The sequence below is a fragment of the Vibrio scophthalmi genome (assembly GCF_040869025.1).
Lineage (GTDB): Bacteria > Pseudomonadota > Gammaproteobacteria > Enterobacterales > Vibrionaceae > Vibrio > Vibrio scophthalmi.
The window spans coordinates 634,387-692,057 of the sequence record NZ_CP134271.1 but is presented as its reverse complement, the minus strand read 5'-3'; the positions used below and the strand labels follow the sequence as shown (position 1 = coordinate 692,057).

Sequence of the window (57,671 nt, the reverse complement as noted above, 5' to 3'; positions counted from 1 at the left end):
TAGAAGGTTCTGCAACCCAAGCGCCTTGGGCTATGCCGCCTGAGAAACTAAACTAATCAATACCTATTAGCGTCATTTCGGACGACTATAGACATTTCAATAAAGAGTGCGTATAAAACGCACTCTTTGTTTTTGTAACCGATTTACAGGCTTTGCGTTATGCGTGAATTAGACACTCCAGCTTCAGATAACTACAACCAGCGTTTTGGTGGTACTCGTCGTTTATATGGCAACAGCGAAGTGGAGATCCTCCGAGCTGCACACGTGTGTGTGATTGGTATTGGTGGTGTTGGTTCGTGGGCTGTAGAAGCCTTAGCGCGCAGTGGTGTGGGTGAGTTGACACTGATTGATATGGACGACGTGTGCGTGACCAATATCAACCGTCAAATCCATGCGATGAGTGGTACGGTAGGACAAAGCAAAATTGAAGTGATGGCTGAACGCGTTAAGTTGATCAACCCAGAGTGTAAGATCAACCTTATCGATGATTTCATTACCCCGGATAATCAGCATGAGTACCTCACGAAAGAGTACGACTATGTGCTGGATGCAATTGATAGTGTCAAAGCGAAAGCGTCACTGTTGGCTTACTGCCGTAGCAATAAAATCAAGGTCATCACCACGGGTGGTGCGGGTGGTCAAACCGATCCGACGCAAATCAAAATTGCCGATTTAACCAAAACTATCCAAGATCCGTTGGCGAAAAAAATCAAAGACACCTTGCGTCGTCATCATAATTTTCCGAAGAATCCGCAGCGTAAATTCAACATCGACTGCGTATTTTCAACCGAACAGCTGAAATACCCACAAGCCGACGGCTCAGTGTGTGGTGTGAAAGCGACCGCGGAAGGTCCAAAACGTATGGATTGTGCTAGCGGCTTTGGCGCGGCGACGGTGGTGACGGCGACATTCGGCTTTGTTGCCGTGTCACGCATTATTGAAAAACTGATCCAGAAACACGCGAAGTAGGAGAGTGGTTATGTCATCGTTTCCTTCATGCCCTTTTGGCAATAGTTCCACTGCTGAGAACATTACGGCGGAGCAAATTGCACAAGTGATGCAGAACTTTCGTGGTTGGGAAGATCGTTATCGTCAGGTGATTCAGTGGGGCAAAAAGCTACCAGTGATGCCAGAAGAGCTAAAATCAGAGCAAGTCACCGTCTCAGGTTGTGAAAGCCAAGTTTGGCTGGTGAGCGAGCAAGTTGATGGCGTATGGTACTTTTGTGCCGATTCAGATGCCCGCATTGTACGCGGCCTGATTGCCTTAGTGTTAGCGGCATTTAATGGCAAAAACAGTGCTCAAATTCAAGCGTTTGATATTGATGCTTACTTCGACCAATTGGGTTTAATTGCCCACCTAAGCCCATCTCGCGGCAATGGCTTAAAGGCTATTGTTGAACAGATAAAACAATCGGCCGGTTAATCCGGCTGGTTAAAGTTTAATCACTGCTATTTTAATGCCTTAGCAAAAACAGACGCTTGTCACACTTGTTGTCACTGGCTAAAGGCTGTAAAATCCGCGCCCTAAATAATTGTTCCGTTGCTTGAGAGACACCATGACCTCTGAAAAAATCAACCTGCTCGATTTCGATCGCCAAGGATTGCGTACATTCTTTGCTGAAGAATTAAATGAAAAAGCATTCCGCGCCGAACAGGTGATGAAGTGGATCTACCATTTTGGTGTTGACGATTTCGACAACATGAACAACATCAACAAAGTATTACGTGAGAAACTAAAACAACGCTGCGAAATTAAAGCACCGGTTGTTTCAGAAGCTCAACACTCATCGGATGGCACCATTAAATGGGCAATGCGCGTGGGTGATCAAGACGTTGAAACCGTATACATCCCTGAAGATGACCGCGCAACACTATGTGTTTCTTCTCAGGTAGGTTGTGCACTGGAATGTAAATTCTGTTCAACTGCTCAACAAGGCTTTAACCGCAACCTGAAAGTATCGGAAATCATCGGTCAGGTATGGCGTGCAGCGCGTGAAATCGGTCTGCAAAAAGAAACGGGTCGCCGTCCAATTACCAACGTGGTAATGATGGGTATGGGTGAGCCGCTACTGAACATGAAAAACTTGATTCCAGCACTGGAAATCATGTTGGACGATCTTGGTTTTGGTTTGTCTAAGCGTCGCGTTACGGTATCAACATCAGGTGTTGTATCGGGTCTTGACCAAATGACCGGCAAAATTGACGTGGCACTTGCGATCTCACTACACGCGCCAAACGATAAGCTACGTAGCGAAATCATGCCAATCAATGACCGTTGGGATATTCAAGAGTTCCTCGCGTCAGTACGTCGTTATATCGCATCATCAAATGCCAACCGTGGCCGAGTGACGGTAGAGTATGTTTTGCTTGACCATATTAACGATGGTACTGAACACGCCCATGAACTGGCAGAGTTGATGAAGGATACACCTTGTAAGATCAACCTGATTCCGTTTAACCCGTACCCAGGTTCACCATACAAAAAGCCAAGCAACTCACGCATCGACCGTTTCCAAAAAACCTTGATGCAATACGAGCACACCGTGACGACTCGTAAAACCCGTGGCGATGATATTGATGCCGCATGTGGCCAGCTAGTGGGTGACGTTATCGACCGTACAAAACGTACTGCGATAGCAAAAGCTGCTAAAGGCGAAAGTATCGACATCAAAGCGCTATAATTGAGTCAAATTTGAAAAAGCCAGAGCATCGCTCTGGCTTTTTTGTTTTCTGAAAAAAGGAAAATAATCTACGTAAGGCGATATTTGTCGAAGTTTGTTACCTTTTTAGTCACTTAGAATGTCAATTTTTAGAAAAACCTTGAGCTTGCTGTAATTTATCTATCTTAGTTGTGTTGTTTCATGCCTGATATCTATTAGAATTAACAGTCATACTCATAGCCGCATTGCCTGTTGAGTGAGTTTGTTCATTTACCCAAATGCGGTTGAGGGCAAGAAGACGAGATTTACCGACATAGTGACTGAACTATCTTGCTAAAAAGATGCCTTAAATCGGTAGATATATAAACGAATTAAATGACATTGGGTACCACTCACCACTAACGAAAAATAATAAAAATGGTGCACCCAACGTAAACCAGAGAAATTGATAATATGAACACGGATCAACCAACCCCAGTTACAGACGACAATGTAGATACCATCCTAGTAGAAGCGGGCACCATTCTTAAACAGAAACGTGAAGAGCTAGGCCTATCAAAGAAGCAAGTCGCTGACCGTTTGCGTTTGCGTCTTACGCTTATCGAACAAATTGAAAGTAACCAGTTTGAGGCGGATCAAGTCGCCACTTTCACGCGTGGTTACTTACGTTCTTATGCCAAAATTGTTGGCATCGATGAAGCGGTCGTGTTAGCCGCTCTCGACGAGCGAATGGGCACTCAGCCACAAGAACAAACCATGAAAAGTTTCTCGCGTAAGACTAATCGTGAAAAACATGACAGCCGTATCATGGCACTCACTTGGGGTATCTTGGCGGTCATCGTTGCCATCTCTTCAGTTTGGTGGTGGCAGAATCAACAAAAAGATGTGGTTGAGATAGCAGTTGAAGAGCAACCGGCGGTGGTGGCACCAGCGCCAGAAGTCAGCATGCAATCGGTGACCGAAGCGGAAAACGCATTAACGGCAGAAGAACAAGCACCACAGGTCGATGAGTTAGAGCCAGCAACAGATGAGCTTGCGACCTCAACGATTGAAAACTCAGCAGAGGCAGCGAACGACGCAGGCGATACAACCACTGATTCAGAGGCGAAGGTCGAAGATGAAGCTACCGCAACTGAAAGCGTTAACGAAACAACGACGCCTGCTGCTGTGAACGCAAACCTTATGCAAATGAACTTTAGCGATGATTGCTGGGTTCAAGTGAAAGATGCTGCGGGCAAAACATTGACGTCAGGCATCAAAAAAGCCGGACAAACATTAGAAGTTGAAGGTAAGAAGCCTTATAAAGTTATTTTAGGCGCACCGGAAAACGTTTCTATCACATTAGCGAGTGAACCTGTCGACCTTTCTGGGTATACTGCAGGCAAAGTAGCAAGATTCACCTTACCTTAGACACGATTATGCAATACGAATCCCCTATCAAACGTCGCCCATCGACTCGAATTTACGTGGGCGATGTGCCTATTGGTGACGGCGCACCGATTGCGGTGCAATCAATGACGAACACCAGAACAACAGACGTGGAAGCGACTGTTGCACAAATTCGAGCGTTGGAAAATGTCGGTGCGGATATCGTACGCGTTTCAGTCCCGACGATGGATGCTGCTGAAGCATTCAAATTGATCAAACAGCAAGTGAATGTGCCGTTAGTGGCAGATATTCACTTTGATTACCGCATTGCCTTAAAAGTGGCAGAGTACGGTGTTGACTGTTTACGTATCAACCCGGGCAATATCGGCAACGAAGAGCGTATTCGCGCGGTAGTTGATTGCGCTCGTGATAAAAATATCCCAATTCGCATCGGTGTTAACGGTGGTTCACTGGAAAAAGAAATCCAGATGAAGTATCGCGAGCCAACACCGGAAGCTTTGGTTGAATCTGCCATGCGTCATGTTGATATCCTTGATCGTCTTAACTTCGACCAATTCAAAGTCAGCGTGAAAGCATCAGACGTCTTCCTTGCCGTCGATTCATATCGTTTGCTAGCGAAGCAGATTGATCAACCGCTGCACTTAGGTATTACAGAAGCTGGTGGCGCTCGAGCGGGGGCGGTTAAGTCATCCGTTGGTCTCGGTATGCTGTTGGCAGAAGGCATCGGTGATACGTTACGCATCTCTTTGGCAGCAAACCCAGTTGAAGAGATCAAAGTGGGCTTCGATATTTTGAAATCACTGCGCATCCGCTCACGTGGTATCAACTTTATTGCTTGTCCAAGCTGTTCACGTCAAGAATTTGATGTGATTAATACAGTGAATGCGCTTGAAGAGCGCTTAGAAGACATTATTACGCCAATGGACGTTTCGATCATTGGTTGTGTGGTGAACGGTCCGGGTGAAGCGGAAGTTTCTCATCTTGGTCTAGCGGGCAGCAGCAACAAAAGTGCCTTCTATGAAGATGGTAAGCGTCAGAAAGAGCGTCTTGATAACCAAGACCTCGTGGCCACTTTGGAAGCGAAGATCCGCGCCAAAGCCGCACTTATGGACGAGAGCAACCGCATCAACATTAAAGTACAAGATTAAATCTCAACGAAGTAATACAAATTACGGTAATTATTGTGGCAAAAACTATTCAAGCAATCCGAGGCATGAACGACTGCCTTCCAACTCAATCACCACTGTGGCAAAAACTTGAAAACACAGTGAAAAACGTAGTTAGCGCATACGGTTATAACGAAGTGCGCATGCCAATCGTTGAAGAGACAAACCTATTCAGCCGCGCGGTTGGTGAAGAGACAGACGTCGTTTCAAAAGAAATGTACACCTTTGATGATCGTAACGGCGATAGCCTAACACTTCGTCCTGAAGGTACTGCGGGTTGTGTACGTGCATGTATTCAAAACAGCCTGATCAACCGTGACGAACAGCGTCTGTGGTACATGGGGCCTATGTTCCGCCATGAGCGTCCACAGAAAGGTCGTTACCGTCAATTCCACCAGTGTGGTGTTGAGGTGTTTGGCCTAAATGGTCCAGATGTTGATGCTGAACTTATTATGATGACAGCACGTCTATGGCGTGATCTGGGTATTAATGAACATGTTCGTCTTGAGCTTAACTCTATCGGTTCTCAAGAAGATCGCGCAGTGTACCGTACTGCATTGGTGGCGTTCCTTGAGCAACACATCGATGTGCTCGACGAAGATTGTAAGCGTCGCATGCACACGAACCCACTGCGTGTTCTGGATACGAAAAACCCTGACGTTCAGGCTATTTTAGGTGATGCGCCTCGTCTTTCTGAGTACTTAGGCGAAGAATCTAAAGCTCACTTTGCAGGTCTATGTGAACTTCTTGATGCTGCGGGTATCGAATACAAAGTTAACGAGCGTTTAGTTCGTGGCCTTGATTACTATAACCGCACAGTATTTGAATGGATCACTGAGAGCTTAGGTTCTCAAGGCACCGTTTGTGGTGGTGGTCGTTACGATGGTCTTGTTGAACAACTAGGCGGAAAAGCAACACCAGCAGTTGGCTTTGCTATGGGTCTTGAGCGTCTAGTATTGATGCTTGAAACACTAGAGCTGACTGATGTACGTCGCAGTGTAGATGTCTACATGGTTACCGCTGGTGAAGGTACTATGATGGCGGGTATGAAGCTGTCTGAACAGCTACGCGGACAAGTACCAGGCCTACGTGTAATGAACCACTTTGGTGGTGGCAACTTTAAGAAGCAGTTTAAACGTGCAGATAAAGTGGGTGCGATTGTTGCACTTGTGCTAGGTGAAAATGAAGTAGCAGACAACACAGTGGTATTGAAAGACTTGGTTGGCGGCACACAAGAAACTTACACCCAAGCAGAAGTTATCACTAAATTGGTTGATTTAATCTAAGCAAATTTATATTCAACAAAGTGGCGATCAACGTCGCCATTTTTAAATGTTAATGTCGCGCGTCTCCTATTGATGGCATTGGCATAAGTTTAAGAGGACAGGAAGTGGAACTCTACGATACCGAAGAACAACAAGTTGAAGCGATCAAAGATTGGTGGAAAGAGAACGGCAAAGCCGTGATCTTTGGCGCGGTTATTGGCCTAGGTGGTTTGTTTGGCTGGCGCTATTACCAAGATACAACTTTAGCGGCTCAAGAAGCGGCTTCTGAAAGCTACACTAAAGCAATGGAAAGCTTAGCGGCGAGCGGCGCTCAAGCTGAAACACAAGTACAAACCTTTATTGAAGCGAATGGCAAAACAGAATACAGCATTCTTGCCGCGCTTCAGTTAGCGAAAGTACAAGTGGAAGCGAACCAATTGGATGAGGCGATCACCCAACTACAATGGGCAAAAGACGCAACTCAAGACCAAGCACTACTTGCGGTTATTAACTTCCGTCTTGCACGTTTACAAGCAGAGCAAGGTGATTTTGATAGCGCAATTGCTCAACTAGCAAACATCACGGATGCTGGTTGGACAGGTCGTGTTGAAGAACTAAAAGGCGACATCTTACTGCGCAAAGGCGACAAAGAAGCTGCGTATGCTGCATACACCGAAGCTCAACAAGCAGGTGATGCAACAGAAGTGCTGAAAATGAAATTGGATGATCTCGCCAAGTAAGGGCTTTTTGGATGAAGAAAATGCTGAACAAGGCATTAACTGCCGTTGCGATTGTCGGTGTGCTAGCCGGTTGTGCGAGTGAAGAAGACACCATCATCATGGCACCAGTGCCGCAAGTTGATAGTGAGTTTACGCCAACCTCAGTGTGGAGCGCTTCAGTAGGAGATGGTGTTGACCAATACTTCTCGAAACTCTCTCCTGAATTTGCTTATGGCAAAGTGTTTGTTGCGAGTCGTGATGGTGTGGTTAAAGCACTCAATCCTGAAAGTGGCGAAACATTATGGCAAGCTGAGCTAGAAGAGGATGTGCCTGCACGTTTTTCTGGTGGCATTACCGCAGCTTACGACAAACTGTTTATCGGCAGTGAAAATGGCGAAGTGATTGCGCTTAACCAAGAGACCGGCGAGCTTATTTGGCGCGTCAGTGTTCAAGGTGAAGTGTTAGCAGCGCCAGTCACGGATGAAAACTTAGTCCTTGTTCATACCAGCGAAGGCTTTTTGCTGGCGCTGAACCAAGTTACTGGTGAGCAACAATGGGCCATCGGCACCGAAGTGCCTAACCTAACGCTACGTGGTAATAGTACTCCTGTGACCGTTTCTGGTGGCGTATTCTGGGGTACCGCCAATGGTCGCCTTGCGGCGGCAATTGTTCAACGTGGTCAGCTGATTTGGCAACAACCGATTGGTACGCCAAAAGGGGCAACAGAAATCGATCGCATCGTTGATGTTGATGCCTCTCCAGTGGTACTTGGCAGCACCCTATATATTGTTGGTTACAATGGTCAGCTAACGGCGATTGATTTGCGCTCAGGCCAACCGGCCTGGAAACGCAGTTACTCATCGGCGACGGATTTGACCAGCGATGGTCGTAGTTTGTTCGTAGTGACCGATAAAGACCATATTGTTGCTGTTGATGCACGCAGCGGTACGGAGTTATGGAGCAATAAGCAGCTTGAACACCGCTTAGTGACCGCTCCAGAGATTATTGATAACTACCTCGTAGTTGGCGACAGTGAAGGCTACCTTTACTGGCTTGACCGCTCAACAGGTGAGTTTGTTGCACAACAAGAAGTGGACAGCAGCGGCTTTGCTGTACCGCCAGTGCAATTGGATGATGGTTACGTAATTATCACTCGCGATGGCGATGTAAAGAAACTAACGATCAGTCAATAATTTCGTGATATAATTCACATTCGGCTCCTTTCTGGTGACAGATAGGGGCCGTTTTGTTCATATAAAACAAGTGTTTAATCCTGAAATTGTGGTTATAGGTAACTATTTGGTAATGAACTTGGCAATAAGCAAAGTTGCCAGTCGTTACCTATAACTACATAAGAAAAGAATATTGTAGAGGTTGTTATGGTTCCTGTTGTTGCTCTGGTAGGGCGTCCTAACGTAGGTAAGTCTACGTTGTTTAACCGCTTAACTCGCACGCGTGATGCGCTTGTAGCGGACTTCCCTGGCTTAACTCGTGACCGTAAATATGGCCAAGCGAAGCTTGGTGAGCATGATTTCATCGTGATCGATACCGGCGGTATTGATGGCTCGGAAGAAGGTGTAGAAACCAAAATGGCACAACAGTCGTTAGCCGCGATTGATGAAGCCGACGTGGTGCTATTCCTTGTTGATGGTCGCGCGGGCTTAACGCCAGCTGACCAAGCAATTGCAGCGCATTTACGTAAGATTGAAAAACCAGCGATGCTGGTAGTAAACAAAGTTGATGGTATCGACCCTGATGCAGCAAGCGCCGATTTCTGGCAGCTTGGCATGGGTGACATGTACCAAATCGCAGCGGCTCATGGTCGTGGCGTTGGTCAGCTAATTGACCTTGCTTTGAATCCATTCGCTGAAAAAATGATCGAAGATCAAAAAGGCGAAGGTGAAATCGAAGACCTAACTGACTTCATCGACGAAGACGAAGAGAAGCTAGATTACACAGAAGAAGAAGCAGAAGAAGAATTCAAGCGTCTACAAGATCAGCCAATCAAAATGGCAATCATCGGTCGTCCAAACGTAGGTAAATCAACACTAACTAACCGTATTCTTGGTGAAGAACGTGTAGTTGTGTATGACATGCCTGGTACTACTCGTGACTCTATCTACATCCCAATGGAGCGTGATGGTCGTGAATACGTATTGATCGATACTGCAGGTATTCGTCGTCGCAAAAACATCAATGAGACGGTTGAGAAGTTCTCAGTTGTTAAAACATTGAAAGCGATTGAAGATGCCAACGTTGTACTATTGGTTATCGACGCGCGTGAAAACATTTCAGATCAAGATCTAAGCCTACTAGGCTTTGCGCTAAACTCTGGTCGTTCAATCGTACTTGCAGTAAACAAGTGGGATGGTCTAAACAACGACGTGAAAGAGCAAGTGAAGAAAGAGCTTGATCGCCGTTTAGGTTTCGTTGATTTTGCTCGTATCCACTTCATCTCTGCATTGCATGGCACGGGTGTGGGTCACTTGTTTGAATCAGTACAAGAAGCATACAACTCGGCAACGACACGTGTAGGTACTTCTGTTCTGACGCGTATCATGAAAAACGCAACCGATGATCACCAACCACCAATGGTACGTGGTCGCCGTGTGAAACTGAAATACGCGCACGCGGGTGGTTACAACCCACCAATCATCGTTATTCACGGTAACCAAGTGAAAGAACTGCCTGATTCATACAAGCGTTTCTTGATGAACTACTACCGTAAATCGCTAGAGATCATGGGTACACCGATCCGTATTCAGTTCCAGAACAGTGAAAACCCGTTCGAAGGCAAAACAACTAAGATGACACTATCTCAAGAGCGTAACCGTAAACGCATGATGAGCATGGTTAAGAATCGTAAAAAATAACGCTCGTTTGATCGTTTAAATAGAAAAGCGCCTACAATAGAGGCGCTTTTTTTATACCTGCACATTTTGTTTGCAACTCAGTTAGGACGTTTAATGTAATGACCGTATCAGTAGTGACCCCTGTAACCGCAACCATGACACAATTTTGCCACCAAACATGGCAGTTAGACGCGACAGTTCAACTTGTTGAACGCGAGGATCAGCGTCTGTATCTCGTTACCGATCAAACCCCATTTCATCCAGTTAGCCATATTTGGCCTGATCACCCTGCCGATCGTGGTTTTATCACTATTGGATCGCAACAAATAACGATCGTCGATTGTCTTGTTGGAGCGGTAGAGCTGAGCAGCGGCCAGTTGTGTGTTGATAAGGCTATTACCGTAAAACGTAATGAACCGGGCTGGGTGTTTGTGGTTGTGCATTGTTTAGACGATAGCGACGAATACACACTCAATGTTGATGACAAAGTGACCTTGGTAGTCGATAAAGCTTACCAGCAGTCTTTGAGCCGCGGTCACAGCGCGGGACATTTAGCATTCTTAGCACTCAACAAAGTGCTTTCGACTCAAGGTTATTGGCGTAAAGAGGCAGACCGTAAAGATCCGCACGGCTACAACGATTTCAATAGCTACGCGCAAGAAACCAGTTTTGTCACACCGGATCGATGCCTCGATAGCTACCGCCTAGGTAAGACATTACGTAAGCGTGGCTTGAATAGTGCAGAGATGGTAGAACAACTAAAATCCATAGAAGAACTTGTTAATCAACAAGTTAGAGATTGGATTGGATTATCATCTGCCGTTGAAATGATCTGCGATGGGCAAAACTTAACGGACTCTCGCTACTGGCAGTGTGATCTTGGCGAAACCAATAAAGCCACAATGCCTTGCGGTGGAAGTCACATTAGTAGCCTAATCGATCTGGGAAGCATGCAAGTCACGTTACGAGAAACACAGCCAAATTACATTGAAATGCAGACCGATGTCATTAGAGTGAACAAATAACCACCATGCTTTTATAATATTCTAAAAAAGTTGACTTTAAAACTGTAAGTAGAATTTTATATTGCCAGAAATGCAAATACAGAATATGTAACTTATGCTTTCGGTGTGTGGTTATATAAATGTTCTTTTTGGGGTTGATCGCTGATCAACTTGGATTTAGCCGATGATCTTATAAAGATCATCGTGACCGAATTCGTGCTCTTTGGTCAACGAGAAGCCAGTAATAGTGTGATGTGACGAAGATCAAAGCCGACTATACGCACTCGATCCACAATACGATCAGTATCAACAAGGAAGCAGTATCATGAACGAAAATCATTGCCCACAATGCGACAACGAGCTGCAATGGCAAGGTCACTACCATTGCATGCAGTGCGATGTGGATTTCAAAAAAGTAGCATTTTGTCCTGACTGTGACAGTCAGTTAGAGAAACTGCAGGCGTGTGGGGCGGCGAACTATTTTTGCCACAGTGAGAGTTGCAACGAACTTAAATCAAAGTCACGCGTTCGTTTTGAGTTTCAAAAGCAGGCGTAGAAAAGAAGTTAACGGCGTAAGCAGAGAACAGTTTGAGCTGATTTAATCGCCGCTGACAAAGTTGTCGCGGCATGATTTAAATCAGTAACTAAATTTGGCTTCGATTAGCCAGTAGGGTCAAGCATCGATTTAGATAGAGACTAATTTACGGTAGAACGAACTTCGCCATTAGCCAAACGGGTGACCAGAGTGTCGCCCGTTTTTACATCGGTAGTAGATTGAACCACTTGTCCTTGCGCGTCTTGAGTGATTGAATAGCCACGCTTTAAGGTTGCGAGAGGGCTGACAGTATCAAGCTTCTCGGCAGCAATAGCGAGTTGATGACGCGTATTAAGCAGTCTTCTATCCATAGCATCCAACAACTTCTGTTCGACACGAGCGAGCGTTGCTTGTTGTAAGCTTAAGCGTTTCGCTGGTGAATGCAGTTGCAAGCGATGTAATTGTCGTTCCACTTTCTGCTGATGCAGAGCAGTAAATCGTTGCATTGCGCGTTGTAAACGGCCATCAAGTTCATCAAGCTGTTGGCTCTGACGCTGCAATTGCTGGCTAGGGTGTTGCCTTTCAAGACGATGCTGAAGACGGCTAACTTGCTGCTTTTGTTGTGACAGATAGTAGCGCCATGCACCAAACAGCTTTTGCTCACGTCCGGCGATGCCTTGTGCTTTGTGGCTATTATCACGGCTAACCAATTCAGCAGCAGCTGAAGGGGTAGGGGCACGCATATCGGCGACAAAGTCTGCGATCGTTACATCGATCTCATGACCAACGGCACTGATGATCGGGATCTGACTCGCCGCGATCGTACGGGCAACGATTTCATTGTTAAAGCACCACAGATCTTCTAATGAGCCGCCACCACGACCCACGATCAAGACATCACACTCGTTACGGGCATTAGCACGGCCAATCGCTTGGGCGATCTGAATCGCCGCTTCTTCGCCTTGTACCATGGTTGGGTAAATAACCACGGGTAGAGAAGGGTCGCGACGCTTTAATACATCTAAGATGTCGAATAGGGCTGCGCCTGTTTTCGAGGTGATAACGCCAACGCACTTAGGGTGCTCAGGTAAGATTTGCTTGCTGGTTTGGGCAAACAATCCTTCACTGGCCAACTTCATCTTCAGTTCTTCAAACTGTTGTTGTAAGCGACCGTCACCTTCAGGCTGCATGCTTTCGATGATTAATTGATAATCACCACGCGGTTCATACAGAGAGAGACGAGCTTTAACTAAAACTTGATTGCCATTGGTAGGCTTGAAACTGACATGACGATTGTTGCCACGGAACATGGCGCATTTTACTTGGGCGCGGGAATCTTTAAGTGTGAGATACCAGTGGCCAGAGACAGGTGCAGAGAAGTTGGAAATCTCGCCAACTAACCAGACAATTCCCATTTCATTTTCGAGTAATAAGCGAACTTCGGCATTTAGACGAGAAACAGTGAAGATGTTTTGATTGGTCAGAGATGACACAGCTAAATTCCGTGGGCGTGGGTATGGAAGTTAGCGGCAATATAATACATAGCAAGGGGGTAAATGCAAGAAAAAAATTAAAAAAATTAGTGGTCAAGCGTATGCGTTAACCGTATAATCCCACCGCAATATCTAATCCAAATGCAACGAGTCACCCTGACGAATTGCCCTCATTATGCGAAACGATGAGACTGGATTGTTTTTTTTACTCCTCTAATTGTGAGATATTGCAAATGCTAAGAATTGCCAAAGAAGCGCTGACATTCGATGACGTACTACTCGTGCCAGCTCACTCCACTGTTCTCCCAAACACAGCTGATCTTCGCACTCAGCTAACGAAAAACATTTCTCTGAATATCCCAATGATTTCTGCGTCTATGGACACAGTAACAGAAGCTCGCCTAGCGATTGCCCTAGCGCAAGAAGGCGGTATTGGTTTTATTCACAAGAACATGTCTATCGAGCAACAAGCTGAGATGGTTCACCAAGTGAAAATCTTCGAAGCGGGCGTTGTTACTCACCCTGTAACGGTACACCCAGATGCAACAATTGCTGATGTGGTTGAATTAACAAGAAAACACGGTTTTGCCGGTTTCCCTGTTGTTACTGAGAGCAACGAGCTTGTTGGTATCATCACTGGTCGTGATGTGCGCTTTGTTACTGACTTAAGTAAGAAAGTAAATGTAGTAATGACACCGAAAGAGCGTCTAGCTTCTGTTAAAGAAGGTGCATCTCGTGAAGAAGTTCAAGAGAAAATGCACAGCGCTCGTGTTGAAAAAGTATTGGTCGTGAACGACGAGTTCCAACTAACCGGTATGATCACCGCAAAAGACTTCCACAAAGCAGAAACTAAGCCGAATGCATGTAAAGATGCGCAAGGTCGTCTACGTGTAGGTGCTGCAGTTGGCGCAGGCGCAGGTAACGAAGAACGTGTTCAAGCATTGGTTGAAGCGGGTGTTGACGTTCTACTTATCGACTCATCTCATGGTCACTCAGAAGGTGTTCTAAATCGTATCCGCGAAACTCGCGCTGCATTCCCAGATCTAGACATCATCGGCGGTAACGTTGCAACAGGTGCTGGTGCTAAAGCACTGATTGAAGCGGGTGTAAGCGCAGTGAAAGTGGGCATTGGCCCAGGTTCAATCTGTACTACTCGTATCGTAACGGGCGTAGGTGTTCCTCAAGTTACCGCTATTGCTGATGCAGCAGAAGTGGCGAATGAATACGGCATCCCAGTTATCGCTGATGGCGGCATCCGTTTCTCTGGTGATATCTGTAAAGCAATCGCAGCGGGCGCATCATGTGTAATGGTTGGCTCAATGTTCGCAGGTACTGAAGAAGCACCGGGTGAAGTGATTCTTTACAACGGTCGTTCATACAAATCTTACCGCGGCATGGGTTCACTAGGCGCGATGTCACAAGGTTCTTCAGATCGTTACTTCCAATCTGATAACGCAGCAGACAAGCTAGTTCCAGAAGGTATCGAAGGTCGTATCGCATACAAAGGTCACTTGAAAGAGATCGTTCACCAACAAATGGGTGGTCTACGTTCAAGCATGGGTCTAACTGGCTCAGCAACGATCGAAGCAATGCGTACTAAAGCAGAATTTGTTCGTATCTCAGGTGCAGGTATGGCTGAATCTCACGTACACGATGTTCAGATCACTAAGGAAGCGCCAAACTACCGTCGAGGTTAATTCTTTCGATAGAATTTATCTTACGTAAACGTTTGCTTTTTCCTTGAAGCATTAATGTGAGGCGGGTAAACTCGCCTCCGTTGTAATAACTCAGCTTATAAGACTGCCCAAAATGACAAAAAATATTCATGACCAACGTATTCTGATTCTGGACTTCGGTTCTCAGTACACTCAGCTAGTAGCGCGCCGTGTTCGTGAGATCGGTGTTTACTGTGAGCTATGGAGCTGGGATGTAGAAGAAGCGGATATTCGTGAATTCAATCCAGATGGCATCATCCTATCTGGTGGCCCTGAGAGTGTGACTGAAGCAAACTCTCCACGAGCTCCTCAATATGTATTCGACTCTGGTGTTCCTGTATTTGGTGTATGTTACGGCATGCAGACCATGGCTGAACAACTTGGCGGTAAAGTAGCAGGTTCTACTGAGCGCGAATTTGGTTACGCTGCAGTACAAGTAACGGGCGAATCAGCACTGTTCGCTGGCCTTGAAGCGACACAAGATGTTTGGATGAGCCACGGTGACAAAGTTATCGAGATCCCATCTGACTTCACCAAGATCGCACAGACAGATACTTGTCCTTATGCTGCGATGGCAAACGAAGAGAAGAAATACTACGGCGTTCAGTTCCACCCAGAAGTAACGCACACTAAAAACGGCCTTAAGATGCTAGAAAACTTCGTACTAAATGTATGTGGTTGTGAGCGTCTATGGACTTCTGAATCAATCATTGAAGACGCGGTTGCTCGTATTAAAGAGCAAGTGGGTGACGATGAAGTGATTCTTGGTCTATCTGGCGGTGTTGACTCTTCTGTTGTGGCAATGCTTGCGCACCGCGCAATCGGCGACAAGCTAACGTGTGTATTCGTTGATAACGGTCTACTACGTTTAAATGAAGGCCAACAAGTGATGGAGATGTTTGGTGATCAGTTTGGTCTAAACATCATTAAAGTTGACGCAGAAGAGCGTTTCCTTAAAGCACTTGAAGGTGTGTCAGAGCCAGAAGCAAAACGTAAGATCATCGGTCACGTTTTCGTTGATATCTTTGATGAAGAGTCGAAGAAACTGACCAATGCTAAATGGCTAGCACAGGGTACGATCTACCCAGACGTTATCGAATCAGCGGCGTCTAAGACAGGCAAAGCACACGTGATCAAATCTCACCATAACGTAGGCGGTTTGCCAGACGATATGGAAATGGGCTTGGTTGAGCCACTACGTGAGCTATTTAAAGATGAAGTGCGTAAGATCGGTCTAGAGCTAGGCTTACCTTACAACATGCTTTACCGCCATCCATTCCCAGGACCAGGCCTTGGTGTTCGTGTTCTTGGTGAAGTGAAAAAAGAGTACTGTGACTTGCTACGTCGTGCTGATGCTATCTTCATTGAAGAGCTTCACGCAGCGGATCTTTACAACAAAGTATCGCAAGCATTTACGGTATTCCTACCAGTACGCTCTGTAGGCGTAATGGGTGATGGTCGTAAATACGATTGGGTTGTATCGCTACGTGCGGTAGAAACCATCGACTTTATGACGGCTCATTGGGCGCACCTACCATACGACTTCTTAGGTAAGGTTTCTAACCGTATCATCAACGAAGTAGACGGTATTTCACGCGTGGTTTACGACATTTCAGGTAAGCCACCAGCGACGATCGAGTGGGAATAATTTCCGCTTAATTGACCAAGTTAAGAACCAGCCTTAGGGCTGGTTTTTTTTCGTCTTAATCTCCTCATTCTCGATAATTCAAACCAATATAAACTTTTGTATTAGAACTGATATACAACACATTAAGTTGCATGTATATTCGATTTTTATGACTAATTATTTTTGATTGGATTTTGCTATGGAACAGCCGGGAATCATCTCTCTTCTACCAATTATCGTTACTCTGGTGCTGGCATTAACCACCCGCAATGTCGTTTTAGGACTGTTTGCAGGTGTGATTAGTGGCGTGGCAATGTTGGAAGGTACTTTCGTAAAAACGGGCTTGCTCGACTCTTTTGGTGCCTTGATGAAGAGTTACCTTCTTCCTCAATTGACCGACAGCTATAACGCCGGCGTGATATTGCTACTGGTCTTTATTGGTGGTTTTGTCGCCTTGATGGAAAAATCAGGGGGTGGTGTTGCCTTTGCCGAGCGCGTGACTAAATTAGTGGCCAACAAGTGCCAAGCTCAGCTTTCTGCATGGTTAGGCGGCATTGTTATCTTCTTTTCTGACCTAGGTACACCGCTTATTGTTGGCCCGGTATTCAGACCACTGTTTGATAAGCTTAAAATATCGCGTCAGAAGCTCGCGTTCATTATCGATTCAACCTCTTCTCCTGTCGCCATTCTCGTGCCGTTTATCGGTTGGGGGGTCTACATCATGGGATTGATTCAAAAAGAGTTTACTCAGTTAAGTGTCGGCATGAGTGATTGGGATGCCTTTATCGGGGCGATTCCGTATCAATTTTATGCCTTTTTAGCGATTGCGATCATTCCAATTATTTCCATTTTTAAGCTCGATTTTGGTCCTATGGCCCAAGCAGAAAAGCAAGCAGAGCAAGGCATTATTAGCCAACCGATTGAGCAAGAACAACATCAGGCATTTACGCATAAAAATGCAAAGTCATCTTTTGTTTGGGCGCCGCTGATGGTAATGCTAGTGGTATTATGCTCAATGCTTATCCCACAAGGTTTTCCATTTCAAAAAGTCGCGGGTTCCACCTTTAGAGCTGCACTGTCTACCGCTTACCTTTTTGCTGCCTTTACGCTTATTAGCTTAATGGCCTTTTATAGTGTGAGAAAAATCGCTGATAGCATCCAAATCTATTTGAAAGGGATGTCAGGAATGATGTCTGTCGCCGTCATCTTGATCTTGGCTTGGTCCCTTAGTTCTGTCGGTAAAGAGCTGGGTGCTGCCGCGTACATTGCTGAGCAAGCACAAGCAGGATTCCCTCACTGGTTATTGCCTTCCATTGCCTTCTTGCTTGCGGCGATTATCTCTTTTGCTACCGGTTCATCATGGGGCACCTTTGCGATTATGATGCCGCTGGTTATTCCAACGGCGGTAGCCATTGATGCGCCGCTATTGGTTTGTATTGGTGCGGTACTTTCTGGTGGTCTATTTGGTGATCACTGCTCACCGATTTCAGAAACTACGATTTTGTCATCGACAGGGGCGGCTTGTGAGCAATATGAGCACTTTAGAACACAGCTTCCTTATGCGCTCGTGAATGGTGCAATAGCCCTTGTGGGCTTTCTGTTTGCTGGTATTACCGAATCACCATTGACGCTCGTATTGGCGCTGATGGTGCAATTGGCTCTCTATTTCTTGTTGACCAAAACAGCGGTAGGGCAAAAGCTGTATCAAGCACGTGCTTAAACGTTTTCAAACCGATCAACTGGCGAATAACGCTTTTCGCCAGTTACATTTCAACTTGAGAGAATGCTAGATATTCAAAATGGTGCTTTTGGGGTTTGGGGCGATTAAAAAATCCGCAATTATGTTGTTTAACACTGCAATCTAGTGGTAAGTGTTGGAATAGTTAGAGTATTCGTCCGATTGCTTATTTGTGTAATCTAAGTTTTCAATCCTCGCTTCTTGTGTTTAATTGGGTGTACCTTAAAATTCGCGCGTAATTTTTATAAACATTTTTGAAAGGTACGCGCCAATGTCAACTAAACTGGCTAACCCAGCCCCACTAGGCCTAATGGGTTTCGGTATGACAACTATCCTGCTTAACATCCATAACGCAGGCTTTTTTCCAATCGATTCAATGATCCTAGCAATGGGTATCTTCTACGGTGGCCTTGGCCAAGTTCTTGTTGGTATGATGTGCTTTAAGCGTGGCGACACCTTTGGTACCACTGCTTTCACTTCTTACGGTCTTTTCTGGCTGACTCTTGTAGGTATTCTTGTAATGCCGAACATGGGCCTTGCTCCAAGCCCAGCAAGCTTCATGGGTTGGTACCTAGCACTTTGGGGTATCTTCACTGGCTTCATGTTTATCGGTTCTCTTTGCTACCCAGTGGCAAAACAAGTGGTATTCGGCTCTCTAACGATCCTATTCTTCCTACTTGCAGCACGTGATTTCACTGGTAGCTCACTGATCGGCACTATCGCTGGTATCGAAGGTATCTTCTGTGGCGCTAGCGCAATCTACTTCGCAATGGCACAAGTGCTAAATAACGAATTCGGTCGCGTAGTACTGCCAGTTGGTGAAAAGCGTATCAAGCCAATCGTTGCTGCTGAGCAGGTAGCTGCTTAATCGCGCTATTGTTCTACAACGATAAAAGAAAAGGGTTAGCCAATGGCTAACCCTTTTTTGTACCAATCAGATAAGCGTGAGTAGCTTATGGCGATTGGAACATACACCGCTTTTTCTTATTGTGGTGAGGTCTGTGAGACGACCTCGATCGGGTTATGCCCTGTTTTACGACGATAGCGTTCTTCCCAATAATGAGCACCTTTGATGCCCAGTTTTAACGGGTTGAACGTATATTCTGTTACGCCTTGCTTCTGTTGCTCTTCATAATCTTTCAGCGCCTTTAGTGCAGGTTTAGATAGGAAGAAGATGATCAAAATACCGACGATATTGAGCCATGCCATCAGTCCAACCCCGACATCACCCATCGCCCAGGCCAGATTGGCCGTTTTTACCGTGCCGTAAAATACCGATGCGATGATCACCAGCTTGAGGATGAACATCAGACCGCTCACTTTGAAAGTACGACGGATGTAAGCAATATTGGTTTCAGCAATGTAGTAGTAAGCCAGAACGGTGGTAAACGAGAAGAAGAACAGCGCCAAAGCAATAAACGGTTTGCCGATCCCCGGCAGCGCGCTTTCAATCGCCATTTGGGTAAAGACTGGGCCATTGGCACTAATATCGGCCGCAAGGTGCTGTACTAGGAATGCGCCTTCGCCCGCGCCATGAACGTTATATGCGCCAGTGATTAGAATCATAAACGCAGTGGCTGAACAAACTAATAATGTATCTATATAGATTGAGAAAGCTTGCACTAAACCTTGTTGAGCTGGGTGTTCCACGTTTGCCGCTGCGGCTGCATGAGGGCCCGTACCTTGGCCCGCTTCATTAGAGTACACCCCACGTTTTACCCCCCAACCAATTGCGGCACCAAAGCCTGCCATTGGTGTAAAGGCATCGCCAACGATCATTGAGAAGATGCGTGGCACTTCGCTGATGTTCAGCAGAATAATCACAAAGGCGGTGATGATGTAAGCCAGCGCCATAAAAGGCACAACAACCTGAGTGAAATGAGCAATACGTTTTACGCCACCAAAGATGATGAAGGCTAAAATGATCGAGATAACCGTGCCGGTAAAGATTTTGGCAAAACTAAAGGTGCCGACAGCAGTTTCAATCATCTCACCACTACCAAACGCCGCTTCAACCGCATTACCAATGCTGTTTGACTGTACGCCAGGTAATAACACACCGCAGGCAAAAATCGTGGCAATAGCAAAGATCCATGCATACCAACGTTGTCCCATGGCTTTTTCGATGTAATAAGCAGGGCCACCACGGAACTCTCCGTTATCTTCTTCTTTATAGATTTGGGCAAGTGTCGATTCAGCGTAGGCTGTTGCTGCGCCAAAAAACGCCACCATCCACATCCAAAACACCGCACCAGGGCCACCAAAGCCAATAGCAGCGGCAACGCCAGCAATATTACCAGTACCTACACGGCCAGAAAGTGAAACCGCAAGCGCTTGGAAGGAGGAAATGCCTTTGTCAGAACTTTTACCGGAAAGGAGCAAGCGCCACATTTCAAAGAAATGGCGTACTTGGACAAATCGCGTAGTGATTGAGTAAAACAAGCCGGCACCTAGGCATAAATAAATCAGTGCGGGGCTCCAAATGATTCCATTCAGAAAATCAACGAAAGACTGCATAAGTAGTTTCCCTGTTACTTATTGGTGTATTTACTTTATTTATCGTGTCGACAAATATTAACCTTTATGTAAGTTATTTGTTAAATAAAACCTGCTTTAATTGTGATGTGCGTGATATAGAGCACAAGAAACCATGTCGTTATTACTTTTTGGCATTTAAACGTAAGTAAGCTGGGATTATTGATGGGATCGTTGGTCAGCGAGCTTGTTGCTAGATGAAAAGTAGGGGAATTTAGCGAGATCGGGCTAGTGTACTTCGCTAGAAACGGCAGTCATCATCAGTGATTCGTTTCATAGACGAAACCAAAGAGCAGACAAAAATCAGCCTTTGGCTTTAATTTCACCGACTCGCCTCAAATCTCTTAGCGTTGTTGCTTTATTCGCCAATCGGAAAGGCGCATTATCATTTTATAGTGAGTAAACAAACGGCGGGCGAGTTACCCAGCACGCAAAACAATCAATCAATATCATGGATGAGTTATGAAAGACGAAACACTAGCGATTCACTTTGGCTATGAAACCGAGCCGACCACCAAATCAGTCGCAACCCCGATTTATCAGACTGTCGCGTATGAATTTGATAGCGCACAGCATGGCGCCGATCTGTTTAACCTTGAAGTCCCAGGTAACATCTATACCCGTATTATGAACCCGACTAATGACGTTTTAGAGAAACGCATAGCGGCATTAGAAGGGGGGATTGCTGGTTTAGTGGTGAGCGCGGGGAGCGCGGCAATCAACTATGCGATTTTAACCTTGGCTGAAGCGGGCGATAATATCGTTTCGACTCCGCAGCTGTATGGCGGTACTTACACCTTGTTTGCTCACATGCTACCAAAGCAAGGCATTGAAGTGCGTTTCGCCAAAGACGATAAACCAGAAAGTTTAGCGGAATTGATCGATGAAAATACCAAGGCGGTTTATTGCGAAAGCATTGGTAACCCAGCGGGCAATATTATCGATCTTGAACGCGTCGCCGCAGTGGCGCACGCGCAGGGTGTGCCTGTGATTGTAGATAACACCGTAGCAACCCCTGCTTTGTGCAAGCCGATTGAGTTTGGCGCTGACATCGTGGTGCACTCGCTGACCAAATACGTCGGTGGCCATGGTACGACATTAGGCGGCGCGATCATTGATGCTGGCACCTTCCCTTGGGCGGAACACAAAGAACGTTTCCCGGTCATGAATCAACCTGAGCCTTCTTATCATGGCGTGGTGTATACCGAGGCATTTGGTCCTGCGGCCTTTATTGGTCGGGCACGTACCGTGCCGCTGCGTAATACAGGCGCTGCACTATCACCAATGAATGCGTTTATGTTAATGCAAGGATTAGAAACCTTATCGCTGCGTATGGAGCGCCATACCGAGAATGCGTTGAAAGTCGCGCAATACTTACAGCAGCATGAAAAAGTCAGTTGGGTCAGTTACGCCGGTTTAGCGGACTCGCCATTCTACCCATTGGCTGAAAAGTACATGCAAGGCAAGCCGTCGGCGATTTTGTCGTTCGGTCTTAAAGATGGCTATGACGCTGGTGTGCGATTCTATGATGCGCTGCAAATCTTTAAGCGCTTGGTCAATATTGGTGACGCGAAATCACTTGCCTGTCATCCTGCTTCAACGACGCATCGCCAGATGAGCACAGAAGAGCAAGCCAAGGCGGGCGTCTACCCTGAAATGATTCGCCTATCGGTTGGCATTGAGCATATCGATGACATTCTTGATGATTTAGATCAAGCACTTAGAGCGTAATCGTTTTCCTAGTTGTTTTTGTATTTTTTTAGGCACCTTATGGGTGCCTTTATTTTTATTTACAGCAGTGATGAGAGTTTTTGGCCTATGATGATCTAAATACTATCCATGCTTAAAAATAAGGAAACAACAATGGCAGGATTAAGTTTACTGACCCTACTCGATGATATTGCTTCCGTGCTTGATGATGTCGCCTTGATGTCTAAAGTCGCGGCAAAGAAAACTGCCGGTGTGTTAGGGGATGATTTGGCGTTAAACGCGCAGCAAGTTTCTGGTGTGCGTGCCGAGCGAGAAATTCCGGTGGTGTGGGGCGTAGCGAAAGGTTCTTTTCGCAATAAATTGATCCTTGTGCCAGCGGCGCTGCTGATAAGCTCTATCGCTCCGTGGTTGATTACGCCACTGTTACTGATTGGTGGTTTGTTCTTGTGTTTTGAAGGGGCTGAGAAAGTGCATGAGAAGTTTTTCCATCATGCAAGCTCAACAGAACAAGCAGAGCATAAAGCTGAAATCGAACCCTCGGCCGAAGATCTTAGCGATTACGAGCAGAAGAAAATTAAAGGGGCGATTCGTACCGATTTTATCCTCTCGGCTGAGATTATTGTGATTGCGCTGGGCACCGTGCAAGGACATCCATTCCTGACTCAAGTATTGGTGATGAGTTTGATCGCTATCTTGATGACTATTGGCGTATATGGCTTGGTGGCCGGCATCGTTAAAATGGATGACTTAGGCTTTTATCTGCAACGCAAAAGTGGCGGTCAGGGGGCATTAGGCGCTATTGGTGATGGGCTGGTGGCAATGGCACCCAAGCTAATGAAAATCCTAACCGTTGTCGGCACCATTGCGATGTTTTTAGTTGGGGGCGGCATCGTGGTGCACAGTTTGCCATTTGTGCATCATGGCTTGGTCAGTGTGGTGAATGTATTGCCAGTGATCCCTTATGTCACGCCGACTTATTCGGTGATTGGTAACGGCATTATTGGCCTTGTGAGCGGGTTTATTATCCTCGCTATCATGACGTTTTACCATTCGCTACGTGGTGCAAAAAGCGGTGCGAAATAGAGAAGGGAATAAGAGCTGATATCGCATGAAGAGTAAAAAGATCATCATGATCCTAAAGCTCATAAATGATTGAATAGCTGATATTTTCATTTATTAAAAACGAATGTAAAACAATTCTGGTTTGTAAGAGGGAGCTTACAAACCACTCGCAATTTGCAACCTTAGACTGGCACTATCTCGATAGAATCGTTGTTGGAAAAGTACCTTACGAAAAAAGTACCTCACAACAACAGATGGACATGAATTATGATAGACAGTCTAAAAAGTGGTTTATCAAAGCTTTCCTCAATCGGCAAAGCGTTGATGTTACCTATCTCAATCCTACCTGCCGCAGGCCTATTGTTGGCTTTCGGCGCAAAACTCGACATGCCGCTGATGATGCGCGCTGGCGGGGTCATCTTTGATAACCTAGCACTGCTGTTCGCAGTTGGTGCGGCGGTGGGTCTAACCAAAGAATCCGGTATCGCAGCATTAGCAGCCATTGTAGGTATGGTGGTAATGAATGCGACTATGGGCGTTGCGTTGGGCATTACCCCAGAAATGGCGATGTCAGGTGGCCGTTACGCGATGGTGATGGGTATTCCTACCCTACAAACAGGCGTATTTGGTGGCTTGATCGCTGGTATTCTCGCCGCAACCATGTATCAGAAGTTCTTTGATACCAAACTGCCAGATTTCCTCGGTTTCTTCGCCGGTAAACGCTTCGTTCCTATTGTTACCGCTTTTGCTGCGTTTCTTATCGGCCTTGTTCTGCCTTATGTTTGGTCTTACATCCAATCGGGGATTGATGCACTGTCGCACATGGCAAACGGTGGCAACATGTACCTCTCTACCTTTATCTATGGTTTTATGGAACGCGCTTTGATCCCAGTGGGCCTGCACCATATTTTCTATAGTCCTTACTGGTTCTCGTTTGGTGAATACACCACGGCGGCAGGTACCGTGGTTAATGGCGACCACACCATTTGGTTCAAAATGTTGGAAGATGGCGTGAAAGACTTTTCTACCGAGCAGTATGTGGATGCCGGTAAATTCCTTTCAGGTAACTTTGCTATCTACATGTTTGCTTTTCCAGCGGCATGTTTGGCGATGTATCATGAAGCCAAAGATAAGAACAAAAAAATCGCGGCGGGTATTTTGGGCTCGGCGGCGCTGACTTCATTTGTTACCGGTATTACTGAGCCGGTTGAGTTCGCCTTTATCTTTGTCGCGCCAGTGCTGTATATCTTCTCCGCTATCATGGCAGGGGTTTCTTATGCAGTGACCTATGCGTTAGATGTACACATTGGTAAAACCTTCTCTGCGGGCATTATCGATTTCATCTCATTCGGTGTATTACCGGGTATGGATGGCTTCAAAACTAATTGGGTCAACGTGTTAATTTGGGGCCCATGCATGGCAGCCATTTATTACACCGTCTTCCGATTTGCGATCCGTAAATTCAATCTAAAAACCGTTGGTCGTGAAGATACAGAACGCAAAGAGATCACGTTAGAAAACGATGAACTGGCGGCGGAGATTACTAAGTTGCTGGGTGGTCGAGGTAACATCACAACCGTTGGCGCCTGTATTACTCGTCTGCGTTTAGAAGTCAAAGATGTGTCCATCATTGATGAAGAGGGCATTACGGCTCTGGGTGCAATGGGCGTGATTAAAGTGGGTAAGCATGGGGTACAAATTATCCTCGGTGCTCGGGCTCAATTTGTGGCAGATTGCATGAATGGCGGTGCTAGTGGTCATCAGCCTGCGACCGCCTAATACCAATTGGGCCAAGTTAACGGGCAAAGGTGATGTGCAAAGGTGATGTGCCGTCCGTTGTAATTTGATCATTGCTTCCCTTTGAATGCTCCTCCCCCTTTTCAAACATCAAAAGGAAACAAGCAATGATAGAGAGTGCCAGCGATGGCGCTCTTTTTTTGTATTCACTCCCTACTCAATACATTCTCTACTCAATGTTCATGTTCTACTCAATGATCGCGTGATAGCCTTTGCTGCGCAGTTGCTCGGCAAACTGCGCTTTAACGTTAGTTTCACCATGGATTAAGTGGATTGCTTTCGGTGGCGTCGGAATACCTTGAATAAAACCCAGTAAATCCGCTTGGTCAGCGTGTGCGGAATAGCCCGACATGGTATGAACTTGAGCGTTAATCTCGACAGTTTGATCATCAATGGTGACTTGCTTGTCTCCATTTTGGATGGCCCAACCCAATGTGTTTTGCGCTTGGTAGCCGACTAACAGTACATCGGTGCGCTCATCCGCGAGTAGAGCCTTTAAATAATCCATAATGCGTCCACCTTGGCACATACCCGAAGCGGCAACGACTATCGCCGCTTCGCCTGTTGATGCAAGGCGATTGACTAAGCGTTGATGAGTACGATGATCTTCGACCGTGATGCATTGCTTAAAGGCCAGTGGATGACGTTGTTCTATTAGGCGCTCTTTCGCTTCTTTTCCCCATAGTGTTTTAAAGCGGCGATAAGATTTGGTCACCTTTTGCGCCATCGGTGAATCGAGAATGATTGGCAAGGTCGCTTCAATTTTTTGCTGGTGGATTAACTGCTCAATATCGAACAACAACTCTTGTGTTCGCCCAACACTAAAGGCGGGAATTAAAATCGCGCCACCATCAGCCAGCGAACGCTCAATAATAGCCAACAAGCGCTGAGAGCGAGTTTGAATATCTTCATGAGTTTTACCGCCATAGGTAGATTCAATCAGTAAATAATCCGCTCTAGGTGGCGCAACCGGATCGGGTAGCAGTGGTGTATTGCATGGGCCTAAATCACCAGAGAAAACCACCACTTCTTGATTGGGCAGCAACACTTCAATATAAGCGGATCCCAGAATATGGCCTGCATGTTGAAAGCGTGCTTTGAGCGGCTCAGTGGCTTCAGATGCAGATAGGTGGGTGCTGGAAGAGGAAGCTAAGGCGGGGAGCGTAAACCACTGATTATAAGCTTGAGGACGCAGTAAACGCGAAATATGGCGTAGGACTCGTTCTGTTTTCTTACTCGATAATCCCAATTGCAATTTCAGACTATCTTCTAACATTAAAGGCACCATTTCGGCCGTGGCTTCGGTGCAATAAATTGGTTGTTTAAAGCCCTTTGCCAATAACCAAGGCAATCGGCCGATGTGATCAATGTGAGCGTGGGTCAGTAACAGAGCTTGGAGATGTTGGGTGGCAAACTCCACCTCCAATGGGCGTTTATCTTGGCCTTGAAACAAACCACAATCGACGAGAATTGCTTGCCCATCCACTTGTAATTCATGGCAAGAACCTGTCACCGTATCTTTCCCCCCGTGGTGAATAAATTTCATACCTTGCCCTCCCAAAAGATGAATATAGCAAGCCTTTGATATCGAAGGCTATCCACCAAACTGCCTTGATTATATAGCTTACACAACTGTCTCTGCGTTAAATGTGAAGCAGTAAAAATAATCATGATGTAAGCGAAAAACCGTCGTTGATTTTTCCTAGAGATACGAGAAGGAAGAAACGAGAAATGAGAAACGGGAAATGAGAAACGGGAAATGAGAAACGGGAAACGAGGCGTGAGAATAGTTCTGATCTCATGCGGTATTACTCGGTGAGGTGACGACAGGATGAGTTGTTATTTTTGGATACCATATCACGTTTCATATCATTACTTGTGTAACAGGATGTGACGAGTTTTCAGTAGTTAACACCTAAAGTCCTTTCATTACAGTAGCTTAATTCCAATTAATGGATGTGATGCTTTTGATAAAAACATTATTGTTCAAAAAATGTCCGCTGTAATGGTATTTCTGACGCAGCTCACTCTTTCAGCTAAGAAATATGCTTCGACGACAAAAAATATTGTGAGAAATGTTCGTCGTAATACACAAGCGTTCAAAAACCCATGGTTGAGAAGTAAAGCACCACTACATGGGTCAGCACTAAAATAATAAATTCAGAAAGGTTGTCTATTTTTATCGTTGGAGATGAAATGAAAAATAATAACAACAGCTCGCCATCTTGGCTTACGAGCTTATCTTTACGTACATTATTGCTGTTGCCAGTAGGGATATCGCTACTGGCTTCTGCCGTTGTTTCTTGTTTGATCTTAGTTTTTTTAGAAGAGATGAAACATGGGGTTGAGTATTCAACATCACGCGCTGAACGCGCGGAATCTGCAGCGATGCTGGATAATAATTGGAACAATATCCGCGTTCACACCCGCGATATGATGATGGCCGATACCGACCAATTACGATCAGAGCTGATTGGTATTGAGAGTAAAGTTAAAGAGACTCAAGATCTTATCACTAGCCAGTTTATTGCTAATCCTTCGATGTCACAAAGCACCAAAGATGATATGCAACGTGTGCTGGAGAATATGAATGGTTACTCAAAGACGTTGACGACGACGGTTGAGCAATATGAATTGATCCATGAACAGTGGTGGACGCATACGCCGAATATGTGGGCGCCGTTATTTGCCATGGTGAATGAGGTGATGGAATACGCAGAAGTTAACGATGATCTCGATGTTGCGGTGTGGCAAAAGCAAGGCGAGCAGTTGGTTAAAAATCTAGACAGCTACTATTCAAGTATGTCGATGAATGTCTTCATGCGTGTTGATGTAAGCCGTGATCAGACACTTGGTTACCTCACCAATGCCGGAAAAATATTAGATGAGTTTGACTGGTTACCTGCGGTGAAAAACTTTAAAGACACCACTTTCCAAGGGTATATCACTTCAACGGATGTTATTTTTGCCGCGCTAGAAGCCGATAAGCAAGCAACCACGACTCGTGTTGAATTTGCTGGTGATATTCGCAGCGCGATTGTCACTGTGATTGAGCGCAACATGCAAATGCTAGGTGAAGCGAACAATACCTCGCTCGCCACGATCAACAAGGTTATCTCAGTTCAAGTGATCTCTTGGATTGTAGCGGCGTTAGTGTCGATTGCTTTCTGTATCTATCTAGTGCGCCACTTTATTCAGATCTTTGGTCAACTGACGGTCACGTTGCAATCGATGGCCAATAAAGATTTCTCAACCAGAACGCACATTAAAGGTAAAAATGAGTTAGCTCGCCTTGCAATGAACGCCGATGAAACCGTTGTGTCGATCAGCCGTGTTATTGATGAAGTGCGTGGGCAGGGCGCTGAAGTCTCAGCCAGCTCAACACAGTTGGCGGCGGTGATGGTGCAAAGCTCTGCCAATGCCCAAGAGCAAAACCTCCAAGTACAACAAATTGCCGCAGCCGTGACCGAAATGTCAACGTCGGCGGGGATTGTGGCTGAGTCAGCGAAACAGACTGAATCGCGTGCGATTATGGCTTACAGCGCGTGTGAAGAAGGTCAATCGTTAGCACAAGAAAATAGCCAACGCGCGAATGATCTAACCGCGCAACTGGGTGAAACCGCTGTGGTGGTTGATAACCTTAAACAGCGTTGTCACAGCATCAGTGAAGTGGCGGAAGTGATCAGTGCCATTTCAGATCAAACCAACTTGTTGGCACTAAACGCAGCAATTGAAGCGGCGCGCGCGGGTGAACTCGGCCGTGGCTTTGCCGTGGTTGCCGATGAAGTTCGCTCACTGGCAGGCAAAACGCAAAACTCGACCGAGCACATCAAATCGATTATCGAAGAGTTACAACGCCAATCGGATACAGCGCAAATTACCGTACAAAGCTGCTTAGAGAAAGTAGATGAAGTGCGTGAAGCATCGAGTGTCGTCGTCGATAAAATTTCGGCAACCCAGCAAGCGGTGGCTGAGATAAATGATAGCTCGACAGAAATGTCGGTGGCGGCAGAGCAGCAATCAAAAGCGTCAGAAGAGATCAGTGAATCGCTGCATGGCATCAAAGACACCATTGCACAGAACATGGCTGGTATTGATGAATCAAGCCAAGCATCGAACTTCTTGTCTGAGTTGGCAGAGCGTCAAAGCAGTCGTTTGAAAGAGTTCCAGCTAGCAGCGATAAACAGCTAAGTTCGACAAAAAAGCCGCTAACGTTTGAGTTAGCGGCTTATTTTTTACGGCTGTTTGGCTTGGGTAAAGCCACCATATAAATCGGTCCGACGATGACGTAAGTTAGTCACCGACCCTTCAGTATTAAGCTGCTTGAGTTTAGTTAAATCCACATCGGCAAAAATGATCATCTCAGTATTGGCATTGGCTTCGTTTAAGGTCGCATCATGTGGGAAGTAGATATCCGACGGTGAGAATACCGCCGATTGGGCATATTGAATATCAACGTTATCCACGCGTGGTAAATTCCCTACACTGCCACCAATTGCCACATAACACTCATTTTCGATCGCTCGAGCTTGTGAGCAAATACGTACTCGTTGGTAACCATTTTTGGTGTCGGTCCAAAATGGCACAAAGATGATTTGTACCCCTTCTTCGGCCATCATACGACCAAGTTCAGGAAACTCACTGTCGTAGCAGATTAGAATGCCCACCTTGCCTGCGTCGGTATCAAATACCGTCACTTTATTGCCGCCGTCGATTACCCAATCTTTCTCTTCGTGCGGCGTAATGTGCACCTTGTATTGCGCATCAATCTGGCCATCGCGTTGTAGTAAATAGGCAACGTTGTACAGCTTGTCATCTTCAATCACCGGTATACTGCCAGCGATAATGTTGATGTTGTAGGTTACCGCCATTTGCGAGAATCGATATTTGATTTCCTCGCTAAAGCTGGCCAGAAAACGAATCGCTTCCACCGAATTTTGATCTTTTTGTAGCCCCATTAATGGCGCATTGAAAAACTCCGGGAAGAGGGCAAAGTCGGCTTTGTAGTTCGCCAGCGACGAGATGAAAAATTCCGCTTGGTCGAGCAGATCTTCCAAATCATTCATCGCACGCATTTGCCACTGCACCACACCGATACGCACTAAGGTTTTTTCAACATCGTGGACAGATTGCACGTCCTCTTCGTAGAAGAAGTTATCCCACTCCAACAGTGTCGCGTAACCTTTCGAGGCATCATCTTCAGGGAGGTAATTGCGCATGATGCGTTTTACATCAAAGCCGTTCGCCAGTTGAAAAGAGAGGATCGGATCATGTAACTCGCGGCGTTTTACCTTATCAATATAATCCGCCACGCTCACTTCATTGGCATGCTCGTGGTAATGCGGAATACGCCCACCGGCCAGAATGGCTTTAAAGTTCATGCTACGACACAACTCTTTACGCGCATCATAAAGTCGGCGACCTAAGCGCAAACCGCGATAATCAGGGTGAACGAAAACATCCAAGCCATACATGGCATCACCCGTCACTTGGTTTTGAATGACATTGTTTTCGTTAATGATATCGGTATAGAGATGGGGGAGAGAAAAACGGTTGTAATCGACCTTAATCGTCAGCGCTGCGCCAACAATTTTGCCATTATCTTCAATGCATATTTGTCCATCGGGAAACTGATGGATTAAATCCATGATGGTTAAACGTGGCCAAGAGCCCCCCACATCATGAAAAACTAAATCCATTAACTGAGCCAATTCAGGGTAATCGGTCGGTTCTATCGTTCGTAGTGAAAGCTTTGGCGAATTGCCGTCCATATCAGGTCATCCATTTTACCGTTTCATAGAGTATGGCTGAGAATGCCATAAATAGAATAGAGCAGATATATCGGTGACTCACAGTTTTAAAGCGTCGCCGTAAGCTTTCACGGGTTAATGGTGTGCTTGAAGTGTCGCTAGGGTTTAAGCGTCGAAAACCTCCTTATAGGAGGTCTTGGGCAGGTATTTATTTTTGTCGCGTAATTTTTTGTCGCGCAATCAGATGACGACTGCCCATTACATCAAATCACGCATCAAGGTTTCATACTCATCATTGGCATTGTCGACCAGAGTTGAGAGTTCCAAACCATCTCCGGTGGCTAAACTTAACTGCCACGGCAAGGTTTGTTCTTTACCACAAACATGAATTGCGCCTTGGCTGCATTTAAAAGAGAGATCATCAAACTGGGTGGTATGACGTTCGTTCAGCTCGATAATTTCGACATCAAGTTGACCAATGGGGTTCACTTCAATACGCGCATGTAGGTTAGGGTTATTGGACAAACAGTATTTTCTTTCAATGGCAATCATGACGGCCTCCTTTCGTTAATGATGCTTAGCGCATTAACAGTGTAGACAAGCGAGAGCGGTTGTTGAGCGAAATAAGCTCAAAATTGCTCAGGGGAAAATCTGGCCGCCTTTGCCTTGTCAATGAAAGCGAAAGTAGGTGAATGAAAAGCTGGGGAAAAAAGGAAAGCTATCTTTCGCAGAATTTGTGAATTGCATCGCTTAATTCTGCGTAATTTATCTACTGTTTTCTCGATAGTGTGGCTAATATCGCTGGCATATTTGTCGTTCAATATTGAGTTGTGTACATAGGTAAAGGTATGAAAATAATAACGAAAACCCTAATGGCCAGCTGCATTGCTTGTGCATGTGCCAGTCTGCCCGTATTGGCTGCTGAAAAAGTCGATCTGATCATCACCAATGCCCAAATCCTACCCATGGATGGTCAACAACGTGTCATCGATGATGGTGCGATTGTGGTGAAAGGTAATAAGATTGTTGCCCTAGGTGAGATGAAGATTGCCAGTCAATATGAGGCGAAACGTACCATTGATGCTGGTGGTGATATCGTCATGCCGGGCATGATCAACACTCACAACCACATCCCAATGGTCGCGTTTCGTGGCTTGGGAGAAAATGGGGTTGAGAACCGTCTGATCAACTTTATGTTCCCGCTTGAAAAAGAGATGCTTTCGCGTGATTTGATTCGTACCGCCTCTCGTCATGCGGCGATGGAATTAGCATTGTCTGGTGTTACGCTGATCACCGATATGTATTACCACGAAGATGAAGTGGCGAAATCGGTCGCCGAAGTTGGTATTCGCGGCGTGCTAGGTGAGACGGTGATAGGTTTTCCAGTCGTCGATGCCAAACAGCCTTATGGTGGCCTTGAGTACGCAGAAAAATTCATTGATGAGTGGAAAGATCACCCATTAATTACCCCAGCGGTTGCCCCTCATGCGCCTTACACTGTTTCAGCTGAATGGCTGATCAAAGCCAAAGATCTCGCGGTAGAAAAACAAGTCCCTTTGCTCACACACCTAGCAGAATTTACTTGGGAAGAGTCAAAAACCGATGCCTTCTCTGAGCAAATGCAGCCAGGCCAATCGGTCATTGAGTATTTGGATTCGATCGGCTTTTTGGTGGATAACTTAGTCGCCGCCCACGTAAACCATCTTGACGAGCAAGATATGGCACTGCTCAAGAAACACGGCGTGGGGATTGCTCATAATCCGAAAGCCAATACCAAAGGCAACAATGGCTATTCGCCATCATGGGATATGGTCAATAAAGGCTTGGATGTGGGATTAGGGACTGATGGGCCGATGTCATCGAATCAAATGGATATCATCAATGTGATGGGTTATGCCGCGGTGGTCGCGCGTACCAACCATGGTGATAATGCTAAATTTACCCCTTATGAGCTGGTGGAACTGGCCACGATTGGTGGGGCACGTGTACTGGATATGGATGATGAAATTGGCTCGCTAGAAGTGGGCAAAAAAGCCGATATCGTTATCGTGGATACTGATGCACCAAACACCCAGCCAAACTACGATCCCTTTGCGACTCTCGCGTTTTCGGCTTATCCACAAAACGTCACACACACCATTGTTGATGGCAAAGTGATTGTAGCCGACGGTAAGCTAACCACGGTATCGCAACAAGCCCACGATAAAGAGTGGCTACCGGTGACGAAGAAAGTGGGCGAGTTTGCCAAAACACTCAACTAATTAGAATCGGAAGTTAATGAGCGCTTTGAGGTGGAAATGCGATATTTTTCCGCTTTGAAGCGTTTTTTTATTCCCTGCACTTTTTTATCGATATGACGATAAATTCTTACCAGTTTAGCTTAATAGGCGCTGGTTATATTAGGGCGTAGTTGTTAACAACTCTGTTATTTTTCATATATTTATCATGAGTTTTATTTGAGTTCTCTGTCAGTAAATGCGATGCAAATCTCAAACAGTCCATTATTGAGTTTATATAGTTGTTGCGAATTCTGGCTAACGAATGAGTGACGGATTATGAATAAAATAATGATGGCGATGCTATGTGCATCAGTAATATCGGCTCCAGTCTTTGCTGATAGTAGTGCAAACAGCAACAAAAACAGCCGTGAAGTGAAGAGCGCTTTGAACGGTGTGGCAAATAAAGTGTTTAGTGAAAAAGACGCCCCAGAGTTGACCATTGCGTCGTTTAATATTGCGGCGGGCAAAGTATCATCAGCACAAGATATTGCCCACGCGATAAAAGCGATGGATGCGGATATAGTGGCTTTGCAAGAGGTTGATAAACTCACCGCAAGAAGCGGTAAGGTCGATCAACTAAAAGAGATAGAAAAGATCACAGGTATGCAAGGTGTCTTCTGTCGTGCGATTGATTTTGATGGTGGCGAATATGGCCTAAGTATTCTTTCTAAGTATCCAGTGACATTGGATGAAATCATACAACTGCCATCCGGTCAGCGTGAACAACGTATTGGCTGTATCGGTAATGTTGATGTCCCTAATTTTGCAGCGCCAATTACTGTTATCAACACCCACCTTGATACCAAAGAAAACCCACAGGTTCGCTTAGAGCAAATTCGAGATTTGAATGATAGAACCATGGAAATGCGTGGCATTAAAATTCTGCTTGGCGACATGAATGATGTCTACAGCACGCCGAACATGACCGAAGTAACCAAATACTGGAACCCTGTGACACCATTTAATAATGACCATAGAACTTGGCCAAGTGTTAACCCTGAAATTGGTGTCGACTACATCTTTACCAGTAACGCACAACGTTGGGATATTGAAGAACTCAAAGTGCCGCAAGGTATGGAAGTGTGGTCAGGAGTGAATTGGGCTGAAGTGAGTGATCACTTACCGATCTTTACTAAACTAACATTGCTTGAGCAATAAGGCTTAACATGAAAGAAGGGCTGCCCAATGGCAGCCTTTCTTTTTACCGATGTGGTGAAACTTATTTACCCAAGCCACCGAAATAATGACAGCGAATTGGCGATCACTTCAGTGTGCCGATATTGAGCGCATCATTACTGCCGAGGGCTTGGTAAGGGCGCAAGCCAAACATGGGCATAATGGAGTAAATATGATCGAAAAGATCCGCCTGAACACCTTCGTAAACCGCCCAATCGACATTGTTACTAAAAGCATAAACCTGTAACGGTATTCCTTCAGAAGTTGGTTGCAACTGGCGCACCATGATTAGCATGTATTGGTGAATATCTTTATTGGCACGCAGATAAGCGGTGAGGTAAGCTCGGAACATGCCTAAATTAGTTATGTGGCGCTGATTGGCGACGTCTTGATCTTCTTCATCCAAATCATCGTTGAACTCATTTATGTCGCGCAATTTCTCATAAATATATTGGCGTAGAATACGAATCTTCTTCATATCTTCCACTTCATCCGCACTCATAAAACGGATTGAGGTGACGTCAATATTCACTGAGCGTTCAATGCGGCGACCGCCAGAATCAGACATGCCTTGCCAGTTGATAAACGCATTTTGCACTAATGCATAAGCAGGCAGCATGCTCACGGTATTATCAAAGTTCCTCACTTTCACCGTGGTGAGCGAGATCTCTTCAACCGTACCATTGGCGCCATAGGCGTTCATTTGAATCCAATCGTTCAAGCTGATCATTCGGTTAGCCGAAAGCTGAATACCCGCGACAAAGCCCAATATGGTGTCTTTAAACACCAGCATGACAAAGCCCGTCGCCACCCCTAAACCCGATAAGAAAATAATCGGCGATTCATTGGCAAGAATAGAAACGAACACGACTAAGCCAATAAAGAAGGTGAACAGTTTGATCAGCTGCACAAAGCTTTTGATCGGCATCTTACGGGTAATGCCTTTAAAGGTGGCAATGTCGTTGAGGGCATCTAAAATCGCGAAGATAATCCACACGATCATAAATAAAACCAATGCGCCTAACAGGCGATCAATAATGCCGGAGAGAATGGTGTAGTGCCCAACGGCAATCGGCAGCAATACATCTAATACCAGAAGGGGAATAAGTAGCGATATTTTTCCCAGCAAGTCGTATTTGGCTAAACTTTCCGCCAGCGGTTTGTTGGTCTTTTGCAGTACATTTTTGACTGAGCGAACGATTAAGTGGTGGGTGATTAAATAGCTCACCCCAGCGACGGCAAGCACGACCAGTGCAAACGCAGTGGTTAACTCAACCCCATAGGGATCGCTGTTAATGCCAACATTAGCCAATTTGGTCGCAATGTAATCGCGAATATGGTGCTCAAGCAAAATAGCATCCTCTATTGTTATTGGTCTAGGAGGGAAAAAGCCCTGCACTCGATGCGATCATCCAAGCGCAAACAAAGCTGTTTTAAAAGTGTAGCTCTAATGCTAACAGACTCACCTGATTTTTGCGTGAGTGTTTGATTGAAATGATGTTTTTGTGTGGTCTTAGTAGGGATGGCAAAGAAAGACTAGCGCTAGGCATAGCCTTTCTAAATGAATCGTTGTAAATGCTCAGTTTCTGTTGCGTGTATTACGGTTGTCCCTCAGCGGGTTGATCCCCTTCGGTCAGTAATGCGTTTAAGCGCTGAAACAGAAAATTCACATCGGTTTGTAAGTCAAGAATGTGCATTTTCTTATGGCAGTTTGGGCAAAGCGCAATGGTATTATGGGGTGTATCATCCCCACCACGAGACAACCAATGGATATGATGGGTCTCTAAATAAGGTACGCCTTTGGGGGTTGAGAAGGGTGCTGGTGTTATACAAAGCTGGCAAATGCCATTTGCTAGTCTTTTGGCATGTTCAGTTACCCAGACATTTCGTTCGTAAATGGTTGCTGTTGATTTGGTAACACTTGTCTTTCGTTTTGACTGATAGGCTCGGCGTGCAAGCTCCGCATCGCTTAACTTTTTAGCTCTCTTTTCCTTGATTTGATAAACATGCTGCCTGTCTTCTTCAACAACGAAATGCGCTCCGGATTTTAGTTGTAAAGGAAAGACGTAAACTAACCGAGACTGCCCTGCTTGATCGGGCTGGTATTCACTGTATGGCTTTGCAACTAAGGTAACTTGCCCCGCGTAGGTGTACTGTTTGTCTCGAAACACTTCAAAAAGATGCACCTTTACGTTATTGGTTTGCGAATTAGCGAGTGTTTTATTTTGTGCGAAATCTAAGCTCTGATCGCCAGTCGTTCCCATCCCGGTGTAGTGGAGAATGTCATTTTCCCATCGGTCATCGTAGATAGAGTTAATGTGATTTGAGATCAGCAGCAGCGTGTTAGTCGAATTTGACTTTCGCATCCCTCCTTGAGGGCTGCAACCAAAGAGATCACACAGTTGTTGATTATCAAGTACTTCGCCGACTTTAAGTTGACCTATTTCTTCAATGTTCATGCTTGCTACTGCCGATAACGTTCTGTTATTAAACAAACTTTGCAAACAGTTTGTCATGCGGATTCAATATGCAACAAGTGGTTATGTTTGTTTTTGAGTAGTCGGTTAGTGAGAGTTTTTTATCGTTTTTACAAAAGGATTTTGTAAGTGGATCTGCATGAAAATTTGGATCGAGAAATGTAGAGAAAGGTACGAATAGGGGAGGAGGGATATAATGGTATTTGCATTGTTCAGACAAACAAAAAGGGCCAACTCTTGCGAGTTGGCCCTTTCCAAACGTTTGGTGGAGCTGGCGGGAAGTGCTGTGACCGTCAGACCATCATAACAAAGGCTTATATAATAATAAGTTACGTTGAATATAGCATTATGTGGATCAGTATGTGTAGCACTTTGTGGATCAGTAGATTTAGCAATAAATGCGCAGTAGGGAACTGAACCCGCGTCTTAAAAAGTCAGGCTGGCTGATAAAAAAATGGTCAAAAGTTTTCGATGGGTGGGGTAAGGAATAGGTTTTTTGGCTGATTTTAGGGTATGGGGGGCTTCGGGCTGGTATTCGCTTTTATAGGTTTAATACTATTGTTCGCCTTTTACTTATTTTAAAAAGCGAACCAATAAGAATCTTGCATTAAACGTCGATGATGAAGCTGTTGTCCGTTGTGTGTCCTGTTGTATTACTTATTCCAGTGACGCTTTACTGTAGCGATTCCAAGGCTTGTAGCGGCAGCAGTTTTGGACTGTGATAATCCTTGTGCCTTGTAATACTGAACCTGCTTAGTGGTTTCTTGTGCTTCTGGTCTACCTAATTTCTTCCCTTGCTGCTTTGCACGTTCAAGCCCTTCTTTCGTTCTTTCACTGATGCGGTTGCGTTCAAATTCAGCAAAAGCACTGAACATTTGAAGCATCAACTTACCTTGTGAAGATGAAAGGTCGGGTGTTGGTAGGTCTAAACAAACAACATGAATTCCTTTCTGAATTAGCAATTCAACTGTTTGCTGTACATCTATATTGTCACGCCCAAGACGATCAAGCTTCAACACAATCAACGTATCGTTTGGTTCAAGTTTGTGGTCAACCAGTGCTTTGAAATTTGGACGTAGCATTGCTGACGTTGCACCGGATACCGTTTCAGATATCACGCGACTGTCGTCAACGCTGTAGCCAGAATTTCTAATAGCAACAATTTGGTTTTCGGTTGTTTGTTCCGTTGTTGAAACTCGGCAGTAAGCAAATGTTCGCATTAGTATCCGTTTAGTTTTAATTGGTATCATCTATGGGTGGTATCATCACTCTGTGGTATCACAAAGTCAATAGGTATGATTTATGATACTGAAATGGCATATTAGAAATGGTATCAGCTAACGGTCAATTTTTGATGCTACTTTATTTGTGCATATAAACCACCAGCAAATGTGCGCTGTGTTTAGACCGAACTCTGTCACGTTGTAATGACGTTACTGCTCAAAGCCAATTGCTGAATACTGGATTCTGATTTACTTCTTCTTTATAACCTTCGTCATCACTGATGTATTGCTGCATTAAGTGTTCATGAATCTCAAACGTTTCGTACTCATTAACATGATCCATTCCGCCGTTATTAGTAATGTTCACAACAAAGCGTTCTGGTTTTTGCATTGTTGATATACTTACTGTGTATCTGATCGACAGGTCTTCTATATCTAATATGTATTCAAGCCATGCATCTTGTATTATGAATTTATAATCATCTTGATCTGTTTCATGAAACATGTCGGGTACTAAATGCTGAGGAATCCCCTAATGATTTTGATAAAAATCATAAATTTAAGGTAGATGCACATCTTGTCATGTGATCAAATGGTTCTGAGAAAAATCAATAACCAGACAACAAGATGTGCGAACTCGATATTTTACACGACTCTCTTTACCAATTCTGCCCTGAATTGCACTTAAAACGACTCAACAGTTTAACGCTGGCTTGCCACGCATTACTTGAATGTAAAACGCTCACTCTTACCGAACTTGGTCGTAACCTGCCAACGAAAGCCAGAACAAAACATAACATCAAACGAATCGACAGATTGTTAGGTAATCGTCACTTGCACAAAGAGCGACTCGCTGTATACCGTTGGCATGCCAGCTTTATCTGTTCAGGTAATTCGATGCCCATTGTTCTTGTTGACTGGTCTGATATTCGTGAGCAAAAACGGCTTATGGTATTGCGGGCTTCGGTGGCACTACATGGTCGTTCTATTACTCTTTATGAGAAAGCCTTTCCGCTTTCAGAGCAATGTTCAAAGAAGGCTCATGACCAATTTCTAGCCGACCTTGCAAGCATTCTACCGAGTAACACTACACCGCTCATTGTCAGTGATGCTGGCTTTAAAGTGCCATGGTATAAATCCGTTGAAAAGCTAGGTTGGTACTGGTTAAGTCGAGTCAGAGGGAAAGTGCAATATGCAGATTTAGGTGCGGAAAACTGGCAACCTATCAGCAACTTACATAGCATATCCTCAAGTCGCTCAAAGACTTTAGGCTATAAGAGGTTGACTAAGAGCAACCCAATTTCATGTCAAATTGCACTGTATAAATCACGTCCTAAAGGCCGAAAAAATCAGCGTTCGACACGGACTAATTGTCATCATCCGTCACCTAAAATCTACTCCGCTTCGACAAAAGAACCATGGGTTTTAGCGACTAACTTGCCCGTTGAAATCCGAACACCAAAGCAACTTGTTAGGCTCTACTCGAAGCGTATGCAAATTGAAGAAACCTTCCGAGACTTGAAAAGCCCAGCCTACGGTTTAGGCCTCCGTCATAGCCGAACTAGCAGCTCAGAGCGCTTTGATATCATGCTGCTAATCGCCCTAATGCTTCAACTGACATTTTGGCTTGCTGGAGTTCATGGTCAGAAACAAGGTTGGGATAAGCACTTCCAAGCTAACACTGTCAAAAATCGAAATGTACTCTCAACAGTGCGCTTAGGGATGGAAGTTTTGCGGCATTCTGGCTACACAATAACGAGGGAAGACTTGCTCGCGGCTGCAACCCTGCTTGCTCAAAATCTATTCAAACATGGTTGTGCTTTGGGGAAATTATGAGGGGATCCCTCAGGGCTTAGCTTGTTTGATACGGGTAATAGCGTAGGGATAAGGTTGGTTACGGTGATGATAGCTTGTAATACAGACACGACGTGTCCTCCTATGATTGAAATAAGATAATGGTTTGGTTAATCGAGTTGAGATTAGATGGGGTTAAAGGTGTATTTCGTTGGCGGAGATATCATCAAAATGTTGATTGCGTAGTTGATGACAAAAGGCGATTGCCCATGACTTGAATAGGTCAACGACTTGAGGCCTCGCAAGCTCACAGCTTTGAATGTCGGCTGATAGAACCAACCACGTTTAAAGTTGAAATAGAGCTCAGGTGCGACGTGCGGGCTGTGTTCATCGGGATAAGAAAAGCTGGCGATAAACACCAACTTCCATATGTGACGATTCTCGCCATCCCGCTCAAAGCGTATTTCCACAGGGTGCAATCCCTCTCTTCGGTGGTAGTAACCGGTATCTCTAAAATTCACAGAGAGTCGATGAATGTCAGTACGAAGAGAAAAGCTATCGAGCACAGCTTCAAGCTGACGATGCAGATTGAGCGGTAAGGCTAAGTCTTTGCCGTGAACCATGATTTCTCTTTTCATTAGATAAGCCCTCGCTCTGCAAAAGAGACACAGACCAAGCCCACCACCACATGGTCAAGCACTCGAATGTCTAACAGCTTCAATGCGTCCACCAATCGAGTCGTTATGCGTTTATCACTTGATGAGGGTTCGGCTAAGCCGGATGGATGATTGTGCGCAAATATTACCGCTGCGGCATTGGCTTGCAGTGCGGCCTTAGCGACTTCACGAGGATAAACCGAAGCGGAATCTACTGTTCCATAGAACAGCTCTTGGTAACGGATGAGTCGATTTTGGTTATCTAAAAAAAGCACCGCAAACACTTCCCGCTCTTGATGACCTAACTTCATCGAGAGGTAGCGTTTGGTGTGGTCAGGATTAGTGAATGAGTGGTCGCGTTGGTATTGGTGCTCTAGTAACTCTGCGGCTTTTTCGAAGACTTGTAAGGCTGTCATTGGGGCGGTGGTGACGTAATCGGTATGCATAATAGCACTCCTTGAATTGATTAACGGGTAGATACAAGGAGGTAATATATGGTTGAAATTTGTTGGAAACGTGGCAAGCCAGACCAGCAAGAAGCCGCCATCAATATTTTTTAATCGCGAAGGGGATTCTTTTGAACTCATACCTCAAAGGATAATTCTCATGCGATTTTTAAGACTAAAAGAAGTGATGGCGTTAACAGCATTAGGCCGTTCAAGTATTTACAAGTTTATGAATGAAGAGCGATTTCCGAAAAGTGTACCACTCGGTGATAGGGCTGTTGCATGGGTAGACAACGAAGTTGAGGACTGGATGCACGAGCGCCTAAGCAAGCGTGATGAATAACAAGCGTTGCTACCAACTACCTAATCAACATCCCCCCTTAGTCAGTAATGACGGCAGGCCTTATCACAAGGGCTGCCGTCATCCTAGAAAAGCCCTTATTACAATCTACGTCAATGACAGTACGCAGTTATTGGAGGGGGCGCCTGGAAAAGATAAGTCATGGTACCACTTAAGTGTGATGCTATTCATACTATGAACTTGTCGTACCTGTATTGACGATATGGGTAAATAAAATAGTCAAAATTGGAATAAGGTTAACATTACTTAAGGGTGGGATTGTAATGCAATGATTTTTCAGTGCTTTTTGATAAATTACACTGATCGATATGATCATTATAATTTATCGCACTGATCGTTATGATCAAAATATTTGATCGATCGATTTCTCTGATCTTTACGTGAAATAAATTGGTTCGTTATTGTGTCATTTGAAAGCTAGCATTGACTGAAATCAATGAACGTAGTGATTGGCTGAATATGAATAAGTTGCATTGTATATTTGCGTAGTAATTCATTCTTTCTGCCATTTAAGTCGTTCGTATAGTTGATAAAAATGCATAACAATCAAAGTTGAGAGTAAAGATATGAATAAAAAATATTTATCGGCGCTTATGTCGACAGTTTTATTGGGCGCAGGGCTTACTTCTGTAGCAGCAAACGCTGCACCGACTAATGGTAATCTTTCTTTCACTTTTAGTGGGACGATTCCAGCGTTGCCTGTTGAGGGCGGTGCTTGGAAATTTGTTCAAGCAGATGGAACAACCGCGTACGTGCCTCCGTCATCAATCGCATTCAGTGCAGCTGATACGGCAAGTGGCGTTCAATTAACATCAACATCCGAATCTTTTTATATAAAGCCTAATACTGGAACTTTTACTGGTTCATCTAAAATTACCGCGATGCTGACGAGTAATCCAACGATTGCTGGTACCGCGATTAAAGCATCAGCAAGTAGCACGGTAACGACAGCGATTACAATAAACGGTACGGCAATAAGAGTGGGTACCGTTACTGATATTGCTACTCCTACAGGTAGTGCGGCATTCCGGCTGACTCTTGGTGCCGTGGTGGATATCCCAACAGCTGCTCGTAATGCGGCAGGTGGTAATATCACCGTAACGGCACCAATTCGTTTTGCCGCTGATATTACGGCTCCTTAACTAATGTTAAATGGTATTGCAACCTCTTCTATAGAGTGCAATATCATTTAAATACTTTAGGTGTTATCAATCCCCATATCCGCTTTATTAGTGGAGGTGTTGTGCGTATAAAATATTACACATTAGTTATTTCCTTGCTTTTTTCTATTTCAGTGAGTGCTATTACCGTTGATAAAATGGTGATTATACCAAATGAAAGTGATGCTAAATCAGACATTAAAATTACTAATCCTGCATCATACCCGGTATTTTTAAAAGTGACCTTGTCTGAATTAAATAGTGATAATGAAACCGTAGAATTTAAAACTGACGAGTTTCAAAACTGGCCTGTCTATGTTGAGCGTAATGAGTTTTTGGTTGAGCCAGAAGAAGAGATTGTCATCGCAATTCAACATCTGGCGAAGCAGTTGAATAAAGCATCAGATAGAGACCGCATAATCGCCATTGATATCATGCCCGAATCGGTAATTGATGACGGTCAGGTGGGGCAGAAAATGAGCATCCTCATTGGTTATCGAGTGTGGATGATTATCGCTAAAGATGGTGCGTTAAAAGGCGAACCAAGTGTGTTGAAAACTGAAAAGGGCTATGTGCTCAATAATGCATCAGACAGTGTGGCTATTTTTAATATTAATTTGTGTGAAACTGAATTCAAAAAAGGCACAGAGTGTAAGGGCTCAGAGTTTGTTTTAAGTGGTAAAGAGAAGGCTCTTAATTTATTAGAGTTTAAAAACGGTAATGCCAATATCTCTATTCGCGACCCGTACGATAGATACCTAATAAAAGAGACTATAAAACTTTAGTAAAATAAATGAACGAGATAAATGAATTACGTAGTAACGCGATTTCTGTGTGCCTATTTTTTGATGATGATGGCGAAAGCTTACAGTCAAGATGAAATGTTGGTTGCTCGAGAAAATACCGAGGTATTGGCCAGTTTAGCCACCATTGATAAGCGATATAGCAATATCGCTTTGGTTGCGAATGCCAATCAAAACTACGTCGGTTTCTTTGAACTGGACGATAAAGAGATTACGTTGTCAGTTGTCGGTGCTTCTGAGGCGCCGATTCAATTGGCGGGAAAATTGTCTTTTTTTAAAGCGCAGATAGAGAAAAGTGAAGCGGATAAATTACAACGTTATCTCAAAGTTGTGGGGATTAAAGAAGCAGATATTGCTGGTTTGGTGAATGAGCTTACGCGTGGTGTTAATGGCTCTCGTGAATGCAAAGGTAAAAAGTCAGACTGTTTGGTTTTTACTCCAGAGTTCACAACCGTCGTGGATTTCTACAATAGTAGCTTACGACTGTTTATTCCCAGTGACTTGTTTGCAACCACGCAACAAAAGATAGTGCTGGAAACGTTTGATGAAAGTTTATTGGTGAGCAGTTGGTACGGCAGTTTCTCCTACACAGACGATTTTTCATACTTCTTGCGTTCTGAAAATACTTATGGGTTAGGCGATGGTTACTTACGCTACGACTTTAATGCGAGTGAGTATTCTCAAGATATCGGTCAATTTAATTACAACTATGATGCGGCTGATTATTCTGCAACCGCTGGGATTATCGCGAATACGGGGCGATTAGGTGTTGCAGCGCAAAACAGTCTGATGAATGAACGCTTTGTTGGTGTGGAGCTTTCAAATCAAAAGCGGCTTGAGATTAAGAATTTTGCTGCGCGTAGTGTGGATTTTTTTTCTCCGTCTGAGGGGGTGCTGTCAGTCTATAACCCTCAGCGAGAATTGATTTATCAAAGTAATATCCAATCGGGTAGAAATAGCATTCCTTATTCAGGGTTACCTTATGGGAACTACGCAGTGGAGTATGAAGTAACAAACAACGAAGAGGTTGTGTTTAGCGGTAATAATTTTGTTTCTAACAGCGATGCGTTTGATGCTAGTGAGCTCTCTTTCTACGGTCGCCTTGGCGCTAAAGAGCAATATGGTACAGAAGAGCGAGATAGTCTGGTTTTTGATACGGGCTTGAGTCTTCCCCTTTACCAACAACAAAGTGCGATAGGCAATCTGTCTTTGGTTGAAGAAGAGTGGTTCGCCGGGCTGGGCTATTACGCCAACATCAATGATTATCGACTGAGCGTAAAATATTCGTTGGGGCAAAATGGCAGTCGTGTGAATGCGGACGTGTATTCGAATGCATTTAACTTATCAGTAGCGAGCACGGATGTGGATGATGAGCATCAAGAGAGTTATCTAGGTAACCAAGATAGCTTATTGATTTCGACAGGGATGAATCAAAGTTTTGGTCTGTTCAGCTTAGGAGTGAGTGCGAGTTACAACGAGATAGGGCGAGACGATTACCTCAGTTACAACGTGAACACGAACTATTCGTTTCGAAATGGGGTTAGCTTATATGCTTCCTACAGCGGTAGTGATAATCAAAATAACATCAACCTTGGCTTGTCTATTCCGTTGAGTACGCAAACGCACTATAGCGGCACATATACACAAAATGACGGGCGTGGGGAGTTTAATAATCAGTTATCAACCAACGCTCGTTTGAATGATGAGTTGTCGTTAAATGGTGGAGTTTCGCACCGTTATGTGTCGGATAACGACTCTTCTTCTCGACAAAATAACGGAATAGATGCCTATATCAATGGCAATTATCGTCATGCAGCCTTTAACAGTTCGGCGGGAATTCGCCGTCAAAAAGAGGGGACGGTCACTTACAACGGTTCATTTTCGACGACTGCCTATGTCACTGAGAACCGTGCATATTTTAAAGAGTCGCGCTCTGACAGCACAAGTGCGATTGAAGTGAATGGCATTGATGAGGCTTTAGAAGGCAAGGTCAAAATACACGATAAGGTCTCAGGCCGAAAAGCGACACAAACCATTGCGAATAACACGCTGATAGAAATGAAACCTTATAGCCAAGTGGTGGTTGACTATGCGTTTGATAACGATGGATACGCTTTGGAATCGGTCAATATGGAAAGAAACACCACAGTGAATATGCTGCCGGGCAAGATTCATTATCTTAATGTGAAACAGCAACCGATAGGGAATGTGTTGATTGTCAGTAATGGTGCCGATACCAATGGCATTGTGTGTACAGGTAGCGCGTGTGTGAGTGACAGTAATGTTAACGACAAAGTGTTGAAGTTTCGTGTCAAGCCTGGCCGCCAGTTTGCGATTCATCGAAATGGACAAATGTGTTTTTCTGGGCAAGTGGAGCAGGGAAAAACCAATATCGGGGTGTGTCAAAGTGAGCCGATGACAGGAATAAGTGTTCAGTAATGAAGAAGATAATATCCAAGATTTACCCGATGTTACTCGTTATTGCCTCTTTCACTTTAGAGGCCAAGCCGCCTATCCCGACTCCAACGATAGGGATAGGTTCTTTTTCTGGCCAAGAGGTGTGGGGCGGTCAATTGGCTGTAGGGGTGCAATTTGACGAGTTAGCGAATGGTTACATTGATTATCAAAGCAGTGAAATAACCAACCAACTTTCGTTGATGGTGGATAGGCAACTTTATATTACCGATTCACTCTCGCTTATTGGCAGTGCTGGATCAACTGTTTGGCTTGATGCTGAAGACGTCGAGGAGGTGACATTTGAGCCTTTAGTGGCTATGGGTATTCGATACGACTGGTCACCTTATGTGGCTGCCTCGGTCAGTTATCGCTATCCGATCACACAAGACTACCCCAATGTACTCGAGCCTAGCATTCAAGTGGGGTTAATTATTAAGCCATTTTATCGTGGTGACAAGAATGTCGTAGTTGTGGCAGAACGACCTGTTAGACCGATAGAAGTGTTACCTATCGTGGAAAGCCTAGATGATCTAGTGGACCGCTGTGATGTGGGGGTGTTTATACAGTCATTTTACTTTACTCATGATAGCGCTAAGACAGAGATTCGCCCTGAGGCCGTGGCTTTAATGCAGGCATCAGAGGGAACGCATTATACCGTTATTGGACATACGGATAGGTCAGGTAGTCGAGATTATAACTTTCAGCTTGGCTTAAGACGTGCTGAGTTTGCTAAACAAGTCATGATGAATAATGGCGTTGGTGAAGGGAATGTATCTGCGTGTAGCCGAGGAGAACTTGAAGCTAATGAGCAAAAAATGGGTTCTGACAATGCATTACAAAGACGAGTAGATATCTATTACCACGAATAAAAAGTAATACAGAAAGAAAAGTAATTATAAACATCTCTGAATGTATAAATAAAAGTTCAGAGAACGGTTTGCTACATCATTAAAAATGAAAGGCAATTAGCGATGAAGGCAAATGAATATAAAGTCATGTCGAATTAAACTGATATTTAACTTGGTTGCAATGCTAATCTTGTTTGTTATGTCGCAGTTAGCAATTGCTCGCCCTCAGTTTGCTGAAAAACAAATTCGGTTGAGTGCAACCATTCCGGCCGATGAGGTTTCAGGTAATTTAGTGAGCTATGTGTTGGACGGTGACTACCGAAGGTTAATTTATAACTTAGATACGAATAGATTTAATGATATTTCATTTAATATTCGTACAGAGGCAGAATTTGGTTCAAACCCAGCCGGATACAGTTTTATTCAAACCTACAACAACCTATCTTGTTATGGTGGGGAAACCTCTGATGTAGTTGAAATGAGTATTAAAATTAATAGTCAAGAAATGGTATCTAACCGAGTTGATTTGACGGAAAGTGATTTATGGTATCGAGGCGCAGATAAATATTATTCTGATGTACCCATTGAGATGAGTAGCCCCGTGATTAATAACAATAAATCTAAGTGGTGTGTCGGCCAAGTTTCATTGGTGGTTTTTAAGGCGTTAGGTTAATAATGATTCGAATAATATTTTTATTTTTTATGGCATTTTCTAACTCTTCCTATGCTTCTTGGAATGTCGTTCCTAATCTTAATTTGGAGATTAATTTAAAGTACGATCCTTATCTTAAAAGTTTTTACGATCTGACATCATCTGGCTCAGTTCTACTAGATTTAGATGAAGTTTCTAGAGGGGAGTTTAAATTTAAACATGGCCGTGATTCATACATCGGTGTGTCTATTCCGGACCCTATTCATGGTTGGTATGAAAACATTCAAGCTAAAAGGCATGTAACTATAACAACCTTATCGATGGAAGGTGTCAATTCAGGGGTGTCAAAGCGATTTGATATTTTAACAACTTTAGGCGTTGGTCGCTATATTCCGGAATTGATTCAGAGGGTTGCGTGGTGGGCATCCGCTGATGGTTGTGTTGCAACGATGGGAAACTCAGGAGTTATAATAAATCCAAACAGTATCAGTTACATAAATTCCTGGTGTAACTCTGATGCGTGGGGAATGAAATCTAACGCCATATTAAGCCCAGGTGGAACAGTGGAAAGATATTTTAAATTTCCTTTGGATGAATTAAATAAACTACCATTTGGTCTTTATAGTGGGGTGTTGAACAGCCGGAATCAAGAATATCTCAGTTCCCCTGATAGAGGAGCTAATGCTGATGGTCATGAAGAATATATTTATACAGTTAATTTAGAAGTTAGGCCCAGCATAACAAACTTCACTGTTGACGACGAATATCTGTCTTTTTCGATTACCAAACAGAAAACAGGTATTATCGGGCTATCACAAACTGGATTTAATATTCAAGGTGCTTTTCTAAATTCTCAAGCTTTTGATTTGACATTAACTAGCAGCAACAATGCATTGTGTAGTGGTGAGTTGTGTTTATCTAATAGTGTAGCATCAACGGTTATCCCATATGTGGCTAAAGTATTTGATCCATCAACATTATTAGAAAAGCGAATTTCACGTAGTGGTCAAAAAATCACCATTTACTCTGATAAAGATTACCATTTGTCAGGCGGGTTGCTTTTTGAATTTGATACGGAAAATACAGCTTTATCCGGAGAGTTTAACGATATATTAACAGTTCGAGTGGAGTTAAAGTTAATCTAGAGATCAATTTTATGAAAGAAATAATTAACCATATTTATAATCAGTTCGGATATGAGTTTTTCTTGTTTTTTCCGTTGGTGGTTGTTTTTTTGGTTTTGGTTTTGTTATTAGCGATTACATTTTTATTAAAGAGGTATGATGGACTATTTTCGTTTGTCTTCGTTAAACGTTCTAGTCGTCGATGACTCGAAATTGATGTTGCAGTATTTAAAAGAACTGTTAATAAGTATTGGTTTTGATTCTGGAAAAATAAAAACAGTAGACCGATATAAAAGTGGAGCTAAGTTACTTAACCAGGTTTTCGATTTAGTGATTTGTGATTATCACCTTGATGATGGTTACAATGGTATCGAACTCATTGAGCTTCTTAGGTGTAATGGGGTTATTAGACAACACACCATTTGTATTATGGCATCAGGCGAAACATCAAAAGTCATTGTTCAGAGATGTATTAGTGCACGAATAGATGATTATATGGTTAAACCATTTGATATGGCCTTGGTGAAAGCAAGGGTGTTACGTTCTGTTAGTAAAATAAAAATAACGGCAGGCGGGGTGGATATAAATGGTCATTCATCAAAAAAAAAGCGAGTGCAGTGGTGATGTTAATATTCATTGTTTACTGTGCTCAGAAGCGATGCAATGTGATAAATACATTTGTGAAATTTATCCACCTCAAATGCCTGTTGTTGAATTACCATTTAAGTTATTCATGATAGACGTTAAGGTTGATATGGTTAAATTTATTTAGTAATAACTCTATTGAGATGATGCATGGAAAGTAAACATAAAATAAATGACATTGCAATGGTCTTTTTAAATAATTTCATGGAAGAAAAACTTGATGAAATGAGATGTGATCTTCAAAAGATAAAAGATATCCAAACGATTCGTGCGTTTTTAGAAGAACAAAAGGTCATTGTGCTTTCTTTTAGTGTTAGCGAGTTTTCCATTATGGATAATAATGAAAAAGAAAAGTTTGAAAGTTTAAAGCGTCAGTATTTGACGTTATTCGATTTGTATCTGGATTCATAATTATAGTTCCGTTTGTATTATTGAAATAATAACACATTAAAAATGTCACCAGTTATATTTCATTATCTGATCGTGTTAAGGAAGTTTGCGATGTTTAATCGTCTGTTGAAACAAGAAAATAAAGCACTTGCTGAAGAGGTCGCGAGTTTGACCCTTCAGCGTGAAATTCTAATTGAACAATACCAAACTCAGACAACGGCTCACGAGTGTGAAATAAAATCGCTTAAAACTGCTATATCACTTGATAAACAAGTATTAGATTCGTTGTTAAAAGGCGCGCCACTATTAGACAATATTCGTAATGGCTTAGCGGAGTGTGCACACCATCTAGACGCTGAAAAGCAAACTCTGAGAGCGATGGATGGCATGTTCGAGAATGCTCATGAAGCGCTTAATTGTTTAACGAACGGTGCTGAGCATATTAATACTCAAACAGAAGACAGCCGAAAAGTTGTAGGTGCGTTAGTTGATACGACCAGTATTATTGGCAAGCTCGTAGACAGCATTAAAGAGATCTCCGAGCAGACCAACTTGCTTGCTCTGAACGCAGCAATTGAAGCTGCCCGTGCGGGAGAATCTGGGCGTGGTTTTGCTGTTGTAGCTGATGAAGTCCGAACGTTAGCGAGTAAAGCACAGCGAGCGAGTATTCAAATTGAAGAGCTCGTAAAAAAAGTACTTTCTCAAACCAATGCGATAAGAGACGTTATTGACTTGAGTGTTGGTTCAGCTTTTGAAATGGCAGAAACGACACATAGGATTGGTTCTGTTGTGAATGATGTTATTGGGCAATCCCAACATATGCAAAAGGTGATTAACTTAGCATCAACCCGTGCTTTCTTAGATACGGTGAAACTTGACCACGCAGTGTGGAAAAACAATATCTATCAGATGATTGCAAATCGTCAATTCAATATACAAGTCAATAGTCATCAAGAGTGTCGTTTAGGTAAATGGTATTTTGACGGTGAAGGGGCAAACCGTTTTAGCCACCTGCGTAATTTCGTCACAATAAACCCGCCACACGAAAAAGTACATTTCTCTGGTAAACAAGCGCTTAAATGCGGTTTGAATGGTGATCATGAAGGGATGACACAAAATATTGAAGTGATGGAATTGGCCAGTCAAGAGGTGGTGTTTAGCTTAGAAGCCATGCTCGACGAATTGCTACTCTCTGAACATGGTATGAAGTCTTAGGTTATGGCCATAGCACACTGATAAAAGGTAGATCAAAGTGAACAAAACGACTCAGCTTTCGGGTGAGGTTTCAACTCCATGGTAAGACCCCGCTTCTCTACACACTTAATAGCTATATAATTGAACAACCTATGAGGTGTTGTTATGAGCGGAAAACGTTATCCAGAAGAATTTAAAATTCAAGCCGTCCAGCAAGTCACAAAGCAAGGCCATACTCTCAGCTCAGTAGCTGAGCGGTTGGGTGTCAGTTACAAATCCTTGTGTGATTGGGTCAAAAAGTACGATAAGCCAGAGAATCTGCGTAAAAAAGAAGACGATCAAAGTGCAGAGATACGCCAGCTGAGGGCTGATTTAAAGCGGGTTACGATGGAAAGGGATATTTTAAAGGAAGCCGCTGTGTACTTTGCAGGGGAGTCAAAGAAAAATACACGTTCATAAGAAAGCGACTTCAGAAGTATCCGCTGCTGGTTGTGTGTGGCGCACTTGGATTGCGCAGTGGCTTCTATGCCTGGTGTCGGCACCCTCTTACTTTTCCTAATATCTATCTGTCGAAATAGAGCTGATAATCTAAACAATTTCTGTCCAAAACCTTTGTAGTAGGCACTTCCTAGCATGTGTGATCACCAAGCGATTCTGTCGTATCATGACAAACAGTGGCTCTTCTCCGCTTCATTGAGTCAACTAGTAATGACCTTGATCTCTACCATACTGACTAGTAAGCATTTTTCAGTCAGTATGGATGGTTCCTATTTTGACCCAGTTACTTTCTCAGCTTTTGCACATCCAAGGGCAAGCAATCCAGTCGATTAAGATCGACGAATCCACACAAACTGTTGATGTTTACTGCCGTCGAGATCGACGTTTTAAAGTGACGGACCCAAAATCCCATCAAGCTTGCACTGTTAATACTTACGTTTCTCGAACCATTTATGATTTACCTATCAGCGGGCGGTGTTGCCGAATTCACATAGAGCTTGCGCAGGTTCGCACAACCGAAGGTGAACGACGGGTTGAAGAATGTGCATTTGTTGAAAAGGGTGTTCGTTATTCCAAGCGATTCTGTGAGCAAATTAGTGGCCTGTGTCGTCATATGCCTATCAGCGTGATTGCTCGACATTACGGACTTCGCTGGGAAACGATAAAGAATATCGACAAGGCATCATTACATAGAACGTTGCCACCATCAGAGCCATCAAAACTTCGTGGACTCAACGTATTGGCGTTGATGAAGTCGCTGAGGGCAAGGGCCACGATTATATGACCGTGGTGTACGACATGGATAATGGCCAATTGATTTGGGTAGAGCATGGTCGTGCACACCGTGTTCTAGAATCATTTCTCACGCAATTGACCGAACAAACCGCGCAAGGAATTCAAGCTGTTGCAATGGATATGGGGAAGGCTTACCAAAAAGCCGTTAGAGAAAACCTCCCTAATGCTGATATTGTTTTCGACCGTTTCCATGTTGTCCAACAATTTAGCCAACTCATTCGGCGCGAGCGTTCATATGAGTTCAAGAAAGCACTTTGTCGCGAGGATAAATCTCTGATTAAAGGCTCTCTTTACCTTCTATTGAAAAATCCAGATAGGCTCTCTGAAAATCAAACAGACAAACTAAAAATGCTACTCAAAGCTAATCGCCGTCTGAACGAAATCTACGTTCTCAAAGAGCAGTTAAAAAGTATCTGGAGAGCTGAGATTTATCTGCGAATGACTTACCGTTTAGACGCTTGGTGCCAGTTAGCAAACGCCACAAAGATATTGAGCGTAAAAGGGTTCGTATCAATGCTTCAAGACCACAAAGAAGGCATCTGTACTTTTGCAAAGTATGACCGATTAACCAGCGCGATTATCGAAGCTGGCAATGTATCAATAGGGTTATTACGCAGAAGAGCACGAGGGATTAGAGATACAGAATACTTCAAGCTCAAGATTAAACAGCTATCAGTACCAGAGGTGAATTCAATGTCTTATCCTTCTGTCAAGCTCACGTAAGCGGAGAAGATCCCAAACAGTAATGACGCAAATTGCCAGCAATTATTCTTTAAAGTGACACGGAATTAGTGTCACTTTTATTCATTGCGTCAGGAATGATCATTCACCCAAAGGAGCATGATGATCTTATTTATTTTTAGCCAAGAACGATGATTGATGTATCGTAATGGATCATTATTCTCTTGATTACCCAACCAAAGACAAGCTCTTCATCCCTGATATTGATAAGCTTCCCTTCGATGCTTCGTTAATATGCCCACTCCACCAGCTCATCATCGGTATCCTGCGTTCAAAATAATCTGTACGGTTATAGGCCGCACGCACTTGGCTATCATCAACGTGAGCAAGCGCAGCTTCAATAAGATCAGATTCAAATCCTTGCTCATTTAAAGTCGTACTAGCAAGTGAGCGTAAGCCATGGCTAACGAGACGATCTTTAAATCCCATTCGCTTTAATGCCATATTAGCTGTCTGGCTGTTGCATGGTTTTTTTGGATCGCGATCTGAAGGGAACACAAATTCCCGATGTTCACTAATGGGCTTCATTACGGCTAATAACGATAGTGCTTGCTCAGTTAGAGGAATACGATGTTCTTTTCGCTTTTTCATTCGCTCTGGTGGGATTGTCCAAACTTTCTTTTCTAAGTCGATTTCTTCCCAACGAGTGCCTGATGCTTCTGAGGGACGAGTCATTGTATGAAGCTGCCATTCAATTAAACAACGAGTAGTACGCTTAATAGAAGCATTAGCGATAGCCATCATTAATTCTGGTAACTCACAGGGTTTTAATGATGCCATGTTTTCTTTTTTCGGTTTTTTAAAAGCAGCTTTAATGCCAGCCAGTGGATTTGCATGGATAAGCCCACAGTTAACCGAATAGGTCATGATCTCATTTAGTCGTTGAGTGAGTCGCTTAACTGTTTCTAAGCTTCCTTTTGCCTCGATTGGTCGAAGTAACTCGATGATCATTGGTGCAGTTATTTGAGATACAGGAATAGTTTTAATTATTGGGAATACATGCAGCTCTAAAGAACGCCAAACGTCTTGAGCGTAATCTACAGTAATTTCATCTTTTTTACGCTCGATCCACTCAGATGCGACATTAAATAAAGTATGTTCATGGATTACTTGGATTTGGTGTTTTTGTTCATTTCGATATTCTTTAGGATCAATTTCTTGAGCCACGAGCTCTCTTGCTGAAACCGCTAACTTTCTTGCATTCGCAAGGCTGAGGGAAGGGTAAGATCCTAAACCCATGTTCAAACGTTTTTTTGTTTGAGGGTGGATGTAATTGAAGTTCCATAGTCTAGAACCGTTAGTTCGTATGCGTAATTGCAGACCTTCACCATCAGAAAGAACGTAATCTTTGTCACGTGCTTTTGCATTATCAATTTGTTTGTTGTTTAAGCGAGCAGTCTTTAATGCCATGGTAAAGTCCCTGTTATGTATTCCAAGAATGATCATTATAGCTTTGGAATACATAAAGGAATACATGAAATGATGGAGGTAAACGGATGCTAATGGACACTAAAAAGATGTGCTTACACGTAAGTTGTTGATTTTAGGTTGGTCTAGATACAAAAAAAGACGCCCTAGGACGTCTTTAAATGTTGAATTGGTGGAGCTGGCGGGAGTTGAACCCGCGTCCGAAAACCTTTCATCATTGGTACTACATGCTTAGTCGATCTTTAATTTCACCACCCACCTGCGAACCGACACGCTAGTAAATGGCTATCCTGAATTATAATTCGAACTTCATCTCTCAGGCGGGAGAATCCGATCTAGCTAGTTTGGGTTTGACTCTTTGTTGTTCCCCGTCTTACAAGCGGAAGCTAGGGCAAAGAGGCTCTTGGCAGGTTATTAAGCTGCTAGTGCGTAGTTTTCGTCGTTTGCGACTATTTTTTTGCGGTTTATTAACGAGGCCTACCGCACCTCGGCATGCACCTCAGACTTCTGAATTCCCGTCGAATCCTAAATCAGCCCCAAGTGTTTGAAGCATAGTATCAGAAAAGCTAGGCCTGTCTAGTACTCTGCGTCTAAGTGGTCAAGTTTAACGCAATGAGCTCTTCATTACGCGCGATTTCTCACGAGCCCAATCTTTTTCTTTTTGATCAGTACGTTTGTCATGAAGTTTTTTACCTTTGGCTACGCCAATCTTAATCTTCACCCAAGAGTGAGACCAGTAAAGTGCGAGTGCCGCCAAAGTCATACCTTCACGGTTGATTCTGCCAGTTAGGTTATCGAGTTCACGGCGGCTCATTAGGAGCTTACGAACGCGAGTAGGGTTCGCGACAACGTGAGTCGATGCTTGATTAAGAGGAGTGATCGTCATTCCGCTGACAAAGGCTTCACCGTCACGCATATACACATAGCTTTCTGCGATATTAGCTTTACCTTGGCGAAGGGCTTTCACTTCCCAGCCTTGTAGCTCCAAGCCAGCTTCAATTTCATCATCAATGAAGTATTCGTGGCGAGCTTTCTTGTTAAGCGCGATGGTATTGCTACCCGCTTTTTGTTTTGTTTTTTTCTTTGCCATAATAGCTGCATTATACGGTGCACAGTGGGGTTAGCATATCCCTTTATTTGCGCTCACCGCAAATAAAAGTAAAATTGCTACGAACATACGTTTTGAATGTTCGTCTTGAGGAGATTATATGAAGCAAGTCAGCCGTTCTGCGTTGGTATCATTTAGTGCAGAGCAGATGTTTGATCTGGTGAACGATGTGGCTCGTTACCCAGAGTTTTTACCCGGATGTTCTGGATCGCGCATTCTTGAATCAAGCGCGTCGGGTATGGTTGCTTCGGTCGATGTTTCTAAAGCCGGAATAAGCAAAACCTTTACCACGTCTAATGAGTTAGTCGCAGGTGAGGCAATTTTGATGAGCTTGGTTGATGGCCCGTTTAAAACCCTGAAAGGGGGGTGGTTCTTCACTCCGTTAGATGAGCAAGCCTGCAAAGTGGAACTTAAACTTGAGTTTGAGTTTTCGAGTAAGATGATTGAAATTGCTTTTGGTAAAATATTCAATGAGTTGACCGGTAATATGGTGAGTTCATTTACCAAACGTGCCAAACAGGTGTACGAGTGTTATGAGTATTGAGTCGGAAATGATCCACGTTGAGGTGGTTTACGCACTGCCACAAGAGCAGCGTGTGTTTACGCTTGTGGTGAATAAGTCGATGATCGTTGAAGATATTATCGCGCAATCTGGCGTGTTAGAGCTTTATCCTGAGATCGATTTAAAACAGAACAAGGTGGGTGTATTTAGCCGTAATGTTCGTTTAGATGCTTTAGTTCGTGATGGCGATCGTATTGAGATTTATCGCCCATTACTCGCAGATCCTAAAGAGATCCGTCGTAAGCGTGCTGAGCAAGCAAAGGCGTCGGGCGTTGCTGATCCTGTGACAGGTGGCAAACCAAACTTGATGCGTAAAACAGACTAATTTCCATCTGTTTCAAGACGATGTGACAAATAAAAAAGCTCGCCAATGGCGAGCTTTTTAGATTCTACGGTTTGGTTAGTTGATGCTTTCAAAAAAAGCGCCGCTAACTGGGAAGTCTCCAGTTACTTCAACTAGGCGTCCTTGGTCGTCAAAGTTTGCGATCAAGTCATGCTGGATTGGAGCGTCATGGCCCTTCGTATGAAGGTAAATGTAATACCAAGTGTTCGGGTATCCATTTTCGACCAGCATTGGCGAACCTAGCACGTAACGTACCTGTTCTTTACTCATACCAAACTTTAGTTGATCTACCGCTGATTGCTCGACGTAGTTACCTTGGTTGATATCAATACGATAAACCAATTTTTCTAATAGTGAACAACCCGTCAGCATTGTCATGGCGAGCGGTACTATGATAAGCCACTTTTTCAATTGCATACTCAAATTCTTGTAACTATCCATTTTAAACTGCGCTGATAATAAACAAGCTTGGCCTTAATGTAAAAAACTCATCTTGTTTTGAATAAGTTCAGACCGTGATTTTTGAGTTAGGTTGCAAAGTCGATACGTATTTTACGAAAAAACTGCGATTAAGCGGCAATCAGTAGTTCACGCGCATTGGCCAGTGTTGATTCAGTGATCTGGCTGCCGCCAAGCAATCGCGCCAATTCTGCGACGCGTTTTTCTTCACATAGCGGGTGCATTTGCGTTTCGGTTTTGCCTGCTTTGGTCTGTTTGGCAACGAACAGCTGCTGGTGGCCACAACCGGCAACTTGCGGTAAGTGGGTAACACACATCACTTGGGTCGATTCACCCAATTTACGCAGCATTTTGCCAACCACAGCTGCTGTTGGGCCGCTGATACCCACATCGACTTCATCGAAAATTAGGCTTGGTGTATCCACTTTTTGTGCGGTGATCACTTGGATGGCTAATGAAATACGCGACAGTTCACCACCTGAGGCGACTTTGGCGATTGGTTGCATCGGTTGTCCCGGGTTAGTTGAAACCACAAAGCAGACGCTATCTAGGCCTAATGGTGATGGGTGTGCTCCTTGGCTATTCACGTCTATGCTGAATTGCGCTTTTTCCATGCTCAGTTCGTGCATGCTGGCGGAGATCAATTTATTCAGCTCTTTGGCATAACGGCAGCGAGATTTACTGAGTTTTTCGGCGCTGGCACCAAAGGCTTGATATTTGGTTTCTACATCTTGTGCAAGCTCTTCGAGTTTTTCATCTGAGCAATCAAGCTGTTCGATTTGCGCGAGCAAATCTTGGTGATGGCGGTAGAGCTCGTCAGGCAACACGTGGTGTTTGCGTGAAATCGACATCACTTTTGAAAAACGCTCTTCGACAAAAGCCATACGCGCGGGATCAACATCAATGCTGTCAAGGTAGCTACGCAATTCGTTGTTGGTCTCTTCTATCTGGATGATCGCTTCTGACAGCATGTTAGGCAGTTCTGCCAATTGTTCGTCAAGTTCTGCCAGTTGAATTAGGGACTGATTGGCTGAT

The 57,671-nt window shown here is 44.1% G+C and carries 50 protein-coding genes, 1 other RNA gene and 2 pseudogenes (2 of these 53 only partly in view); 37 read left to right on the top strand and 16 right to left on the bottom strand.

The window, feature by feature from the left end:
- The 12 genes from mltA to RJD38_RS03005 all read left to right on the top strand — a co-directional run.
- On the top strand, positions 1 to 56 hold the end of the coding sequence (gene mltA / locus RJD38_RS03060) for a murein transglycosylase A (protein WP_005594206.1). 1,045 nt of this gene lie to the left of the window's left edge; 56 of the gene's 1,101 nt are visible here — the last part of the coding sequence; the start codon falls outside the window, past its left edge; its stop codon occupies positions 54 to 56.
- A 103-nt stretch (positions 57 to 159) separates the two neighbouring features.
- Entirely contained in the window at positions 160 to 969 is an 810-nt protein-coding gene (gene tcdA, locus RJD38_RS03055) for a tRNA cyclic N6-threonylcarbamoyladenosine(37) synthase TcdA (RefSeq protein WP_005594207.1), read from the top strand.
- A 10-nt stretch (positions 970 to 979) separates the two neighbouring features.
- The gene (gene csdE / locus RJD38_RS03050; RefSeq protein ID WP_005594209.1) at positions 980 to 1,423 is read left to right on the top strand and encodes a cysteine desulfurase sulfur acceptor subunit CsdE; all 444 of its coding nucleotides are present in this window, start codon (positions 980 to 982) and stop codon (positions 1,421 to 1,423) included.
- Between the two features lie 133 nt (positions 1,424 to 1,556).
- The gene (locus RJD38_RS03045; protein ID WP_005594211.1) at positions 1,557 to 2,681 is read left to right on the top strand and encodes a bifunctional tRNA (adenosine(37)-C2)-methyltransferase TrmG/ribosomal RNA large subunit methyltransferase RlmN; all 1,125 of its coding nucleotides are present in this window, start codon (positions 1,557 to 1,559) and stop codon (positions 2,679 to 2,681) included.
- Between the two features lie 432 nt (positions 2,682 to 3,113).
- Positions 3,114 to 4,070, top strand: a complete 957-nt coding sequence (gene rodZ, locus RJD38_RS03040; RefSeq protein ID WP_009386278.1) for a cytoskeleton protein RodZ — start codon at positions 3,114 to 3,116, stop codon at positions 4,068 to 4,070.
- A gap of 8 nt (positions 4,071 to 4,078) precedes the next feature.
- Positions 4,079 to 5,197 carry a flavodoxin-dependent (E)-4-hydroxy-3-methylbut-2-enyl-diphosphate synthase gene (ispG, locus tag RJD38_RS03035; RefSeq protein WP_005594214.1) on the top strand — a complete coding sequence of 373 codons (1,119 nt, stop codon included), beginning with the start codon at positions 4,079 to 4,081 and terminating at the stop codon, positions 5,195 to 5,197.
- Between the two features lie 35 nt (positions 5,198 to 5,232).
- On the top strand, positions 5,233 to 6,501 hold the full coding sequence (hisS, locus tag RJD38_RS03030) for a histidine--tRNA ligase (protein WP_065545094.1): 1,269 nt from the start codon (positions 5,233 to 5,235) through the stop codon (positions 6,499 to 6,501).
- Positions 6,502 to 6,605: 104 nt separating this feature from the next.
- Positions 6,606 to 7,220, top strand: coding sequence for a YfgM family protein (locus RJD38_RS03025; protein ID WP_005594217.1), 615 nt, complete (start codon positions 6,606 to 6,608; stop codon positions 7,218 to 7,220).
- An 11-nt stretch (positions 7,221 to 7,231) separates the two neighbouring features.
- On the top strand, positions 7,232 to 8,392 hold the full coding sequence (gene bamB / locus RJD38_RS03020) for an outer membrane protein assembly factor BamB (protein WP_065545095.1): 1,161 nt from the start codon (positions 7,232 to 7,234) through the stop codon (positions 8,390 to 8,392).
- Positions 8,393 to 8,578: 186 nt separating this feature from the next.
- Positions 8,579 to 10,072: a ribosome biogenesis GTPase Der gene (gene der, locus RJD38_RS03015; RefSeq protein ID WP_005594220.1), complete on the top strand. Its 1,494-nt coding sequence runs from the start codon at positions 8,579 to 8,581 to the stop codon at positions 10,070 to 10,072.
- A gap of 98 nt (positions 10,073 to 10,170) precedes the next feature.
- Positions 10,171 to 11,076 (top strand): metal-dependent hydrolase, encoded by a 906-nt coding sequence (locus RJD38_RS03010; protein ID WP_065545096.1) that lies wholly within the window; start codon positions 10,171 to 10,173, stop codon positions 11,074 to 11,076.
- A 304-nt stretch (positions 11,077 to 11,380) separates the two neighbouring features.
- On the top strand, positions 11,381 to 11,611 hold the full coding sequence (locus RJD38_RS03005) for a zinc ribbon domain-containing protein (RefSeq protein WP_005594222.1): 231 nt from the start codon (positions 11,381 to 11,383) through the stop codon (positions 11,609 to 11,611).
- 140 nt (positions 11,612 to 11,751) lie between these two features.
- Here RJD38_RS03005 and xseA read toward each other — a convergent pair whose 3' ends face one another.
- Positions 11,752 to 13,083 carry an exodeoxyribonuclease VII large subunit gene (gene xseA, locus RJD38_RS03000; protein WP_065545097.1) on the bottom strand — a complete coding sequence of 444 codons (1,332 nt, stop codon included), beginning with the start codon at positions 13,081 to 13,083 and terminating at the stop codon, positions 11,752 to 11,754.
- Positions 13,084 to 13,316: 233 nt separating this feature from the next.
- On the opposite strand from xseA, the gene guaB reads away from it, so the two are divergent.
- From guaB to RJD38_RS02980, 4 genes are all read left to right on the top strand, one after another.
- The gene (gene guaB, locus RJD38_RS02995; protein WP_005594225.1) at positions 13,317 to 14,780 is read left to right on the top strand and encodes an IMP dehydrogenase; all 1,464 of its coding nucleotides are present in this window, start codon (positions 13,317 to 13,319) and stop codon (positions 14,778 to 14,780) included.
- A 112-nt stretch (positions 14,781 to 14,892) separates the two neighbouring features.
- Positions 14,893 to 16,446 carry a glutamine-hydrolyzing GMP synthase gene (gene guaA, locus RJD38_RS02990; protein WP_005594227.1) on the top strand — a complete coding sequence of 518 codons (1,554 nt, stop codon included), beginning with the start codon at positions 14,893 to 14,895 and terminating at the stop codon, positions 16,444 to 16,446.
- A 178-nt stretch (positions 16,447 to 16,624) separates the two neighbouring features.
- Positions 16,625 to 18,145 carry a Na+/H+ antiporter NhaC family protein gene (locus tag RJD38_RS02985; RefSeq protein WP_005594230.1) on the top strand — a complete coding sequence of 507 codons (1,521 nt, stop codon included), beginning with the start codon at positions 16,625 to 16,627 and terminating at the stop codon, positions 18,143 to 18,145.
- A gap of 289 nt (positions 18,146 to 18,434) precedes the next feature.
- Positions 18,435 to 19,031: an acetate uptake transporter gene (locus RJD38_RS02980; RefSeq protein WP_005594232.1), complete on the top strand. Its 597-nt coding sequence runs from the start codon at positions 18,435 to 18,437 to the stop codon at positions 19,029 to 19,031.
- Positions 19,032 to 19,147: 116 nt separating this feature from the next.
- Here the strand turns inward: RJD38_RS02980 and RJD38_RS02975 are convergent, their stop codons facing one another.
- Positions 19,148 to 20,680: an alanine/glycine:cation symporter family protein gene (locus RJD38_RS02975; protein ID WP_065545098.1), complete on the bottom strand. Its 1,533-nt coding sequence runs from the start codon at positions 20,678 to 20,680 to the stop codon at positions 19,148 to 19,150.
- Positions 20,681 to 21,160: 480 nt separating this feature from the next.
- Here RJD38_RS02975 and RJD38_RS02970 point away from each other — a divergent pair, with 480 nt between their 5' ends.
- The 3 genes from RJD38_RS02970 (at position 21,161) to RJD38_RS02960 (ending at position 25,249) form a co-directional block, all read left to right on the top strand.
- Entirely contained in the window at positions 21,161 to 22,429 is a 1,269-nt protein-coding gene (locus RJD38_RS02970; RefSeq protein WP_005594235.1) for an O-acetylhomoserine aminocarboxypropyltransferase/cysteine synthase family protein, read from the top strand.
- A gap of 132 nt (positions 22,430 to 22,561) precedes the next feature.
- Entirely contained in the window at positions 22,562 to 23,491 is a 930-nt protein-coding gene (locus tag RJD38_RS02965) for a DUF808 domain-containing protein (protein ID WP_065545099.1), read from the top strand.
- 246 nt (positions 23,492 to 23,737) lie between these two features.
- The gene (locus RJD38_RS02960; protein WP_065430776.1) at positions 23,738 to 25,249 is read left to right on the top strand and encodes a PTS transporter subunit EIIC; all 1,512 of its coding nucleotides are present in this window, start codon (positions 23,738 to 23,740) and stop codon (positions 25,247 to 25,249) included.
- Between the two features lie 205 nt (positions 25,250 to 25,454).
- Here the strand turns inward: RJD38_RS02960 and RJD38_RS02955 are convergent, their stop codons facing one another.
- Positions 25,455 to 26,813 (bottom strand): MBL fold metallo-hydrolase RNA specificity domain-containing protein, encoded by a 1,359-nt coding sequence (locus tag RJD38_RS02955; protein ID WP_065545100.1) that lies wholly within the window; start codon positions 26,811 to 26,813, stop codon positions 25,455 to 25,457.
- Positions 26,814 to 27,463: 650 nt separating this feature from the next.
- Between RJD38_RS02955 and RJD38_RS02950 the strand changes: the two genes are divergently transcribed.
- Positions 27,464 to 29,458 carry a methyl-accepting chemotaxis protein gene (locus tag RJD38_RS02950; RefSeq protein WP_005594241.1) on the top strand — a complete coding sequence of 665 codons (1,995 nt, stop codon included), beginning with the start codon at positions 27,464 to 27,466 and terminating at the stop codon, positions 29,456 to 29,458.
- 44 nt (positions 29,459 to 29,502) lie between these two features.
- Here the strand turns inward: RJD38_RS02950 and RJD38_RS02945 are convergent, their stop codons facing one another.
- Together RJD38_RS02945 and RJD38_RS02940 are read right to left on the bottom strand one after the other, a co-directional pair.
- Positions 29,503 to 31,038: a bifunctional GNAT family N-acetyltransferase/carbon-nitrogen hydrolase family protein gene (locus tag RJD38_RS02945; protein WP_065545101.1), complete on the bottom strand. Its 1,536-nt coding sequence runs from the start codon at positions 31,036 to 31,038 to the stop codon at positions 29,503 to 29,505.
- A gap of 237 nt (positions 31,039 to 31,275) precedes the next feature.
- Positions 31,276 to 31,569: a hypothetical protein gene (locus RJD38_RS02940; protein WP_005594245.1), complete on the bottom strand. Its 294-nt coding sequence runs from the start codon at positions 31,567 to 31,569 to the stop codon at positions 31,276 to 31,278.
- Between the two features lie 296 nt (positions 31,570 to 31,865).
- On the opposite strand from RJD38_RS02940, the gene RJD38_RS02935 reads away from it, so the two are divergent.
- Together RJD38_RS02935 and RJD38_RS02930 are read left to right on the top strand one after the other, a co-directional pair.
- Positions 31,866 to 33,278 carry an amidohydrolase family protein gene (locus RJD38_RS02935; protein ID WP_231893140.1) on the top strand — a complete coding sequence of 471 codons (1,413 nt, stop codon included), beginning with the start codon at positions 31,866 to 31,868 and terminating at the stop codon, positions 33,276 to 33,278.
- A gap of 294 nt (positions 33,279 to 33,572) precedes the next feature.
- A complete protein-coding gene (locus tag RJD38_RS02930) occupies positions 33,573 to 34,454 on the top strand; it encodes an endonuclease/exonuclease/phosphatase family protein (protein WP_065545103.1) in 882 nt (293 codons plus the stop codon).
- A 103-nt stretch (positions 34,455 to 34,557) separates the two neighbouring features.
- Here the strand turns inward: RJD38_RS02930 and RJD38_RS02925 are convergent, their stop codons facing one another.
- The 4 genes from RJD38_RS02925 to RJD38_RS02910 form a co-directional block, all read right to left on the bottom strand.
- Entirely contained in the window at positions 34,558 to 35,823 is a 1,266-nt protein-coding gene (locus RJD38_RS02925; protein WP_005594250.1) for a mechanosensitive ion channel family protein, read from the bottom strand.
- A 247-nt stretch (positions 35,824 to 36,070) separates the two neighbouring features.
- A complete protein-coding gene (locus RJD38_RS02920; protein ID WP_065545956.1) occupies positions 36,071 to 36,931 on the bottom strand; it encodes an HNH endonuclease in 861 nt (286 codons plus the stop codon).
- Positions 36,932 to 37,602: 671 nt separating this feature from the next.
- On the bottom strand, positions 37,603 to 38,169 hold the full coding sequence (locus RJD38_RS02915) for a recombinase family protein (RefSeq protein ID WP_017098053.1): 567 nt from the start codon (positions 38,167 to 38,169) through the stop codon (positions 37,603 to 37,605).
- Positions 38,170 to 38,389: 220 nt separating this feature from the next.
- Entirely contained in the window at positions 38,390 to 38,539 is a 150-nt protein-coding gene (locus tag RJD38_RS02910; protein ID WP_367971399.1) for a hypothetical protein, read from the bottom strand.
- 260 nt (positions 38,540 to 38,799) lie between these two features.
- Here RJD38_RS02910 and RJD38_RS02905 point away from each other — a divergent pair, with 260 nt between their 5' ends.
- Positions 38,800 to 40,008 (top strand): IS4 family transposase, encoded by a 1,209-nt coding sequence (locus RJD38_RS02905; RefSeq protein ID WP_032073033.1) that lies wholly within the window; start codon positions 38,800 to 38,802, stop codon positions 40,006 to 40,008.
- Positions 40,009 to 40,151: 143 nt separating this feature from the next.
- Here RJD38_RS02905 and RJD38_RS02900 read toward each other — a convergent pair whose 3' ends face one another.
- Both RJD38_RS02900 and radC read right to left on the bottom strand, forming a co-directional pair.
- Positions 40,152 to 40,604 carry a DUF2787 family protein gene (locus RJD38_RS02900; protein ID WP_231893141.1) on the bottom strand — a complete coding sequence of 151 codons (453 nt, stop codon included), beginning with the start codon at positions 40,602 to 40,604 and terminating at the stop codon, positions 40,152 to 40,154.
- Positions 40,604 to 41,068 carry a RadC family protein gene (radC, locus tag RJD38_RS02895; RefSeq protein ID WP_065545115.1) on the bottom strand — a complete coding sequence of 155 codons (465 nt, stop codon included), beginning with the start codon at positions 41,066 to 41,068 and terminating at the stop codon, positions 40,604 to 40,606. Before radC ends, RJD38_RS02900 begins: the two co-directional genes overlap by 1 nt.
- Before the next feature lie 160 nt (positions 41,069 to 41,228).
- Here radC and RJD38_RS02890 point away from each other — a divergent pair, with 160 nt between their 5' ends.
- From RJD38_RS02890 to RJD38_RS02835, 12 genes and pseudogenes are all read left to right on the top strand, one after another.
- On the top strand, positions 41,229 to 41,411 hold the full coding sequence (locus RJD38_RS02890) for an AlpA family transcriptional regulator (RefSeq protein ID WP_065545116.1): 183 nt from the start codon (positions 41,229 to 41,231) through the stop codon (positions 41,409 to 41,411).
- A 584-nt stretch (positions 41,412 to 41,995) separates the two neighbouring features.
- On the top strand, positions 41,996 to 42,571 hold the full coding sequence (locus RJD38_RS02885; RefSeq protein WP_367971398.1) for a hypothetical protein: 576 nt from the start codon (positions 41,996 to 41,998) through the stop codon (positions 42,569 to 42,571).
- Positions 42,572 to 42,672: 101 nt separating this feature from the next.
- Positions 42,673 to 43,374, top strand: a complete 702-nt coding sequence (locus RJD38_RS02880) for a hypothetical protein (RefSeq protein WP_367971397.1) — start codon at positions 42,673 to 42,675, stop codon at positions 43,372 to 43,374.
- Positions 43,375 to 43,395: 21 nt separating this feature from the next.
- Positions 43,396 to 45,831, top strand: coding sequence for a TcfC E-set like domain-containing protein (locus tag RJD38_RS02875; RefSeq protein WP_065545118.1), 2,436 nt, complete (start codon positions 43,396 to 43,398; stop codon positions 45,829 to 45,831).
- Positions 45,831 to 46,718 carry an OmpA family protein gene (locus RJD38_RS02870; protein ID WP_065545119.1) on the top strand — a complete coding sequence of 296 codons (888 nt, stop codon included), beginning with the start codon at positions 45,831 to 45,833 and terminating at the stop codon, positions 46,716 to 46,718. Before RJD38_RS02875 ends, RJD38_RS02870 begins: the two co-directional genes overlap by 1 nt.
- A gap of 112 nt (positions 46,719 to 46,830) precedes the next feature.
- Positions 46,831 to 47,370 (top strand): hypothetical protein, encoded by a 540-nt coding sequence (locus RJD38_RS02865; protein ID WP_065545120.1) that lies wholly within the window; start codon positions 46,831 to 46,833, stop codon positions 47,368 to 47,370.
- A gap of 2 nt (positions 47,371 to 47,372) precedes the next feature.
- Positions 47,373 to 48,494 (top strand): hypothetical protein, encoded by a 1,122-nt coding sequence (locus RJD38_RS02860; protein WP_367971396.1) that lies wholly within the window; start codon positions 47,373 to 47,375, stop codon positions 48,492 to 48,494.
- 135 nt (positions 48,495 to 48,629) lie between these two features.
- The gene (locus tag RJD38_RS02855; RefSeq protein ID WP_367971395.1) at positions 48,630 to 49,097 is read left to right on the top strand and encodes a response regulator; all 468 of its coding nucleotides are present in this window, start codon (positions 48,630 to 48,632) and stop codon (positions 49,095 to 49,097) included.
- A gap of 171 nt (positions 49,098 to 49,268) precedes the next feature.
- Complete coding sequence (locus tag RJD38_RS02850; RefSeq protein ID WP_065545122.1) at positions 49,269 to 49,529, top strand: hypothetical protein; 261 nt, start codon at positions 49,269 to 49,271, stop codon at positions 49,527 to 49,529.
- Between the two features lie 90 nt (positions 49,530 to 49,619).
- The gene (locus RJD38_RS02845; protein WP_065545123.1) at positions 49,620 to 50,723 is read left to right on the top strand and encodes a methyl-accepting chemotaxis protein; all 1,104 of its coding nucleotides are present in this window, start codon (positions 49,620 to 49,622) and stop codon (positions 50,721 to 50,723) included.
- A gap of 144 nt (positions 50,724 to 50,867) precedes the next feature.
- Positions 50,868 to 51,253 (top strand): annotated as a pseudogene (locus RJD38_RS02840) (transposase); the annotation flags it as partial.
- Positions 51,254 to 51,519: 266 nt separating this feature from the next.
- A pseudogene (locus RJD38_RS02835) lies at positions 51,520 to 52,718 on the top strand (ISL3 family transposase).
- Between the two features lie 186 nt (positions 52,719 to 52,904).
- Here RJD38_RS02835 and RJD38_RS02830 read toward each other — a convergent pair.
- The 3 genes from RJD38_RS02830 to smpB all read right to left on the bottom strand — a co-directional run bounded on the left by RJD38_RS02830 (position 52,905) and on the right by smpB (position 55,254).
- Positions 52,905 to 54,146: an integrase domain-containing protein gene (locus RJD38_RS02830; protein WP_065545125.1), complete on the bottom strand. Its 1,242-nt coding sequence runs from the start codon at positions 54,144 to 54,146 to the stop codon at positions 52,905 to 52,907.
- A 188-nt stretch (positions 54,147 to 54,334) separates the two neighbouring features.
- Positions 54,335 to 54,702, bottom strand: a transfer-messenger RNA (tmRNA) gene (ssrA, locus tag RJD38_RS02825).
- A gap of 66 nt (positions 54,703 to 54,768) precedes the next feature.
- The gene (smpB, locus tag RJD38_RS02820; RefSeq protein ID WP_005594253.1) at positions 54,769 to 55,254 is read right to left on the bottom strand and encodes an SsrA-binding protein SmpB; all 486 of its coding nucleotides are present in this window, start codon (positions 55,252 to 55,254) and stop codon (positions 54,769 to 54,771) included.
- 118 nt (positions 55,255 to 55,372) lie between these two features.
- Between smpB and RJD38_RS02815 the strand changes: the two genes are divergently transcribed.
- A complete protein-coding gene (locus tag RJD38_RS02815) occupies positions 55,373 to 55,816 on the top strand; it encodes an SRPBCC family protein (RefSeq protein WP_065545126.1) in 444 nt (147 codons plus the stop codon).
- Positions 55,806 to 56,159 carry an RnfH family protein gene (locus RJD38_RS02810; RefSeq protein WP_005594256.1) on the top strand — a complete coding sequence of 118 codons (354 nt, stop codon included), beginning with the start codon at positions 55,806 to 55,808 and terminating at the stop codon, positions 56,157 to 56,159. The genes RJD38_RS02815 and RJD38_RS02810 overlap by 11 nt, the downstream gene beginning before the upstream one ends.
- A gap of 75 nt (positions 56,160 to 56,234) precedes the next feature.
- On the opposite strand, the gene bamE is transcribed toward RJD38_RS02810, so the two are convergent.
- Entirely contained in the window at positions 56,235 to 56,594 is a 360-nt protein-coding gene (gene bamE / locus RJD38_RS02805; RefSeq protein WP_005594257.1) for an outer membrane protein assembly factor BamE, read from the bottom strand.
- 152 nt (positions 56,595 to 56,746) lie between these two features.
- Positions 56,747 to 57,671 carry the 3' portion of a DNA repair protein RecN gene (gene recN, locus RJD38_RS02800; RefSeq protein ID WP_065545127.1) on the bottom strand. 740 nt of this gene lie beyond the right edge of the window, so 925 of the gene's 1,665 nt are visible here — the last part of the coding sequence; the start codon falls outside the window, past its right edge — the gene reads right to left on this strand; it ends in the stop codon at positions 56,747 to 56,749.

Bases quoted from the DNA above. Each gene is read 5' to 3' on its own strand.
- tcdA (WP_005594207.1), top strand. From the start codon at position 160: ATGCGTGAATTAGACACTCCAGCTTCAGATAACTACAACCAGCGTTTT.
- csdE (WP_005594209.1), top strand. From the start codon at position 980: ATGTCATCGTTTCCTTCATGCCCTTTTGGCAATAGTTCCACTGCTGAG.
- RJD38_RS03045 (WP_005594211.1), top strand. From the start codon at position 1,557: ATGACCTCTGAAAAAATCAACCTGCTCGATTTCGATCGCCAAGGATTG.
- rodZ (WP_009386278.1), top strand. From the start codon at position 3,114: ATGAACACGGATCAACCAACCCCAGTTACAGACGACAATGTAGATACC.
- ispG (WP_005594214.1), top strand. From the start codon at position 4,079: ATGCAATACGAATCCCCTATCAAACGTCGCCCATCGACTCGAATTTAC.
- bamB (WP_065545095.1), top strand. From the start codon at position 7,232: ATGAAGAAAATGCTGAACAAGGCATTAACTGCCGTTGCGATTGTCGGT.
- der (WP_005594220.1), top strand. From the start codon at position 8,579: ATGGTTCCTGTTGTTGCTCTGGTAGGGCGTCCTAACGTAGGTAAGTCT.
- RJD38_RS03010 (WP_065545096.1), top strand. From the start codon at position 10,171: ATGACCGTATCAGTAGTGACCCCTGTAACCGCAACCATGACACAATTT.
- RJD38_RS03005 (WP_005594222.1), top strand. From the start codon at position 11,381: ATGAACGAAAATCATTGCCCACAATGCGACAACGAGCTGCAATGGCAA.
- guaB (WP_005594225.1), top strand. From the start codon at position 13,317: ATGCTAAGAATTGCCAAAGAAGCGCTGACATTCGATGACGTACTACTC.
- guaA (WP_005594227.1), top strand. From the start codon at position 14,893: ATGACAAAAAATATTCATGACCAACGTATTCTGATTCTGGACTTCGGT.
- RJD38_RS02985 (WP_005594230.1), top strand. From the start codon at position 16,625: ATGGAACAGCCGGGAATCATCTCTCTTCTACCAATTATCGTTACTCTG.
- RJD38_RS02980 (WP_005594232.1), top strand. From the start codon at position 18,435: ATGTCAACTAAACTGGCTAACCCAGCCCCACTAGGCCTAATGGGTTTC.
- RJD38_RS02975 (WP_065545098.1), bottom strand. From the start codon at position 20,680: ATGCAGTCTTTCGTTGATTTTCTGAATGGAATCATTTGGAGCCCCGCA.
- RJD38_RS02970 (WP_005594235.1), top strand. From the start codon at position 21,161: ATGAAAGACGAAACACTAGCGATTCACTTTGGCTATGAAACCGAGCCG.
- RJD38_RS02965 (WP_065545099.1), top strand. From the start codon at position 22,562: ATGGCAGGATTAAGTTTACTGACCCTACTCGATGATATTGCTTCCGTG.
- RJD38_RS02960 (WP_065430776.1), top strand. From the start codon at position 23,738: ATGATAGACAGTCTAAAAAGTGGTTTATCAAAGCTTTCCTCAATCGGC.
- RJD38_RS02955 (WP_065545100.1), bottom strand. From the start codon at position 26,813: ATGAAATTTATTCACCACGGGGGGAAAGATACGGTGACAGGTTCTTGC.
- RJD38_RS02950 (WP_005594241.1), top strand. From the start codon at position 27,464: ATGAAAAATAATAACAACAGCTCGCCATCTTGGCTTACGAGCTTATCT.
- RJD38_RS02945 (WP_065545101.1), bottom strand. From the start codon at position 31,038: ATGGACGGCAATTCGCCAAAGCTTTCACTACGAACGATAGAACCGACC.
- RJD38_RS02940 (WP_005594245.1), bottom strand. From the start codon at position 31,569: ATGATTGCCATTGAAAGAAAATACTGTTTGTCCAATAACCCTAACCTA.
- RJD38_RS02935 (WP_231893140.1), top strand. From the start codon at position 31,866: ATGAAAATAATAACGAAAACCCTAATGGCCAGCTGCATTGCTTGTGCA.
- RJD38_RS02930 (WP_065545103.1), top strand. From the start codon at position 33,573: ATGAATAAAATAATGATGGCGATGCTATGTGCATCAGTAATATCGGCT.
- RJD38_RS02920 (WP_065545956.1), bottom strand. From the start codon at position 36,931: ATGAACATTGAAGAAATAGGTCAACTTAAAGTCGGCGAAGTACTTGAT.
- RJD38_RS02915 (WP_017098053.1), bottom strand. From the start codon at position 38,169: ATGCGAACATTTGCTTACTGCCGAGTTTCAACAACGGAACAAACAACC.
- RJD38_RS02905 (WP_032073033.1), top strand. From the start codon at position 38,800: ATGTGCGAACTCGATATTTTACACGACTCTCTTTACCAATTCTGCCCT.
- RJD38_RS02900 (WP_231893141.1), bottom strand. From the start codon at position 40,604: ATGAAAAGAGAAATCATGGTTCACGGCAAAGACTTAGCCTTACCGCTC.
- radC (WP_065545115.1), bottom strand. From the start codon at position 41,068: ATGCATACCGATTACGTCACCACCGCCCCAATGACAGCCTTACAAGTC.
- RJD38_RS02890 (WP_065545116.1), top strand. From the start codon at position 41,229: ATGCGATTTTTAAGACTAAAAGAAGTGATGGCGTTAACAGCATTAGGC.
- RJD38_RS02885 (WP_367971398.1), top strand. From the start codon at position 41,996: ATGAATAAAAAATATTTATCGGCGCTTATGTCGACAGTTTTATTGGGC.
- RJD38_RS02875 (WP_065545118.1), top strand. From the start codon at position 43,396: ATGAATTACGTAGTAACGCGATTTCTGTGTGCCTATTTTTTGATGATG.
- RJD38_RS02870 (WP_065545119.1), top strand. From the start codon at position 45,831: ATGAAGAAGATAATATCCAAGATTTACCCGATGTTACTCGTTATTGCC.
- RJD38_RS02865 (WP_065545120.1), top strand. From the start codon at position 46,831: ATGAATATAAAGTCATGTCGAATTAAACTGATATTTAACTTGGTTGCA.
- RJD38_RS02860 (WP_367971396.1), top strand. From the start codon at position 47,373: ATGATTCGAATAATATTTTTATTTTTTATGGCATTTTCTAACTCTTCC.
- RJD38_RS02855 (WP_367971395.1), top strand. From the start codon at position 48,630: ATGATGGACTATTTTCGTTTGTCTTCGTTAAACGTTCTAGTCGTCGAT.
- RJD38_RS02850 (WP_065545122.1), top strand. From the start codon at position 49,269: ATGGAAAGTAAACATAAAATAAATGACATTGCAATGGTCTTTTTAAAT.
- RJD38_RS02845 (WP_065545123.1), top strand. From the start codon at position 49,620: ATGTTTAATCGTCTGTTGAAACAAGAAAATAAAGCACTTGCTGAAGAG.
- RJD38_RS02830 (WP_065545125.1), bottom strand. From the start codon at position 54,146: ATGGCATTAAAGACTGCTCGCTTAAACAACAAACAAATTGATAATGCA.
- smpB (WP_005594253.1), bottom strand. From the start codon at position 55,254: ATGGCAAAGAAAAAAACAAAACAAAAAGCGGGTAGCAATACCATCGCG.
- RJD38_RS02815 (WP_065545126.1), top strand. From the start codon at position 55,373: ATGAAGCAAGTCAGCCGTTCTGCGTTGGTATCATTTAGTGCAGAGCAG.
- RJD38_RS02810 (WP_005594256.1), top strand. From the start codon at position 55,806: ATGAGTATTGAGTCGGAAATGATCCACGTTGAGGTGGTTTACGCACTG.
- bamE (WP_005594257.1), bottom strand. From the start codon at position 56,594: ATGCAATTGAAAAAGTGGCTTATCATAGTACCGCTCGCCATGACAATG.